Source organism: Williamsia sp. z71, assembly GCF_059553375.1.
In genome coordinates, this window is sequence record NZ_JCANWX010000006.1 from 285800 (window position 1) to 343470 (window position 57671).

A 57671-nucleotide genomic window follows, 5' to 3' on the forward strand; every position below is an offset into this window, starting at 1 on the left:
AAATCCGCGGTCCGGGACAGCCGGATCGACCCGACCACGGCACTGGCCCGCATCGCCGGCGCCACCACACCGCTCCCGACTTTTGTCTGCGCCTCGGCGATCGGCTTCTACGGCTTCGATCGCGGTGATGCGGTGCTCGACGAAAACTCCTCGCGCGGAGACGGTTTCCTCGCCGATGTGGTGTCCGAGTGGGAGGATGCCACGGCACCGGCGGCTGCGGCCGGCGCACGCGTGGTGAATGTCCGGACCGGCATCGTCCAGGCCGCGGACGGCGGAACGCTGAAACTGCTGCGACCGCTGTTCACCCTCGGGCTCGGCGGGCGTCTCGGTGACGGTGACCAGTGGTTGTCCTGGATCGGCATCGACGATCTGGTCGACATCTATTACCGCGCGATCGTCGACGAGCGACTTTTCGGCCCGGTCAACGCGGTGGCACCGAATCCGGTACGCAACAAGGAGTACACCGGCGCGCTCGCCGGGGCGGTACACCGGCCGGCGATCATCCCGGTGCCGAGTCTGGGCCCACAGGTCATCCTCGGATCAGAAGGCGCAAAAGAGCTGGCACTGGCCAATCAGCGGGTGAGCCCCGCCCGCCTCACGTCGGTGGGGCACCTATTCCGGATGACCGCGATCGACGAGGTGCTACGTCACCAACTCGGTGGCAACCCCGGCAGGCCCGTCACCGGATCGCGAGCTCAGACTTGATCGCCGCGGCGAGGCCGTCGACATCCTCGGGTGTGGTGTCGAACGAACACATCCAACGGACCTCGGCGGTGGCCTCGTTCCAGGTGTAGAACTTCCACACCGATCGCACGCGATCAGCCGCCACCGGATCGAGCGCTGCGAACACCGCGTTCGCCTCGGTGGGTTGGGTGATGGTCAGACCGGGCGTGCCGTCCAACAACCCACGAAGCCGGATGGCCATGGCGTTGGCATGCGCGCCGGCCCGCAACGCTGTGCCGTCCTCGAACAACGCGAGCAGCTGCGCCGAGACGAAACGCATCTTGCTCGCCAACTGCATGCTGAGCTTGCGGATGTAGTCGGTGCCGTCGACCGAGGCGGGATTGATGACAACCACAGCCTCCGCGCCCAACGCACCCACTTTGGTTCCACCCAGACTCACCACGTCGACACCGGCGGCGGCGGTGAACTCGCCCGGCGAAAGATCCAGTGCAGCAGCAGCATTCCACAGCCGGGCGCCGTCGAGGTGAACCACCATCCGCTGCTGGTGGGCGTAGTCGCAGATGGCCGCGATCTCGTCGCGCGAATACAGTGTCCCGAGCTCGGTCGACTGGGTCAGACTGACGGCCAGCGGCTGGGCCCGGTGCACATCGCCGAATCCGTAGGCCTGCGTCGCGATGGATTCCGGCGTCAACTTCCCGTCGGAGGTGGGCACCGTGAGGAGCTTGATCCCACTGACCCGTTCCGGCGCACCGCCTTCGTCGTTGTTGACATGTGCGGACTGCGCCACGATCGCCGCGCCCCATCGTGGCAGCATCGCCGTCAGGCTCACCACGTTGGCGGCAGTTCCGTTGAACACCGGAAACACCTCGGCCTGCGCCCCGAACTCGTCGCGGACCACACCTCGCAACTGCGAGGTATAGGCATCGTCACCGTATGAGGGCTGGTGTCCGCCGTTCGCCGCGGCGAGTGCGGCCAGCACCTCGGGCAGCATTCCGGCGTAGTTGTCCGACGCGAACGCCCGCCACTGCGGATCGTGCAGCTGATCGGCCGGTTCCGACATCGATGTCATCCGCCAAACCTTTCTGTTCTGATCGCGGCCGCCGGATACCCGAGATCCAGCAACCACCGGGCACATTGTTCGACAAACGCTGTCGGTCCGCACACCCTGAACTCCGGGTGCTGATCCACCGGGATCACCAGCGATGCCAGTTCATCCGATGTCAGCCGTCCCGGTCGCCGCGCGGCATCGACCGGTGAACGGCGGGTGTACACGTAATCGACCTGCAGACTGCCTGCCGCGCGCAACCCGGCGAGTTCGGCGCGGTAGTAGTCGTTGTCCGGGCTGCGTACCGAATACAGGAGACGGAACGGAACCGGCGTGCCGGCGGTTTCACGCTCCCGGATCATCGACATCAGCGGCACCACTCCCGAACCACCGGCGATCAGTTGGACCGGTGCGGGATCCGTGGGGCGCCAGATGAACCAGCGGCCGATCGGTCCACGAATCTCCAACTCATCTCCGACCTCGAGGCCGGAGATGAGATACGGCGACACCTCGCCGTCGGTGAGCTCCTGCACCGTGGTCTCCAGAAGATCGTCACCGGCCGCTGCGGCCACCGAGTACGACCGCACGGCTTGGTAGCCGTCTTCGGCGGTCAGGCGGATGTCGATGTGCTGGCCCGGCAACACCCGACCACGATCGGATACCCGTAGGCGTAGGGTCCTGGCGGTCGGCGTCTCCATCGACGCCGCGACGAGTGTTGCCGTCCGCCAACCGTTCACCAATACCGTTCCTCTTTCCAGGGATCGCCGTGGTTGTGGTAGCCGTTGCTCTCCCAGAAGCCCGGAACATCCTCGGCCATCTCGGTGAGCCCACTGACCCACTTCGCCGACTTCCAGAAGTACAGGTGTGGGATCAGCAGTCGCGCGGGACCCCCGTGTTCGGGCTCGAGTGGCTCTCCCTCGTAGGTGTGCGCGATCCACGCCTGCCCGTCGAGCACATCCTGGAGCGGGACGTTCGTCGTGTATCCGCCGTGACAGTGGGCCATCAGGTATCCGTCGGGCTCGATCTCGTCGCCGAGAAGGACGTCGAGCGACACACCACGCCACGTGGTCTCCAACTTCGACCACGCCGTCACACAGTGGATGTCGACTGTGATCTCCTGCTGCGGAAGCGACATGAACTCGTCCCACGACCAGCTCCGCGATGCACCGCCGAGGAGATTCACTGCGAAACTCCAGTCCGCCGTGTCGATCAGCGGCGTCGGGCCTGCCGACAGTACCGGGAAGTCACTCGTCAGATATTGCCCAGGCGGAAGCCGTTCGTCCTTGTGCCGGCGACGGGCCCCGAATCCCTTGTTGATGATGGCCATGGCTGCCAGTGTGCGCTTCGGCGCCGGCCACCGCAGCCCATCAGCGACTCACTCCTGCGCCGGCTGATCAGACCTGGGAGCAATTCGGAACCAGTTACTTGACCACTGCCTCTTTCTTCTTGCTGCGGCCGCGCATCATCAGGATGCCGACCACCCAACCGACCACAAAGATCATCAGCAGGGTGAACCACAGCGGTGAGGTGACATCGATCCAGAAAAGCGTGATCGATGTCGAATCACGATTCTGGAGCACGAATATGACCGCGATTATCGCAAGAATCAGGGCAGCCCAGCCGGCCGGGGAGACCTTGGCAAATATATTGGAAGACGACGTGCCTGCACTTTTGGACATAACGTGACAATAGTCCGTCGAGGCTGCAATTCGGCGCGCTCCGGATAGACGAAGTTGTGCCGATTTCGCTGCTTACGTCATCGCTGATTCTTTCGCCGGGCGCCGCGTTAGGGTGGCTGAGTGCCCCATCCCAGTTTGCTCTGTGTCCACGCGCACCCCGACGACGAGGCGATGTGGACCGGTGGAGTACTGGCCCATTGCGCCCAGCGTGGTGGGCGCACCGCGGTGGTCACCTGTACCTGGGCAGAAGGGACATCACGGGGCCGCGAACTCGCGGACTCACTGACGTTCTTGAAGGCCGACCCTCCCCTGCTGCTCGGATACGCAGACCGTCCGTTCCCCGAATCAGCACCCGACCAACCAGCATTCTGCGATGCACCCTTCGACGAGGTGGTCGGAAAGATCGTCACCCACATCCGGCGATTCCGGCCCGACACCATTGCAACGTACGACCCCCTCGGCGTCTACGGGCACCCCGACCACGTCCGGGCGCATCAGGTGACCATTACCGCCATCGGCGCGGCCGCGTTCGGTCAGTTGTATCCGGAGGCGGGAGCCCCCTGGCGGACCCGCCTGCTCTATCTCGCGACGATGCCGCACTCGGCCGCGAAAGTGCTGTGGCCACAGGTTCGCAAAACTGACGGAGCGGCCGGACCGATGCCGGGGATCCCCGACGACACCGTGGACACCACCATCGATGTCTCGGATTGGCTCGACACCAAATGGAAGGCACTGCAGGCCCACCGTTCGGAGATGGACCGCGGCGGTGCGATGACGATGCTGGCGAACCTGCCCGAAGACATCAGGCGTCAGGTGATCCGCAACGAATGGTTCCTGCGGATACCGCTGGCCACAGATCCGCAGGACGCCCTGAATTTCTCCGGACCGGCCGATTCAGTCGACAGACGTCCGTAGTCCGCTGGCCCGCAACACTTTTCGTTCGACACCGGCCCGGATGGACTCTTCCGTGCCGATCAGCCGGACGTGGCCACTGGCGCGGGTGATCGCCGTGTACAGCAGCTCCCGCGTCAGCAGGGCAGAACGATCCGGCGGGATCACCACCGACACCGACTCGTACTGCGAACCCTGACTGCGGTGAATTGTCATGGCGTACACCGGGACCGCCGCCACGAGTTGCGACGGATGCAGCATCTTCACCGAAGATCCGCGCCGGAACGCGACCATCAGACGTCCACCACTGCTCACCACCACACCGGTATCACCGTTGAAGATGCCGGTGTCGTGGTCGTTGGCCGTGACCAACAGTGGTTGTCCGGGATACCAGTCGTCGACGCCCGCGGTCGTGCCGATCCATTCCATGGCCTGGCGGGACCAGTGCTCGACGCCGGAGGTGCCCTCCCGGTGTGCACACAGGAGCCGGTGCGTGTGCAGTCCGGCGAGGGCGCTCTGCGCATCACCGCGAGCACCCGCCCGCCGCATCTGCTCGGCCGTCGTGACGATGTCATCACGCACCGACGAAAGGTCCGCCGGATCGACCAACTCGAACTGGCTGTGCCCGGCCGCCAGCAGATCGATGACCGAATCGGCGTCACCGTCACGAACGGCCGCAGCCAGGCGTTTGATCTGCTCACCGAACCGGTGCACCTTGGTCAGCCTGATGACCCCACCGGCCAGCCTCGACCGCTCTTCGCTGTCGAGGGCATCGGGATCGCCGTGGTCGTCGACCAGATCCGGTTCGATCAATGTCTCGAGGATCGGGTTGATCTGTTCGGTGACCGGCCGGTAGACCAGGTCGGCCAGCACGGCGCCGGCATCCACCGAGGCCAACTGGTCGGGGTCACCGACCAGGACCAGGCGGGCGTGAGGCCGCAGCGCATCGAGCAGCCTGGCCATCATCGTCAGTGACACCATCGACGTCTCGTCCACGACCACCAGTTCGTGCGGCAGCCGATTGCCCGAGTCGTGGGCGAATCGGCTGCGGCTGCCCGGCTTCCAACCCAGCAGACGATGCAACGTGGTCGCGGTGAGGTCGGTGGGCAAGCCCAGTTCCTCGGCCTGCGACCGTACCGATTCTTCCAGCTGGGCGGCCGCCCGGCCGGTCGGCGCAGCCAGAGCAACCCGCAACGAAGGGCCGTACTCGTCGAACATCAACGCCAAAACCCGTGCCACGGTGTGGGTCTTGCCGGTACCCGGCCCGCCGGCGATCACGGTGGTCCAACCGGCACTGGCCAATGCGGCGGCGATCCGCTGCCGATCCGGCCCCTCCTCGGGAAAGTGTCTCCGCAACCCGGCGACCAACCGGTCGGCGTTCATATCCGGGTGGCTGCGTGATCGTTCATCGAGGAGTTCACGAATCCGTTGTTCCTGCAGGAAGTATCGACGCAGATACAGCAGTGGTCCCTCAGGTGTTTTTGCCAGGTGCAGCGGACAGAGCGGTCCGGACGGCGATCCGGTCACCAGCGGGCTGACCTCGAGCGCCGCGACGACCGCCGCTGCGTCCGGCCACGGCAGTGAATCGGGATCGACACCGAACTCGTCCTCGTCGATGGCGACCTCGGAGAGCCTGTTGATCTCGACACACACCGAACCGAGACGCACGGCCCGGACCGCAAGTGCGGTCGCGAGCAGCACATTCGGGTCGATGTCCGCCTTGCTCAAGCCCGCCAGTCGTTGTGCCACATGCACATCGGCGGCACTGAGTACCCCGGCGGTGTTGAAGGGCACCAGCGCCTGATGGGCATTGACCGCGATCCGCGCGTCGTATTGGACCGTCACGGCGACACCGTCCTTCCGGCGATCAGATCTGAGACCGCGACGATCAGGGATGCCGGTGGGTGCCATGGGAAGACACCGCAACCGGCCGGGGTGTCCGGCCCGATCATGCCCCGGACGAAGTGGTACTGGGCACCGGCGAGGTTGACCTCCGGGTCGTACCCGGGTAGCCGCCATCGCAGATATCGGTGCAGGGCAACCGAATAGAGCAGGGCCTGCAACGGGTAATGCGAGTTCATCATCTCTCGGGCCATGCGCTCGGGTGTGTAGTCGAGCGCGCTGAGATCGCCGCGAGCGGTCCGGTTGGTCTTGTAGTCGACGATGACGAAGCGGTCGCCGGGTAGGCGTAGCACCGCATCGATGCTGCCGACGAGGAATCCGCGCAACGGCGGCGCCTGCACACCGCGAAGGTGTTGCGGATAGTCGGCGAGCAGGTCGTCGGCCGCCAGGTGGATGTCCATCAGATCGCTGATCTCGTGCAGTGTTGCCGCTTCGTCGCCGCCGAGGGGGAACTCGAAGTCGAGCTCGGCCAGCCGATCCCTGGTGGCGATCTGCCCAAGGGACGTCTCCGGGTCCAGCCCGAGCGGTGTCCGCAGGACCGCCAGCAGCGCGGTCGCCAACACCTCGGGGTCGGCCTGCGCCATCCAGGTCGCCACCGCGTCACGGCTGCGCGTTGCCACCTCGGCCGCCAGGTCATCGACATCGGTATCGATGACCTCGAGCACCTCGTGGACCAGCGTTCCGAATGCCGCACCGAAAGGCAGGGTGTTCATCAACGACGGATGCGGCAGGCCGGCGGAGCCGTCGGCCACCGGGATGTCCAGCGGTTCGGCCACCTGTTCGTCTGTCTTGACCTCGGATTCCGGTTCGCTCGCCACCGTCGGCTCGTGATGCGTACCGGCCACCAACGCCGAATACGATGTGCGCCGCCAGGTGTGGTCGATCCGCCGGGTGAAGTGGGCGACTGCGAGCTCGCCGGGCGGGGGTCGCTGCGGCACCCATGGTGGTTCGCCGTCGGTTCCGTAGTCTGCCGGTTCCACCCGCACCCGGCTGCCCGACGACTCGCCCCAGGCGGTCAGATGCTGCCCGACCTTGGCGTCGTCCGGCACCACCGGCCGCGGATCGGGATTGCTCCGGTCGCGACTGAAGAGCAGCCGGTGCAGCGGTGACGATCGCGCCGATGTGCCCGGCGCCCACCACAGGACGACCGCCGACGCCGCCCGGGTCAACGCGACATAGAGCAGTCGCAACTCTTCGCCGTTGTCCTCTGTCGCGGAGGCCTCCCGGCGCTCGCGGTATCCGGGCGCCTCCTGGCCACCGATGTCGAGCAGTCGTTTACCCGCCTCGTCATGGAGCAAGAACGTATCCGGCGACGGATGTTGCGCTCCGTCCCAGCCATAGGGCACATAGACGATCGGGAACTCGAGTCCCTTGCTCCGGTGCACCGTGAGCAGCTGTACTGCCGCCGCGTCACTGTCGAGGCGACGGCTCTGTTCACCCTGATTACCGGACGTCGGGTCGTTGATCAACTGTCCGAGCTTGCGGACCAGTGCGGTCAGACCCAAACCGTCCTCCACCACAGCGCGATTGCAGAGCTGGGCCACGTGGGTCAGATCGGTGAGCCGGCGCTCCCCGCCGACCACGGACAGCACCCGGCCGGGCACATCGCGGACACCGGAGAGGTGTTCGTACACCGCGGCAAAACCGGCCTCATGGTAGACGGCGACCAGTTCACGGATCAGCGCGCTGATGTCCGCGGTCAGCGCGTCACCGCCGAAATCGAGTTCTGCAGCAGTCCATCCGAGCAGCGGCGTCAGCGCAGCCAGCCGGATGCGGGCGGTTCGGCTCGGTTGTTCCATGGCCTGCAACAGCCACAGCCAGTCGAGCGCGCCCTGTGTGCTGTAGACGCTGGTACCGCCGGCCAGCACCGACGGCACCCCGCGACTGTCCAGCGCCGCCTGAATCATGGTCAGGTGCTTGTGATTTCGGACCAGCACGGCGATGTCGCCGGGTGCCACCGGGCGCTGCCCACCGGCGCCGTGCAGCGGCGTCCGGGAGTTCAGGAGCCGGGTCAGGTCGGCGGCGACGTCGTCTGCCACCGATCGTCGCAGGCGATCGAGTGCGGGGAAACCGCTCTTGCCCATCGGGCCGTGACCGCGGCGGTTCAGGTATCGCAGTCGAAGTGGGACCTGGCCGGGCAATCTTGACTCGGCATGTGTCGCCCCGACCTCGTGGACCACGATCTCCGGACTGCCCAGCGCGGCGCCGCCGTAGACGCGGTCGAGTGCCTCGACCAGATCTGCATCGCTGCGCCAGTTGGTCGGAAGGGCCTGATGGTTGTCGGCGGCCCGGACCGCTTCGAGATAGCTGAACACCTCGGCCCCGCGGAAGGCATAGATCGACTGCTTGGGGTCGCCCACCAGCACCAGTGTGGTGTGGCCGTGGAATGCCAGCCGGAAGATGTCCCACTGCACCGGGTCTGTGTCCTGGAACTCATCGACCAGGACGACCTGGAATCGGCTTCGCACCCGGCGACAGGCCTGCTCCCCGTGCTCGGGGTCTTCGAGGGCATCACGCAACAGGATCTGCAGGTCGTCGTAGTCACGAATGTTCGTCTGGCGTTTGCGTCGTTCGACCTCGGCGATGACGGTTTTCGCGAAGTCGATCCGCCGATACTCGTCGGTGTCGGGGTCGGTGATGGGCGACAGCTCGGCCTGTCGCTGGAACACCGCTTGCCGGCAGAAGGAGTGCGCCTCGGCCAGACCGAAGGGTGCTGCACCGTTTCCGCTGAAGCGATGCAGATACAGGTCGTCGGTGACCTCGGTGATCAGGTCGCTGACGTCCTCGACCAGCGTGATGTCGTTCTCGAAGTCGCCTGCCACGCCGAGTCCGTCGAGCATGCGGCTACAGAAGGTGTGGGTGGTGGCGATGGTTGCGGCATCGAAGTCGGAGACCGCATCGGCCAGGCGCCGTCGACGTAGGTCGACCTCCTCCACTGATCCTGCCGCGAGCATCACGGCCAGCGGGTCTGCCGAATCCCTGGCGGCCACCGGGTCGGTGAGCGCGGCAGCGAGTCCGGTCAGACGAAGGCGGGTGCGTTCACGGAGTTCAGCGGTGGCGAACCGACTGAACGTGACCAACAGAAGGTCGGACAGCGGAACACCGTCGGCGATGTAGCGGGCCGCCAGACCGACGATGGCGTAGGTCTTTCCGGTACCGGCACTGGCCTCGAGCACGGTGGTGCCGGACGGCAACGGTCCGGTGATGTCGAATGTGACCGGCGCGATGGGGCTTTGGATCATGTCTCAGCGCACCTGTTCCGAATCCAGCAAGGGCGTCCACAATCGCATCGCCGCGGCCGCGAAACGGGATCCGTGCTCATCCCAGTCTTTTTCTTCGGCGACGGCCGGCGCGGCGACGACCGATGAGAAGTCGCCCTCGTACAGATACTGCACGTAGAGGTCCTGCGCGTCGCCACCGAACTTGTTCGCGAAGTTCCGCTCGGCCGCGTCCATGGCCAGCGCGGTGTCGTCGCCGCGGTGCCGACGGTCGGCGTATTCGGCGCCGGCCGCCGTGGGCAACGGAAGCGGCGACTGCAGTCCCCGATCGCGCAGGTCGACGAGCTGACGCAGCACCGCGATCGGGTTCGGCGGCGCGGTCAGTGTCGAATTGCGTACGCGGCCATACGAACCTCGGCCCACCACGACGGAACCGGTCACGTCGGCCCCCGAGGCGGCCAGCGCCAACAGGGCGACCCAGGACGCCAACCGGTGTTTGGCCGCGAGCCTGGAGTAGATCGTCCGGACCAGCTGCCCACGGTGTACCGATGGGACCGTCCCGGTCAGACGTCGGTTGTCGCCGAGATCGATGGTCACGTCGATGACGTCGGGATGTGCCTCATAGAGTGGTGCCGCCTTCGCCACCAGGGACTCCACCAGCCCGGAGATCTCGCCGAACACCTTCGCGCCCAGGAGGAACGGGGGCAGGGTTCCGCGGCGCAGTTCGGCGCCGCGCAAGGCGTCGGCCGGAGCTCCGGCGAGCCGGGCCTGCAGCATCCGATCACCGATCGCCCACTTGCCCAGACCGTCGATGTCGGCGCTGAGCACGTCATTGAGTTCTTCATCGTCACCGGGCAGATACATGCCCAGCCGTTGACGGCAGAATGCCCGCATCGGGTGCTCGACAAAGGCGATCAGTTCCGACAACTCCACGTCCCCCGACGTCGGTGGCAGCGGTGTCGGCAGGAATCCCGGTTCGCAAACCTGGACAGACTGGGTGGCCACGGCGCCGGCCAGCGCCGTCCGGTCGAAGCTCAGGGGGTTCTCGGCAGCGAAGTTCGCCGGGTCGAAACCGTGCAATGGATGCGACGTCAACACCGTCGAACCTTCGGCCAACATCGCATCTGCCGTGTCGAGCAGTTCACCCACCGGCACGGCCGGCGGCCGACGCAGACCGGTCACCGGATCGGTGCCCGTGTACAAGATAATGAGTTTGTCGATCGCCGACATCGTGGCGTCGAGGAGCAACTGGCGATCCTCGCTGCGGATATCCCGTTCCCCCACACAGGGGTTGCGCGCCAGGATGTCGTCACCGTTGATCCCACCCACCCGCGGGTAACTCTCGTCGTCGAGGCCGAGCAGGATGACAACCCGGTGTGGCACCGCCCGCATCGGGACCATCGTGCACACCGTCAGCTCACCGGTGCGGAAGTTGGCCCGGGTCGGACGCCCGGCCAGCCGATGCGCCAGCATCGCCCGGACATCGGCGAGCCGAACCGTTGTCTGCCCGCCGTGTTCGGTGGCCGAGGACAGCTCGCGCAGTGCCTGGCTGCGTTGCCACGCGTCGGCGGGCCGCACGGCGGTGAGCAGATCCAGTGCGGTGGCCAGGTTCTCGGCCCACTCGGTGGCCGGGCGCGGCCCACGCAAACTCGTCAGGACGGTGTCGAGCCTGCTGATGAACTCGGCAAATCTGCCGGCCAACTCGACGTCGGCGCTGTCCACGTCATCGAGTGGCAGAGCGGTGTCGAGCCAACCGAGTTCGGTCTCGTCCGCGGCCACGCCCAACAGGATCCGGTCCAGCCCGGCGTCGAACGTATTCTGACGGAAACCCCCCAGCCCGAACGGTTTTCGCTGGTTGTCGTTGATCCCCCACCGGGCGCCCGATTCGGCGGTCCACTGCCGCAGACGTTCGAGGTCGTCGTCACCGAAGCCGAAGCGGCTGCGGACCGGCGGGGTATCCAGCAGGTCGAGCACCTCGCTGGCCTTGACCCGGCCTCCGGCCAACAGCAGCAGGTCCGTCATCACATCCAGGAGCGGATTGGTCTGCCGCAGTGCCCGATCGGCCAGGCGTACCCGGAGTTCGTGACCCGGATGTGCGTGACCGACCTGGCCGAATGCGGCCCGGATGAGTGGCGCATGGGTTTCGACGTCGGGGCACATCACGATCACGTCGCGCGGATCAAGTGTCGGATCGTCTTGGAACAGCCGCAGCACGAGTTCACGCAGCACCTCGACCTGGCGCGCGGCACCGTGGCAGGAATGGACCTGGACGCTGCCGTCCGCCTGCCCGCCCGGTTCCGCGACCTGATCGGCGCGCAGCGCATCCTGCAGTCGCTCGAGATGCGTACCGCCGCGAGCATGCTCGTCGAGGTGGTGGACATCGTCCGCGGCGACGGCCGACAGATTGATCTGGAGCTCACGAACCTCACGGGACAGCGAGGCCAGCAACGGGTGTTCGATGTCGCGGACGACCATCCCACTGCGCCGGATCGGCGCGGCGTTCGATTGCAGCTTCTTCCACATGGCCGGACTGGCATGCGGCAGAAAGAGATTGATGTCACGGTGTACGCCGAGTGCGGCCAGGACCTGCAACTGCTCGGTGCTCAGACGGGTGACGCCGAACAGCGCCAGTCGCTCGGGCAGATCGACCGCATCGGATCGTTCGAGAAGCGTCGCGCAGACCTGTTCGAGCCGTTCGGGCGGACTGGGTGAATCGATGCGCTCGCGCAGTAGTCGCCACAGATGTGCCTGCCACCGCTGATCGGGATCGAGTGGCTCACCGGCGCCATCGGTGTCCACACCGTTGTGCCAGTCGTTGATCATCTGCGGGCGGTGCGTTCCGTATCCCCGGAACAAACCCGTGAGGTGTTCGGCGGTTCCGTATCGACGCCCGATCCGGAATCCGGGCGCCCTGGTACCCGAATCGGCCGAATGGCCCAGGTGCCGGGCCAGGATCGCACAGGCCGGATCGTCCACGGCATCGTCGATGACCGACAACAACGTCCACAGCATCCGCCCGGTCGACCACGGGTCGTCGTCGAACTGCCCGGACTCGACGCCACTGGCCTGTGCCATGACGTCGTCGACCAGGGCCGCCGGATGAGGGAAGAGGATGTTCGCCGCGATTCCGTCGGAGCCACCGGTGTCGGTTGCACCGAGGCGGACCGACAATTGTTGCGTCAGCCACCGTTCCACACCCTGCGCGGGCACGGCGACGAGTTCTCGGGCGAACGGGTCCGACGGTGCGGTCGTCAAGATGTCGGCGAGCGCTGTCACCAATGTGCTGGTGCGCTCGGCGCGGTGCAATCTCAGCACGCAGGGCCCCTTCCGGTTGTCATCCCCGGTGTATCACGAAAGACCGACAGCCGAGGCGCCGCAAGACGGTGATCAGGACCGACTGCGCAGTGGAACCGGGTCACCGGACTTCGATTTCAGGAAGACCCGCATCTCGTCGGAGATCTGCAGAACCTTGCCGGTGTCGGAATGCACTGCCACGACGGTTGTCTCACAGAGGGCGACAACGTTTCCCGCTGCGTCGGTCAGTGAACTGCCGAAGTCGAAAGACGAGCCACCGAGCCGACTCACCCAGACCTGCGCGGTGACGGGCTCAGGGGTGTAGAGCAGCGGCCTGACGAATTCGATTTCCTGACGGGCGACGTGGATCGCGACCGCACCGTAACCGTCGCGGATCCAGCCCGACACCGCACGCACGCGGGCCTCTTCGAAGAGCCGGGCGAACTGCACGTTGTTCACATGGTTGTTGACGTCCATATCGCCCCACCGCAGCTGCAATGAGACCTCGGTGGCGCCTGTCGTGTCACTCACCGACGTCACAGTAGTGGGGACAATCCTCAGAAGTCGAAGCGGGTCTGCCCGTGCGGATCCTTCTCGAACGCGAACACTTTCTGGGGTGTGACGCGGTACACGAGCGCAAAATCGTCGCCGGTTCCGAAACCACTTTCCGATGGTTCAAAGGCCCAGGCGTCGCCATATTTGTCGTAATAGGCCCGGGCGACCGAGACCAGCTCCGGCTGCCCGGTGACCCGCTGCGCGGCGCCCTCGATCACCACGTCGCAACCCCGCTGCCAGGTGTTGACCCCGGTGGTCACACTGACCTGGTCGTTGACCGCGAGGTTGTGGACCTTCTGCTCCTCGGGCCCGCTGCAGAAGTAGAACCGCTCGTCGGACCACACCCCGACCAGCGGAGTGCCGTGCGGACGACCGTCGCGGCGCACCGTTGTGACCCAATACAACTCGGCTCGCGTCAGGATCCCCGATATCTGTTCCCACTCGGCCGCAACCGCCCCCGGACGACTGAAACGATCGTCGAATCGGACGGTCGGATGAGTTCCCATGGTGTCTCCTGACGTCGGACGCCTCTGTGACATACCGACCAGAACCACAGCGCAAACTAATCGTCGGTCATCGGCGGTTCCCGATGCCGCCTCGGTTCATCGACGCGACCGCGATGGAAACCCTTGGCCATCAACACCATCGAGAGCACCGATGCAGGCCACCGTCGACCGGGACGGCATCTGCCGCGGCGCCTGACACCACGGTCGCCGCGGCACAGGTGGGCGGTGAGTCCGGACACATCCGGTTCCGAACCCCGACCGCCGAAACGACGGCGAAATCTGCGGGACGGGAGCACAGTCAGCCCAGGTGAGGGGACATTGCCGACCCCCCGGGACGCAATCAGACATCGGTCCGACACCGTCCACCCATTGCCTCCCACCAACGGCCTCGGAGAATGTATGGTGCCACGCAAGCGCGCTTTCGAAACGGGGAGATTGTTGATCATCGAGACCGACCGCCTGCTCTTGCGGCCGGTGTCGCACCGCGACACCGACCAGCTCGTGGAACTCGACCGCGATCCCGCGGTGATGCGGTACGTGACCGGGGGTACGCCGACCCCGCGCGAGGTGATCGAGGAATGGACGATCCCCCGCGCGGTGGCTGAGGCGACACATCGCAACGGTGCCGGACTGTGGGTCGCCCTCGACCGACTCGACCTGGTGGCCGCGCGCTCGGTGGGTCACCCCGAACCCGTCGACAGTTTCATCGGATGGTTCTCCATCCGCGCACCGCGCCACTCATCCGAGTCCGAGTTCGAGCTCAGCTACCGCCTCCGCCGGAGCAGGTGGGGCAAGGGGCTGGCCACCGAAGGCGCCCGCGCACTCGTCCACCAGGCCTTTGACGACGTCAAGGTTCGTCGGCTCTTCGCGGGCACGATGGCGGTCAACACCGCGTCTCGACGCGTGATGGAGAACTGTGGACTGCGCCTGACCCGTCTGCACGACTGCGCCGACACCTCGATCGCCGGATCCGAACGCGGCGAGGTCGAATACGAGATTCTCCGTACCGATTGGGAATCCAACAATTTCCCATGGGCACGGGCACCGCGCACCATCACCCATCTGATCGCCTGACCCACTGTCTTCGCCCGAGGTGGCAATCGGGTGCACCTTGACGCGACCAAACACTTGCCACCAACTACCGTAGGCAGGGTGCGGATCCCACCACTCCCCAGAGATCCCGGCCGCAATTCGCCAACTGACAGGAGATGGTCATGAGCAAGGAGACTGCAATTTCGAGCCGGCACAAGGTGGTGGTCATCGGATCCGGCTTCGGTGGGCTGTTCTCGACCCAGCACCTCAAGAAGGCCGATGTCGACGTCACCTTGATCGCGCGCACCACCCACCACCTTTTCCAGCCGATGCTCTATCAGGTCGCGACCGGCATCATCTCCGAAGGTGAGATCGCCCCCGCGACCCGCGTCATCCTGCGCAAACAGGCGAACGCGAAGGTGCTGATGGGCAACGTGGAGACGATCGACCTCGAGAAGAAGATCGTGACCTCACGCCTTCTCGAACGCATCACGGAGACCCCGTTCGACAGCCTGATCATCGCGGCCGGCGCCGATCAGTCCTACTTCGGCAACGATCACTTCTCGCAGTTCGCGCCGGGCATGAAGACCATCGACGACGCCCTCGAACTGCGCGGTCGCATCCTGGGCGCGTTCGAGCAGGCCGAATTGTCCGAAGATCACGAAGAACGCTCCCGCCTGCTGACCTTCGTCGTCATCGGTGCCGGGCCGACCGGAGTCGAACTGGCCGGGCAGATCTCCGAGATGAGCAACAAGACCCTCAAGGGCGCCTTCCGCAACATCGACCCCACCGAATCCCGGGTGATCCTGCTCGACGCGGCGCCGGCCGTCCTCCCGCCGATGGGCGCCAATCTGGGCAACAAGGCCGCCAAACGCCTGGAGAGCATGGGTGTGGAAATCCAGCTCAACGCGATGGTCGTCGACCTCGACTACGACGGTTTGCTGGTCAAGGAGAAAGACGGCACCACCCGACGCATCGAATCGCAGTGCAAGGTGTGGTCGGCCGGTGTCTCGGCCAGCCCGCTCGGCAAGCAGCTTGCCGAGCAGAGTGGTGTCGAACTCGACCGCGCGGGCCGCGTCAAGGTGCTGCCCGACCTCTCGATTCCGGGCAACCCGAACGTCTTCGTCGTCGGCGACATGATGTCGGTCGAAGACGTTCCGGGCATGGCGCAGGGCGCCATCCAGGGCGGCAAGTACGCCGCCGACGCCATCAAGGCCGGGCTCGCAGGCAAGACGCCCGAAGAACGCGAACCGTTCAAGTACTGGGACAAGGGATCGATGGCCACGATCTCGAAGTTCAGTGCCGTCGCATCCGTCCCGGTACCAGGACTCAAGAAGAACATCGAGACCGAGGGTTTCTTCGCCTGGCTCGGCTGGCTGCTGCTGCACCTGGTGTACATCGTCGGATTCCGTAGCCGCCTCAACACCATCGTCGACTGGTCGTTCGCGTTCATGACGCGGGGCCGGTCGCAGCTCACCATCACCGAGCAGCAGACACTCGCCCGCAACGCGCTCGACCGGCTGGCCCAGCTCGAAAAAGCCCAGAACGCGACCGACGATGTCGCGGGGCCGCCCAACAGCAAGCCGATCCTGTCCGACCCGGTGCCCGCCACCGACAAACTGGTGAATGACACCAAGACCTCGGGCGCCTCCGACGGCGAGGCGAAGCCCGCGGCCAGCTAGCGTCAGCCCGCCGCCAGCTCGCCGACCAGACGCTCCGCGACGGGCATCGTGTCGGCGAGCACGGTGGTCAGACTGCCACCGGCCGCCAGTCCCAGACGGGCGGCCGCGGCGGCGGGATGGACCAGGTCGGCTCGCTCATCCGGGTAGCAGAATTCGCTGATCAGTACGGTCGGCGACCCCAGCCGGTCATGGTCGGCCTTGCCGAGGCGAAGCCGGTGCCGAACGGCCGCGGTGCCGTCGATATCGGCACGCAACCGGCCGGACCACGCGCCGTCGTCCTCACCGGACCTGCCGATCTGCACGCGCTCGCAGATGCGCACAGTCCCCGACCCGGCGACCGAGACCGCGGTATCGCTGTGGTGGACGGCATGCGCGGCGACGATCGTCGGCAGCGGATCGATCACCAGCCGGGCGCCGTCGGCAACGTTGACATGCCAGTTCAGTTGCGATCGGGGCTCACCGCGGCTCGGCAACGCCAGCGTCGCGGCGACGCTGAACAACGTCAGGTGAGAGCCGGGCCCGACATCCACATGGATGTCGATGGTGTCACCGCCGAGCGGTGTGGCTGCTGTCGAGATCAGGTGCAACACGTCGACCCCGGTCTGGCGTGCGGCCAGGCCACCGCAGGCACGGATACGCGGAGATCGCCCTTTCGACGTCTCGAGAAATACCTCGGTATGCATCGACGACGGTCAGACGGCCGCAGCCAACTGCTCCCGGACCCAGCGCAGGACATCGGTCGCGGCCGGATCGTCGGTCAGCGAGATCAGCACGGTCGGCCGGCCTTCCCGAACCCGTTCGGCGTCATCGCGCATCACCTGGAGGTTCGCGCCGACCATCGGGGCGAGATCGGTCTTGTTGACGACCAGCAGATCGGAGAACGTCACGCCCGGGCCGCCCTTGCGCGGCACCTTGTCACCGCCGGCCACGTCCACGACAAAGATCTGGGCGTCGATCAGGCCCGTCGAGAATGTCGCCGTGAGGTTGTCGCCACCGGATTCGACGAGGATGAGATCGAGGGGTGGGTTGGCCTCGACCAAATCGTCGATGGCGTCGAGGTTCGCGGTGATGTCGTCGCGGATGGCGGTGTGCGGGCAGCCGCCGGTCTGCACCGCGGTGATCCGCTCGTCCGGCAGCACGGCGTTGCGCCGCAGGAAGTCGGCGTCCTCGGTGGTGTAGATGTCGTTGGTCAACACGGCCAGCGACAACTCATCGCGCAGTTGCCGGCACAGCGCGGCGACCAGCGCGGTCTTACCGGAGCCGACGGGGCCGCCGATGCCGATGCGCAGCGCCTCCCCCGGCACCCGATCCCGTTTCGGCCGGGCATGGTCGTGCGTATGCGGGGCTCCGTCGATCAGATGCGGTGGCAAGAGCTGTCTCCCTGTGTTTGTCGAGTGGTGGATGGTCCGCTGGATGGTCTGCTGGGTGGCCCGCTGCGGCACGGATGGGTGGTCATGAGGCGAACAGCGGCATCGGTCGCAGTTCGTGCCGCTGCGCTAGTACATCAAGGAGGGGATCGGACAGGTCCGCCAGCCCCTGAGCCGCCTCGGCCGCCGTCTGCTCACACAAATCGGTCAACTGCACACTCAACAGGGCGACGTCGCCGGGATCGAGCGCCAGCAACCGCTGACCAGCTGTCGCGGATCCGGTCATGGTCGTGTAGATGAGCACCATCGCACTCTCGTGCGGGTTCAAGCCGGCTGCTCGCGCCACCTGACCGGTCACCACCGGCAGATGCGGACGCGCGGGGTGGACCCCCCAATCATGTTGGGGCCAGATCTTTTTACCAAGGCGCAGCATGCCACGTCCCTGCGCTCGTGAGGCCCGCCGGGCCGCGGCCGACGGCGTCCGCGCATCGGTCTCCACCTCCGCACGGGCCACGTCGATCGTGCCCGCGACCACCGCTGCGGTGATCGATGCCGCAACCAGACCCGCGGTACCGACCCGGCGCACCAAGAAATCGCGCAGGGTGTCGAGGTCGCGGACCGCACCCGAACTGATCGCCTCCTCGAGGCCACCGGAGTGCACGTGCCCACCCACCGGCAGTCGCGAGTCGGCAAGGTTCAACAGCATACCCAGATGCCTGGTGGCCGAATGACTTTCAGGTGAGCTCATCAGAACATGAAATATCGCTGCGCCATCGGCAGTGCGCCGGCGGGCTGCTGATCCCAGACATCACCGTCAATGGTGACGGTGAACGTGTCGGGGTCGACACGGATCTCCGGCTGGGCACTGTTTCCGGGCATATCGGCTTTCCCGATGTGCCGCACGTTCTTCACCGGTACCAGCCGCCGATCGAGGCCCAACCTCTCGGGAAGTCCGTCCTCGATCGCCTGCGGCGCAACAAAACTCAGCGATGTGGCCGCCGCCACCTTTGCAGCCGCGCCGAACATGGCCCTGGGCAACACCGGCTGCGGGGTCGGGATCGACGCATTGGCATCACCCATGGCCGCCCACGCGATCGCGCCGCCCTTGATCACCGCATGCGGCCGGACGCCGAAGAACGCCGGTTCCCACAAGACCAGATCGGCGAGCTTCCCGACCTCGACCGAACCGATCTCGTCGTCCAGACCGTGTGCGATGGCCGGGCAGATCGTGTATTTCGCGACGTACCTCTGGACCCGCTGGTTATCGGCCGCCCCGTCTCCGGCCAGCGAGCCGCGCCGCGCCTTCATGACATGCGCGCTCTGCCAGGTCCGCAGGACCACCTCACCGATACGGCCCATCGCCTGCGCGTCGGAGCCGATCATCGAGATCGCACCCATGTCGTGCAGCAGATCTTCGGCGGCGATGGTCGAGGGCCGGATTCGGCTCTCCGCGAACGCAAGATCTTCGGGGACACTGGGATTGAGGTGGTGACAGACCATCAGCATGTCGAGGTGCTCATCGAGCGTGTTGATCGTGTGCGGCCGGGTCGGGTTGGTGGAGCTGGGCAGGACATTCGCGTAGGACGCCACCGTGATGATGTCCGGCGCATGCCCGCCACCGGCACCTTCGGTGTGATAGGCGTGGATCCCGCGCCCGGCGATCGCCGCCAGGGTTTCCTCGACGAATCCGGCCTCGTTGAGGGTGTCGGAGTGCAGCGCCACCTGGACACCGGATTCATCGGCGATCCGCAGGCAGGCATCGATCGCCGCCGGGGTACTACCCCAGTCCTCATGAAGTTTGAAACCCGAAGCGCCGGCCCGCAATTGCTCGCGCATCGACTCGAGGCTGACCGTGTTGCCCTTGCCGAGAAGCACGATGTTCAGCGGCCAGTGGTCGGTCGCCGACAGCATTGAGGCCAGGTGCCAGGCACCCGGCGTGACCGTCGTCGCCTTGCTGCCCTCCGCCGGTCCGGTGCCACCACCGATCAACGTGGTGATGCCGTTGCCGAGCGCCTCGTCCATGATCTGCGGGCAGATGAAGTGCACGTGGCAGTCGATGCCGCCGGCGGTGATGATCTTGCCGTTGCCCGCAATGATCTCGGTCGACGGGCCGATCACGAGATCGGGGTGTACGCCGTCCATCGTGTCCGGGTTACCGGCCTTGCCGAGGGCAACGATCCGCCCGTCACGAATCCCCAGGTCCGCCTTGATGATTCCCCAGTGATCGAGAACGACCACACCGGTGATCACCGTGTCGGGGGCACCATCGGCACGCGTCGCGCGTCCCTGGCCCATCGACTCCCGGATGACCTTGCCGCCACCGAAGACCGCTTCTTCACCCGCGCGTCCGGGACCACCGCAGCGGTCCTCGGTGACCTCGATCAGCAAGTTGGTGTCGGCCAGCCTGATCCGGTCCCCGACCGTGGGGCCGTACAGCTCGGCGTAGCGTTCACGACTCAGCGATGCCATCAGGCGTCCAGCCTTCCTGGCGGGTTCGACGAGATTCCATGGACTTCACGCGTTCCGGCGATCGGGACCAGCTCCACCGTCGCCGACAGGCCCGGCTCGAACCGCACCGCGGTGCCGGCCGGAATGTTCAGCCGACGGCCGAACGCGAGGTCGCGATCGAAGTCCAGCGCGGCATTGGATTGCACAAAATGCACGTGACTACCGACCTGCACCGGCCGGTCACCACTGTTGACCACCATGACCTCGAGGACGTCCGCGCCCTCATTGAGGATTATCTCGCCTGGGGCACAGAGTATTTCACCTGGGATCAGGTTCTGCTCAGCCATCATCGGTCCTGTCACGAAATCGGATTGTGCACGGTGACGAGTTTGGTGCCGTCCGGGAATGTGGCCTCCACCTGGACGTCGTGCAACATCTCGGGGATGCCGTCCATGACCTGGGCCCGGGTCAGGACCTCACGCCCCGACGACATCAACTCAGCAACCGATCGACCGTCCCGTGCACCCTCGAGGATGTGATCGGTGATGACCGCAACCGACTCGGGGTGATTGAGCAGCAGACCGCGGCCCTGTCGGCGGCGGGCCAGTTCGGCCGCGTACGAGATCATCAGTCGCTCTTGTTCATGCGGCGACAGACGCACGGTTTCCTCCTCGATGGCACAGCCGACGGACAAGTATGTCCGACACATACTGCCACGCAGACCTTTGGGCGGCGCGTCGAGCTTTTCCGCCCACGCATATCGGGGGGTCGGTCACCCGCTGGCGACGAGTGAAGACCGGCCGTGGTCCTTCGGTCAGCGCAGCACGCCACCGCTGCGACGCAGTTCCGCCAGCGCCTCGGCGGAACAACGCGGGGCAACCCCGAGGACGTCGGCCTCGGTGAAGGCACCCGCTGCGAGTCCGCGCAGGATCACCAGCGCCAGCGACTGCGCGGTTGCCGGTTCGTCGATGAACTCCGAACTCTGCCGGTCGAAGTACGCCTGCAACCTTGTCGCCGCGGGCGGCATGGCCTGGCGGAAGAACGCGAACACCGCGAGCCAACGCGTCACCAGGTGGCCGGGGTGCATGTCCCAGCCCTGATAGATGCCGCGCTCCAGCCCCCGGGTCACGAGCCGGTGATGCCTGCGCAGCGCGGCGTCGACCACCTCGGGTGTCCCCACCGGCGCGATCTGGGTCGAGCCGTCGGAGACCCACACGCCGGTCTGCGCGGCGGCCACCAGCATGACCGCCTTGGCATGGTCGGCGACGGGATGTTCCAGCGATTGCTGTGCCGAGACGATGCCGCACGCCGCGCTGTAGTCGTAAGTGCCGTAATGCAATCCGGTCAGCCGCTCACCACCGCGATGCACTGCGTCCGCCACGGTCGCCCGACCGTCGGCCCCCAGGACCGCCTGCGGGCTCTCGATCTGCAGTTCGAAACGCAGCACCCCGGTCGGCAGCCCGTGCGCCCGTTCGAGTTCCTCACAGATCATGACCACCGCGTCGACCTGCACCGCGTGGCGCAACTTCGGCACGGTGAAGACGAAACCGGACGGAACTCCCCCGGCGCCGTCCAGGACCAGCTCCAGTGACCGGAGTCCACGGGGCCGCTCGGCAGACCCCAGACCTTTGCACCGGACACCGAAGACGCGCGGCGCGACGTCGTCGCCGGCAGCCGCAGCCCAGCGGGCGAGGGTGTGGCCTGCCGCGCGGGCGTGGCGGTCCTCGACCTCGTCGGGCCGCCACCCGTACCCGTCCTCGAGGTCGATTCGCAGATCCTCGATCGGCCGGGTCGCCAGGCGCTCACGCACGAGTGGCATGACGCCGTGTTCATCCAGGGCGGCGAGGGCCCGCGGTGCACCATCGGCGATCCGCAGGGCCTCGTTGCCCCAGGCCGCCGGGGTGTCGATGTCCACGTCGCCGGCACCGATGTAGACGGTGTGTGCGGGCTGCTGCTCCAGGAGGCGGTCACCGGCAAAATCACGATCCAGTTCGGCATCGACGGCGGTGAGCACCGCATCGATCCGTTCCCGTGCCGGTTGCGACATCCCGATGTGGGTCGGCCGACTCGCCTCGGTCATGGGTTTCCTCAGCCTTCGACGATGTTCTGGAGCCGGACCCGCCCCTGTGCGATCAGCTTTCCGTTCTCATCGGCGATGTCGACCTCCCACAGCTGCTGACGTCGACCCCGGTGGATGGGCTTCGACCTCGCGGTCATCGCGCCGGTTGTCACCGCCCGCAAGAAGTCCGTGCTGTTGTTCACGCCCACCACGTGGCCCTGCTTCGAGACGTTCGCGTTCAGCCACACCTGCCCCGACATGCTCGCGACCGATTCGATCACCGAGCAGTAGACACCGCCGTGGACGATCCCGAACGGCTGCAGCAACTTGTCGGTGATCGTGAATTGCGCCGACACACCTTCTGCGGTCGCCTCGAGGTACTTCAGTCCCAGTTCGGCGTCGAAACCCCGGGCCGTCCAGTCGGTCGGATCGAACGTGCTGGGATCGGTTGTATCTGTCACGGAACAGATCTCCTCTACGACGGGCCGCGCTTCGAGGACGCAGCGATGCGTCCCAAGTTTGTCAAAGTTCGGTGATCGACGTCTCGCCAGGGTTGCGCGGCGCTCTTCGGCGACCTTCGGTCGTGTCCGGAAAACACAGCAGGCCCCACCTTGTCGGTGGGGCCTGCTGTGGCGTGGACCGGGGGTCTCTGCAGCCCTCAGGACGCTCGCGCGGTCCTCGTAAATAAGAATGTAGGCTAGCCTTACCAACGTGTCAAGCGTCTCGGGAGAAAAATTATGCAGATGGGCGTTGAGCTGATTGATGAGAAGAAAAGTAAAGTGAGAAGAATGAACGGTTTGGGTGAACTCGAGAGAGTCATCATGGACAACTTGTGGTCGTCGGACGAACCACAAACGGTGCGTCAGGTGCATGCGGCGCTCTCCGCCGACCGTGAACTGGCCTACACCACCGTGATGACTGTGCTGCAACGTCTGGCAAAGAAGCATCTGGTCACTCAACTCCGAGACGATCGTGCGCACCGCTACTCGGCGACGCATCCGCGGGAGCACCTGGTCGCCAGCCTGATGGTCGACGCGCTCAGTGAAGCCGACGAAGCAGGTTCACGTCAGGCCGCGCTTGTATCGTTTGTGGGACGAGTCGGCGCAGACGAGGCAGATGCATTACGACGCGCACTCGACGAATTGGAATCGGCACGTGAATCCGACCGCGAGCCCCACCGCATGACCGACCAGTAGGACGCCCTGTTGTGAACGCGCTTGTGTTCGGGATCGTCGCTGTGATCCTGGTGTGGCCGGCCCCGAGCTGGCTCGCCGCCGCCCGGTGGCCTCTTCGCGCACCGCGCGCCGCCATGGCACTGTGGCAATCCATAGCGCTCGCAGCAGTCCTGTCGGCATTCAGTTGTGGCCTGGCCATCGCGTCCAACATGTTGACCCTCGATGAGCAGGGTCGTCCGATCGCCAACCCGCTCGACGAAATGGCCAGTCTGGGCATCGTTCCCTGGACCCTCTATGTCGCGGTTTTCCTCCTCACGCTCCTGGTCGGTGCCCGCCTGATCTACAGCATCATTCGCGTCGCCCTGCGCACCCGCGCCCGTCGGTCCGCTCACCGCCAGCTGATCGATCTGCTCGACCGGATGGATCGCTCGGCGCCCGACAGCCCGCTGAGCGCTCGCGACGTCCGCATGCTCGAGGTCGATCAGCCGATGGCCTACTGCCTGCCCGGTATCCGGCAGCGGGTGGTCCTCAGTGAAGGCACTGTCGCCCGTCTGACCCGCGACGAACTCGAGGCCGTGATCAGTCACGAACGCGCGCATCTACGCGCCCGCCACGACCTGATCCTCGAGGCGTTCATCGCCGTCCACGACGCATTCCCGCGTTTCGTCCGCAGCCGGTCGGCGCTCGGTGCCGTACAACTGCTGGTCGAACTGCTCGCCGACGACACCGCCATCCGCACCGCCGGGCGCAAACAACTCGGGCGGGCCCTGGTCGCCTGCGCGGATTCGGTCGCACCCCGCGGCGCCATGGCGATCGGCGGTCCGACCACACTCGCCCGGGTCAAACGTCTGTCGGACACCCGCCCGACAATGCTGATCTCGGCCGTCGCGTACGTCGTGGCGGCCGCGATCCTCGTCCTGCCGACCCTGGCCGTCGCGATCCCCTGGCTGAACGAGTTACGCCGGCTCATCGACTCCTGACGCCCACAAACCGTCCCGTGCGCGGCGGGAACGGGGTTGAGGCGGGTCTCGTCGATCGCGCTGCCGGTACCTCAGACCTTCGCCATCGTTTCCTACGTCATATGGTGTAGCAATGACTGATTCAGCTGCTCGCGCCCAGATCGGGGTCACCGGCCTTGCGGTGATGGGTTCCAACATCGCTCGCAACTTCGCCCGTCACGGTCACACCGTGGCTCTACACAACCGCAGCATCGCCAAAACCGATGCGCTCGTCGAGAAATACGGCAACGAGGGTGATTTCGTCCGCACCGAGACGATGGCGGAGTTCGTCGGCGCGCTCCAGAAGCCGCGACGCGTGCTGATCATGGTCAAGGCCGGCGACCCCACCGACGCCGTGATCGAAGAACTCGCGGGTCTGATGGAAGAGGGCGACATCATCATCGATGGTGGCAACTCGCTCTACACCGACACGATCCGCCGCGAGGCCGCCATGTCTGCACGCGGCCTGAACTTCGTCGGTGCCGGCATCTCGGGTGGTGAGGAAGGCGCGCTCAACGGCCCGTCGATCATGCCCGGCGGGCCCGTCGAGTCGTACAAGTCGCTCGGACCGCTCCTCGAGTCCATCTCCGCGCACGTCGACGGCGAGCCCTGCTGTACCCACATCGGCCCGGACGGGTCCGGCCACTTCGTCAAGATGGTCCACAACGGCATCGAATACGCCGACATGCAGCTCATCGGTGAGGCCTACGACCTCATGCGCAAGGCACTCGACATGCCGGTCAGTGAAATCGCCGATGTGTTCCGCGAATGGAACTCCGGCGACCTCGACAGCTACCTCGTCGAGATCACCGCAGAGGTGCTCAGCCAGGTCGACGCCGAGACCGGCAAGCCGCTTGTCGATGTCATCGTCGACGCCGCCGGACAGAAGGGCACCGGCCGCTGGACCGTGAAATCCGCACTCGACCTGGGCATCCCGACCACCGGCATCGCCGAGGCCGTCTTCGCCCGCGCGCTGTCGAGCGCCACCGCCCAGCGCAAGCAGGCCCAGGGCCTGGCGTCGGGCACCCTCTCGGCCGCCCCCACCGACAAGAAGAAATTCGTCGACGCGATCAACAAGGCGCTCTACGCATCGAAGGTTGTCGCCTACGCGCAGGGCTTCGATCAGATCGCCGCAGGCAGCAATGAATACGGCTGGGACGTCCACCCCGGCGACCTGGCCACCATCTGGCGCGGCGGCTGCATCATCCGGGCGAAGTTCCTCAACCGCATCCGCGAGGCCTACGCCGAGAACCCCGAACTCCCGAGCCTGCTGCTGGCACCGTACTTCCGTGAAGCGGTCGAGAACGCCGTCGACAGCTGGCGCGAGGTGGTTGCCACCGCGACGACCATGGGCATCCCGGTTCCGGCCTTCTCGTCGTCGCTGTCGTACTACGACGCACTGCGTGCCGAGCGTCTGCCGGCCGCCCTGACCCAGGGACTGCGCGACTTCTTCGGCGCACACACCTACCAGCGGGTCGACAAAGAAGGTGCATTCCACACCCTCTGGAGCGAAGGCCGCACCGAGATCCAGGCCTGACCCGCCCCCGAACGATCCAGAAGTACGAAAGACGAGCCACACATTCGGTATTTGTGGCTCGTCTTCGTATAGGTGGCTTGTTTGCGGTGGTGGCCGTTCATCTTGCGTAGCATCGGCAATCGTGCGATTCCTCGATGATCATCTCCCGGGCCACGACCTGACGTACGACGATGTTTTCGTGGTGCCCGGTCGTTCCGACGTCGCGTCCCGATTCGACGTCGATCTCTCCTCCGTCGACGGTTCCGGCACCACCATTCCGCTGGTGGTCGCCAACATGACGGCTGTCGCCGGACGCCGGATGGCCGAAACCGTGGCCCGGCGCGGCGGGCTGGTGGTGTTGCCGCAGGATTTGCCCATCCCCGCGGCCGCCGACATGATCTCGTTTGTCAAAGGACGCCACCTCGTCGCGGACACACCGGTCGTCCTCGGCGCCGACGCCGCTGTCTCCGATGCGGTGGCACTGCTGCCCAAACGGGCACACGGAGCCGTGGTCGTCCTCGGCTCCGATGCCGCGACTCCGATCGGCGTGGTCACCGAGGCATCGTGCGGCGACGTCGACCGGTTCGCCCGCCTGACCGACGTCCTCGACCCCGACTTCGTGTCGGCGCCGGTGGGAACGCCTCCCCGAAAGCTGTTCGAGCTACTCGATGCCACCCATTCCGACCTGGTGATCCTCACCGAGGCCGACGGGTCCCTGGCGGGTGTCCTGACCCGCGTCGGGGCCGTCCGGGCCGGCATCTACCAGCCCAACCTCGACGCCAACGGCCGCCTGCGGGTCGCCGCTGCGGTCGGCGTCAACGGTGACGCCCGCGGCAAGGCGATCGCGCTGGTGCAGGCAGGCGCCGACCTCATCGTCGTCGACACCGCACACGGACATCAGGAAAAGATGCTCGCGGTCCTCGAACAGGTCGCGGACGCCAACCTCGGCGTGCCGATCTGCGCAGGCAATGTGGTGACGGCGCAGGGAACGCGGGACCTGATCTCGGCCGGGGCGGACATCGTCAAGGTCGGTGTCGGACCCGGCGCGATGTGCACCACCCGGATGATGACCGGTGTCGGCCGGCCGCAGTTCTCGGCGGTGGCCGAATGCGCGACTGCCGCACGTGAATCGGGCTCCCATGTCTGGGCAGACGGCGGCGTTCGGCATCCGCGCGATGTGGCGCTGGCCGTGGCCGCCGGGGCATCGAACGTGATGGTCGGATCGTGGTTCGCCGGAACCCACGAGAGTCCCGGCGAATTGCGGTGGGATCCGGCCGGCCGGCCGTACAAGGAGAGCTTCGGGATGGCATCGAAGCGCGCGGTGGCCGCGCGCACCGCGGACGACAGTTCCTTCGACCGCGCCCGCAAGGCGTTGTTCGACGAAGGGATCTCCACCTCACGCATCGCCCTCGACCCCGAACGCCCCGGTGTCGAGGACCTGATCGACCACATCTGCTCGGGAATCCGGTCCACCGCGACCTATGTCGGCGCCCGGTCACTCGAGGAACTACACGAGAAAGCGGTCCTCGGTGTCCAATCCCCGGCCGGGTTCGCAGAAGGTCGCCCTCTGCCCGCGGGCTGGTGACCCGATAAGATCGACCCGACATCCCAGGCGACCTCCACTCGCCTGAACCCTTGAGTCTGGAGGCTGGATTGGTGCCCACGGCACCTCGATGCGTGACCCACCGCGGTGATCGATGATGCAGGCACTGATCCTGATCGGCAGCCTGGTCGGCTTCATCGCTCTCACCCTGGGTACCGCGCTGTTCGTCGCAGCCGAGTTCTCACTGACCGCGCTCGAACGGTCCACGGTCGAGAACGACGTGCGGACCAGGGGCGACCTTCGCTCCCGCCAGGTCAGCCGGGCGCACAAGACGCTCTCGTTCCAGCTCTCGGGCGCTCAGCTCGGCATCACCATCACCACCCTGATCACCGGCTACATCGCCGAGCCGGTGCTCGCGCAACTCTTCGAGCCACTGTTCGAGCTGGTCGGGATCCCGGACGCGGCGGCGGTGGCGGTCTCGCTGATCCTGGCGCTGGTCATCGCGACGTCGCTGTCGATGGTGCTCGGCGAGCTCATCCCCAAGAACCTGGCGATCTCGAAGCCGCTACCCACCGCCCGAGCGACCGCCGGACCCATGAGCCTGTTCTCGGCGACGTTCCGATGGCTGATCAACACCCTCAACGGCACGGCCAACTGGCTGGTCCGACGATTGGGTGTCGAGCCCGCGGAGGAGTTGCGGTCCGCGCGCTCACCGCAGGAACTCGGATCTCTGGTGCGCAATTCGGCCCGCCACGGCGCGATCGACCCGGGCACCGCGGCCCTGGTGGACCGCTCGCTGCAGTTCGGCACGCTCACCGCCGAGGACCTGATGACACCACGTGTCACCGTCGAGACCCTCGACATCCATGACACGGTCCGGGACCTGATCCTGGCGTCGTCCCGGACGGGTTACTCCCGGTTCCCGGTTCTCGACGGCGGCGATCTCGACAACATCAGCGGCGTCGTCCACGTCAAACAGGCATTCACCGTGCCCATGTCGCAGCGCAGCACCACCCAATTACACACACTTGCCCGGGCGGTCTCGGTTGTCCCGGCGAGCCTCGACGGCGACGCGCTGATGGAACAGATCCGCGCCGACGGCCTGCAGGTCGTCGTTGTCGTCGACGAGTACGGCGGCACGGCAGGCATCGTCACCACCGAGGACCTCATCGAGGAGATCGTCGGAGATGTCACCGACGAACACGACGACGAAGAGGCAGATGTCCAGCAGCACGGCGACGGGTACCTCCTCAACGGTCTGCTGCGCCTCGACGAACTCCACGACGCGATCGGGTACCGCGCTCCCGAAGGCCAATACGACACCCTCGGCGGCCTGTTGATGTTCGAGCTCGGGCGGATCGCTCGTGAAGGCGACATCATCGACCTCCCGGACCGCTCGACCGGAACCGACGCCGACGACGACTCCTCCGAGCACGAGCCCGAACAACATTGGCGGGCCCGCGTGGTGCGGATGGACGGTCGTCGCATCGACACCGTGGCCGTGTCCCCGCGACCGGAATCCGATGAACGGGAGGCCACCGATGGGTGATCTGTGGGGCGTCGTGCTCACCGTCCTGTTGCTGGCAGGCAACGCCTTCTTCGTCGGTGCGGAATTCTCGTTGATCTCCGCCCGGCGTGACCGTCTCGAAGCGCTCGAAGAACAGGGAAAGCGCCGCGCCCGCACGGTCATCGAAGCCAGTGAACGGCTCTCGCTGATGCTGGCCGCCGCGCAGTTGGGCATCACGATCTGTTCCATCCTGCTCGGCCGGGTCGGCGAGCCCGCGATCGCACACCTGATCGAGAAGCCGCTGGACCTCGTGCACGTCCCGCACGGACTCCTGCACCCGATCGCGTTCACGCTGGCGCTCGCGCTGGTCGTTGTCCTGCACATCCTCCTCGGCGAGATGGTGCCGAAGAATCTCGCGCTGGCCGGCCCCGAGCGATCGGCGATGCTCCTGGTCCCCGCCCATCTCATGTTCATCAAGATCGCCCGGCCGGTGATCGCGTTCTACAACTGGGTGGCCAACCTGTCACTGCGGCTGATGCGGGTCGAGCCGAAGGACGAACTCGACGCCACGGTCTCGGCCAATGAACTCGCGCAGATGCTCGGCGAGTCCCGACGTGAGGGTCTGATCGACGAAGAGGAACACACCCGGCTCACCCGTGCCCTCCAGACGTCGGGCCGCACCGTCCTCGAGGTCGCGATCCCGCTCACCGAGTTGCGGAGCGTTCAGGTCACCGCGGACCCGAAAACCGGCCGCGTCGGGCCGACCCTCGGCTCGATCGAACAGGCCGTCATCGACACCGGGTTCAGCCGCTACCCGGTCCGGGGCACCGACGGCACGTACACCGGTTACCTGCATCTGAAAGATGTCCTCGACGAGGTCCTCGACGAGTCGGTGGGTCCCGACAGCATCATCGGCGTGGACAAGATCCATCCGCTGCCGGTCCTGGCCGACAAGACCCCCCTCGACGAGGCCACCAATGCGATGCGGCGGACGAGCTCGCACCTGGCGGCGGTGGTCGACGACAACGGCCGCACGGTCGCCGTGGTCGCGCTCGAAGATCTCGTCGAGGAGTTCGTCGGGACGGTGCGCGACGAAACGCACCGGGTATGACTGCCCCGGGTGCAGTCGTCGCCCGGGCGGCCGAGTCGCAATGGCAGGCCACGGCCGCCGAGCACCGCAACCGGATCGATGATCTCCTGCGGAGCCATCCACCCCGGTACACCGACGACGACGCCGGTGACGTGGTGCATCCCGTGTGGGGTTTCATGTTCACCTACTACAGCTTTCGGCCGGCTCAACTCCGCCGCTGGCATCCCGGATTCGGGGTCGGGCTCCACGGCGACGGCGCGCGTCGCTACCTCGACTACGCCGGTTACGTTCGCAGCGACGAGCTGGTGACCGTCGGCCGCGACCATCTCGAGAAACGCCGCGAGACCATCACCTACATCATCGATCTGCTCGCCGCCACGGCCGACCGCTCCCCTCGTCTGAACTGCTTCGGCATGCACGAGTGGGCGATGGTCTATCAGGCTTCGCCGGAACAGATCCGGCATGCCGGTGTACCGCTGCGACTGAGCCCGGCCCAGACCGACGACGTGGTCCGGGCGCAGCCCCCACGCTGCACACACTTCGACGCCTACCGGTTCTTCACCCCACCTGCACGGCCACTGAACCTGACAGTGTTAAATCGTCATACACAGTCCGAGTTCGAACAACCAGGCTGTTTGCACGCCGGCATGGACCTCTACAAGTGGTCGTACAAACTGGCACCTCTGCTCCCGTCGGACATCGTCGCCGACGCGTTCGCCCTGTCGCTACAGCACCGTGAGATCGACATGCGGGCCAGCCCGTACGACCTGTCGGAGTTCGGTATGGCACCGATTCCGATCGAGGAACCGGCGGGACGGGCGGAATACGTCCGGGTGCAGTCCGAGCTCGCGGGTCGGGCGCAGCTTCTGCGCACCGAACTGCTCGACCGTTGCCGCCGCCTGATCAGGCAGCCCAACCACACCTGACTTGCGGGGCAGAGGGTTTGTCACCCATCACAATCCAATTGCTACCAACGAGTAACATATGCGGCATCAGTGCCCTTGATCGAAAGAGAGTGAGGCCGGTAATGGCTCAGCGCGTCACCGTCGACGGCGGCTTGCAGGTTGCGTCGGTTCTGTACGACTTCATCAACAACGAGGCGCTGCCGGGTACCGGGGTGGACCAGGATGCGTTCTGGTCCGGTGCGGCGGCAGTGATCAACGACCTGAGCCCGCGTAACGCCGAGCTGCTCGCGGTCCGCGACGACCTCCAAGGCAAGATCGACCAGTGGCACCGTGACCACAAGGCGGCCACCCCGGCCGACTTCGACTTCGCCGCCTACAAGGCATTCCTGACCGACATCGGTTATCTCACACCGGTTCCCGCCGACTTCGAGATCACCACCACGGGCGTCGACATCGAGATCACCTCGACCGCCGGACCCCAGCTCGTGGTCCCGATCCTCAACGCCCGGTTCGCGCTGAACGCGTCCAACGCGCGGTGGGGTTCGCTCTACGACGCGCTGTACGGCACCGATGCCATCCCCGAGACCGACGGTGCCGAAAAGGGCACGTCGTACAACAAGGTCCGCGGCGACAAGGTCATCGCGTTCGCCAAGAACTTCCTCGACGAGGCCGTTCCGCTGGAGAACGGCAAGCACGCGGATGCCACCTCGTACGTGGTCGAGGGTGAGGCCGTCGTGGTCAGCCTGGCCGGCGGTGCGACCACCGGATTCGCCGACCAGGCAGCGTTTGTCGGATACACCGGTGAGCCGGCGAAGCCGTCCGGCATCCTGCTGCGCCACAACGGCCTGCACCTCGAGATCCAGATCGACGCCGAGTCGCCGATCGGCTCGACCGACGCCGCCGGCGTCAAGGACGTGCTGGTCGAATCGGCCATCACCACGATCATGGACTTCGAGGATTCCGTTGCGGCGGTCGACGCCGAGGACAAGGTCACCGGTTATCGCAACTGGCTCGGCCTGAACAAGGGCGACCTGTCCGAAGAGGTCACCAAGGGCGGCAAGACGTTCAACCGCGTGCTCAACCAGGACCGTGCCTACACCGCGCCCGATGGTGCCGGACTTCTCCTGCACGGACGGTCACTGTTGTTCGTGCGCAACGTCGGTCACCTGATGACCAACGATGCCATCATCACCGCCGACGGCGCCGAGGTTCCCGAGGGCATCCTCGACGCCCTGTTCACCGCACTCATCGGCATCCACGGCATGCAGCCCCACGGACTGCAGAACTCGCGGACCGGGTCGATCTACATCGTCAAGCCGAAGATGCACGGCCCCGACGAGGTGGCGTTCACCGTCGAACTCTTCGGCCGCGTCGAAGAGGTCCTCGGCCTGCCCGCCGGCACGTTGAAGGTCGGCATCATGGACGAGGAGCGTCGCACCACGGTGAACCTGAAAGCCTGCATCAAGGCGGCCCAGGACCGCGTGGTCTTCATCAACACCGGCTTCCTCGACCGCACCGGCGATGAGATCCACACCTCGATGGAAGCCGGGGCCGTCGTGCGCAAGGCAGAAATGAAGTCGCAGAAGTGGATCAAGGCCTACGAGGACTTCAATGTCGACACCGGACTGCATGCCGGTCTGCAGCACAAGGCGCAGATCGGCAAGGGCATGTGGGCGATGCCGGACCTGATGGCGGACATGCTCGAGCAGAAGATCGGCCATCCCAAGGCCGGCGCCAACACCGCATGGGTGCCCTCACCCACCGCGGCCACCCTGCACGCGTTGCACTACCACCAGGTCGACGTGTTCAAGCGTCAGAACGAGCTGGCCAAGCGTGAACCGGCCTCCGTAGATGACATCCTGACGATCCCGCTGGCCCCGAACACCAACTGGTCGGACGAGGAAAAGCTCGAAGAGCTCGACAACAACTGCCAGTCGATCCTGGGCTACGTCGTCCGCTGGATCGATGCCGGCGTCGGTTGCTCGAAGGTGCCCGACATCCACGACATCGCACTGATGGAGGACCGCGCCACCCTGCGGATCTCCAGCCAGTTGCTGGCGAACTGGCTACACCACGGCATCGTCTCGGAATCCGATGTCGTTGCCGCGCTCGAGCGGATGGCACCGGTGGTCGATCAGCAGAACGCCGGCGACCCGACGTACCGGCCGATGGCTCCGGATTTCGCCTCGAACATCGCGTTCGGAGCCGCCAAGGAACTCATCCTCGAAGGTGGCAAGCAGCCCAACGGCTACACCGAGCCGATCCTGCATCGCCGGCGGCGCGAGTACAAGGCTGCGGGCGCCTGACCCTCGGCTGACCCCGGTGGGGCCGGTCGCGAGCACAGTGTGACCTGTCGCCCGAAATCCATCACAGCGCATAGACTGCCCCAACGACAACTCCCGCCTTCCGGACCGGTGAACGTTCACCGGTCCGGAAGTGCGCGAGTCCGGGTTGTCATGTCTTACGTGGATCGAGGTGTTTGTGGGCGATCATCGCAGAGCCGGAGGCAGCAGAGGTATCAGCCGAGGCCTTCTCGTTCTGGTTGCCTTTGTCGTGGTGCTCGTGGTCGGCGGGGTTCTCTGGTCGATGCTCGGTGACCGGATCACCAAGCAGGGCCAGGAGGCCGCGAAACGCTGTGTGGAAGGTGACCTCACCGTCGCCGTCATCAGTGATCCGGGGTTGTCCGGACCGCTCAAGTCTGTCGCGGACCGATACAACGCCACCAAACCGATCAATCGGGATTGGTGCATCACCATCGAGGTGCGACCGGCCGATGCCAAGACCACCCTCGAGGGTTTGACCGGCACCTGGGACCCGGCATCGCGCGGCCGGTATCCGGCGGCGTGGATCCCGCAGTCGTCGGTGTGGAGTTCACAGCTCACTGTCGCCAAACCCGAGATCGTCGACGGCACACCGGCATCCCTGGTGACGTCGCCGGTGGTGCTGGCGATCCCCGAGGCGGCAAGGGAAGCGATGCTCGGCAACCTCAGCTGGCTCGAGATCCCCACACTTCAGCGGTCGGCGGCTGCAATGGAGCGGCTCGGGTTACCGGGCTGGGGATCCCTGAAGATGGCCATGCCGACGGGCCCACAATCCGATGCCACCGCACTCGCCGCGCAGGCCATCGCGATGGAGATCTCCCGCACCCCGAGGGGCGCCCTGTCCGTTGAGGACGCGATCTCCTCGCTGGTGACCTCGACCTTGCAGACGATGCAATCGGCGGCACCACCGACCGCCCTCGGGACCTCCGAGAGCGGTGTGGCGATGATCGCGCAGGAGGCGAACCCGCCGACCGGCGCCATCCATGCGGTGCCGATCACCGAGCAACAGCTCTACTCGCTCACCAAAGACGGAGCCAACGCGGGCGTCGTGTCGTTGCTGCCGACCGGGCCGACCCCGATGGCCGACTTCCCCGTGATCACGTTGACCGGAGAACAGGTCGATGTCGCCCAGCGCGATGCGGTCGACGCCTTCATCAGTTATGTCCAGTCACCCGAGCACATCTCCACGATCACCGAGTCGGGCTTCCGCGGCGGCGGTGCGCTACCGCCGCCGACCGCAGCCGTGGACTTCCCGGAGACGCCCTCGCCGATGCCCCCGCCCCCGGCGGAGGCCCAGAACGCCATCACCGACACGCTCACGCGTCGTACCTGACGTCCCGGGCCTCCGCCGGAGCGAGTCGATCAGGCGAATGCCTCGATCGGAGGGCAGCTGCACACCAGGTTCCGGTCGCCGAATGCGCCGTCGATCCGCCGGACACTCGGCCACACCTTGGCTCGCCCACCGGCGGACGGCAGGCCGTTCGGATAGACGGCGACCAGGCGGTCGTATCCGTGCTCCCACTCCCCGACCAGGCATTCAGCGGTGTGGGGCGCCCCACGCAGCGGGTTGTCGTCGGCGGACCATTGCCCGTCCTCGACCTTGCTGATCTCGGCGCGGATCGAGATCATCGCGTCGCAGAACGCGTCGATCTCATCGAGATTCTCGCTCTCGGTGGGTTCGATCATCAGCGTGCCCGCCACCGGAAAGCTCATCGTCGGCGCATGGAAGCCGTAGTCGGCCAACCGTTTTGCGACGTCGTCGACGGTGACACCGCTGCTCTTGGTCAGGGGGCGCAGGTCGATGATGCATTCGTGCGCAACCCGGTCACCGGCACCGGTGTAGAGCACCGGGTAGTGATCGCGCAGTCGGGCGGCGATGTAGTTCGCCGACGCGATCGCGGTGAGGGTGGCCTGCCGCAGCCCTTCGGCCCCCATCAGCCGGATGTAGGCGTAGGTGATCGGCAGAATCGACGCGGATCCGTAGGGTGCCGCCGAGATCGTCAATTCGCCGGGCAGTTCGTCGGCCAGTGGATGTCCGGGAAGGAATGGTGCGAGGTGCTCGCGCACACCGATCGGTCCGACACCCGGACCACCGCCGCCGTGCGGGATGCAGAACGTCTTGTGCAGGTTGAGGTGGCTGACGTCGCCGCCGAACCGGCCCGGGCGCGCCACTCCGACAAGGGCATTGAGGTTGGCACCGTCGACGTAGACCTGACCACCGGCATCGTGGACCGCAGCGCAGATGTCACCGATCTCGTGCTCGAAGACCCCGTGGGTCGATGGGTAGGTGATCATGATCGCCGACAACTCGGCGGCGTTCGCCTCGATCTTGGCCCGCAGGTCATCGACGTCGACGTCGCCGTTCTCGCGGCAGGCCACCACGACGACCCGCATGCCGGCCATGACCGCCGACGCGGCGTTTGTCCCGTGCGCGCTCGACGGGATCAGGCACACCGTGCGGGCATCGTCGCCGCGGCTGCGGTGGTATTCGCGGATCGCGAGCAGTCCGGCGTATTCACCCTGTGAGCCGGCGTTGGGTTGCAGACTGACCCGGTCGTAGCCGGTGATCGCGACCAGCCACTCTTCGAGCGAGGCGATGATCTTGCGCATCCCCTTCACCTGATCGGCGGGTGCAAACGGATGGAGCCTGGCAATGGTCGGCCAGGTGATGGCCTCCATCTCGGCGGCCGCGTTGAGCTTCATGGTGCACGACCCCAGCGGGATCATGCTGCGGTCCAGTGCGATGTCCTTGTCCGCGAGAGTCCGCAGGTAACGCATCATCGCGGTTTCCGTGCGGTAGCGGTTGAACGCCGGGTGCGTGAGGAAGTCCGAGGTCCGATCGACGATGCCTGCGCACACCGGTTCGGTCGCAGAAATCCCGAACGCGTCCAGGACGACTGCCACGTGCTCGTCGGTGGTTGCCTCGTCGCAGGCGACGGAGACGTGATCGGCGTCGACCAGTCGCAGGTTGATCCCGCGTGCCCCGGCGGCTGCGACCACCGCTTCGGCCCGGCCGGGAACGTGCGCCAGCACGGTGTCGAAGTACTTGGCGTGGACGAGTTTGTCGCCGAGCGCCGAAGCGATCGACTCCGCGTGTCGGTGGACCCGTCGAGCAATCGCCCGGAGCCCGTCGGCGCCGTGGTAGCTGGCATACATCGCCGCGAGGATCGCCAGCAGGACCTGTGCCGTGCAGATGTTGCTGGTCGCCTTCTCCCGGCGGATGTGCTGCTCGCGGGTCTGCAACGACAACCGGTAGGCGAGGTTGCCGTCGGCGTCCTTCGAGACCCCGACAAGACGACCGGGAAGCTGGCGGGCGTGCTTGGCATGCACCGCAAGGTATCCCGCGTGTGGACCGCCGAATCCCATGGGCACACCGAAACGTTGGGTGGTACCGAAACAGACGTCGGCACCGAGTTCGCCGGGCGGGGTGATCAGGGTCATCGCCAACAGATCAGCACCGACGGCGACGAGGGCACCACGTTCGTGAGCCGCCTCGATGAGCGCTGCACTGTCGATGACGCGCCCCGAAGCGGTGGGCGTCTGGGCCAGGACACCGAAGAACTCGCCCTCGGGCAGACCCTGGCTCAGATCGGCGGTGACCACGTCGATGCCGAGTGGTTGCGCGCGGGTGGCGATCACTGCAGCGGTTTGCGGGAAGAGGTCGGCGTCGACCAGGAATCGCGGCGACTTGCTCTTGCCTGCACGGCGAAGGAGTGTCATGGCCTCGGCCGCGGCCGTCGATTCGTCGAGCATGGACGCGTTGGCGACCTCCATGCCGGTCAGGTCGGAGACCATCGTCTGGAAGTTCAGCAGCGCCTCGAGACGGCCTTGGCTGATCTCGGGCTGATACGGCGTGTACGCGGTGTACCAGGCCGGGTTCTCGATGATGTTGCGGATCAGTACCGGCGGGGTCAGCGTGTCGTAGTAGCCGAGGCCGATCATCGAGGTGGCGACGGTGTTCTCGTCGGCGAGCGCGGCGAGTTCGGCCAGGATCTCGTGTTCGGAGACCGCAGGCGGCAGCGCGTCCAGACCGTTGTCCTCGGGGGTGTCGAGGATCCCGGAAGGCACCACCTGGCGGGCGAGATCATCGAGTGAGGTGGCACCGACAAGTGTCAGGATGCGGTCGAGTTCGCCTGCATCAGGGCCGATGTGGCGATCGGTGAAAGGTGTGCCGGTCATGGGGATAGGACCCTCCGCGGTGGCCGGCCACGAGAGCCGACCACTGGTAATGCCGACTGGTGGTCGGACGCCGGTCCTCCCCCTCTGTCCTATCCCGCGGGCCTGGTGCCCGCAGAACGCCTGAGAGATTCAGCCACGCGTTGCGTGACCTTTCACCATGGGCGGACGGATGTTGCCGTCACTCTCCAGAGACGCCGACGTCGACACGGTCCTTGATGCCTGAGAGTTTGACGGAGAGGTATTGCTCCTTCGGCGGCCATCTCGAGGATGACTCTCTCCCGTGTCGCTGCGACGCAGACCCAGTGTACGGCCAGATGTTCTAGCCGGTGCGGCGGGCGCGGCTCTTACGGCGCGAGGCCAATTCGTCCTCGGGCGCAGCCTCGGTCACGCCGCCGTCGGCGCGTTCTGCCGGGAAGTCGGCGATGGTTCCGGTCAGCTCACGCATCGCACCGCTGACGGCGATACCGAACACGCCCTGACCGCCCTGGAGCAGATCGACGACTTCTTCGGCCGACGTGCACTCGTAGACCGTGGTGCCGTCCGAGAACAGCGTGATGCGGGCGAGATCCTCGACGCCCCGTTTACGGAGGTGGTCGACGGCAACCCTGATGTTCTGCAGGGAGATGCCGGTGTCGAGCAGACGCTTGACGATCTTCAGGACGAGGATGTCCTTGAACGAATAGAGCCGCTGACTCCCGGACCCGGCGGCGCTACGAATCGAGGGTACGACCAGCGATGTGCGGGCCCAGTAGTCGAGTTGCCGGTAGGTGATGCCGGCGATCTGGCAGGCACTGGGGACCCGGTAGCCGACCAGCTCGTCGGGAACGGTGTCGTTCGGGAACAGCCCCGGTGCGATGTCTGCCAGCGAACCCTGACCGGGCTTGTTCGTGCCGCTGATCGTGGTGCTTGCCTCGGGGGACGCATCCTGCGCCCCGCGGTCGCCGTTCTCACCGTCGTGTGGCTGATCGCCCACTGGGTTCTCCTCGCGTGCTGGTCGGTGACCGCCGGTGCGTGCTTCCCGGCTCCGACGGGCCAAGTTTACGCGCACTGACTGATCAAAATCACTTCTCCGCAACTTTCGCGGGTATGTGAAGACCGTATGACCGCTGCGGGTCGGGATCAACGCGACTCGCCCTAACCCTGAACCTAAAGTTGAGCTTTAGGCGATTTGTGACCCCGCAGTTTCCGTTCCGTGACCAGACTCGCCGGACCCAAATGCAGCCCTGACGCACCGATCCGTGCGTTGCCGCAATCCGGGGTCAGGCCCCACCGGAGGCTTTGAAGTCATCCGGCGACACCGAGTCGAGGAACTCCTTGAACTTCTCGACCTCGTCTTCTTTGACCTCGGCCGCCGGCTCGTCGTCGTCCGCTTCTTCCGGATCGTCCGATGGCATCAACAGGCCGGCTTCGGCGAGCACCGATTCTTCGGCGAAAATCGGTACCTCGGCGCGGATCGCGATGGCCACCGAGTCCGACGGCCGGGCGGAGATCCGGAGATCTCCGGCAAACACCAGGTCGGCGTAGAACGTGCCCTCTTGCATGTCCACGATCCGAACCTCGAGAAGTTCGTGGCCCAGAGCACTGATCAGGTTGACGATCAGGTCATGGGTCAAGGGACGGGGAGGCTCAACACCCTTTTGCCGCAGGGCAATTGACGCAGCTTCACTCTGACCGATCCAGATCGGCAGGTAACGTTCACCGGCGGTTTCCTGTAGCAGCAGCACCGGTTGACTCTGTGGCGGTTCCACCCGGATACCTACTACGCGCATTTCACTCATGCGGTCGGCCCTCCCAAGCTTGTGTGGGCGAATGGTTCACCGCCCTAATCCTATGGCAAGGATGCCCGCGCGACGACCGAGAACCTCCGGACCGGTCGTTCGATCGGGTCTTTAATCGAGAACTTCTCGTACCGCTTGCTTGACGAGCTGGGTGTGCAGGGTGACCGACAGTGCCGCGATCTCGCGCACCATCTCCTCGGCGCGATCCCGGGCGCCGGTCCCTTTGCCCTTGGCAATCGGATTGGCGATCTGCGCGACCAGCCCGGCCTCGCGCTCGGCCGAAACCTTGAAAGCGCGCAGATGCCGCGCCTGGACTCCGAAGTTCGCGAGCGCGGATGCAGCTGTCACCAGGCGCACCGCGTCTTCGTCGAAAAACCCTCGCGGCCCGGGTACCAGCAACCCGTTGTCGACGAGTTCTGTCACGAACGCCGAATCGACGCCGGTACGTTCGAGCAGCGAATCACGGCTCAGCCGACCGCCGCCGTTCTGCGAGAAATCGGTGGCCGGAGCCACCCAGTTCTTCGCCGACGACAACAACCGGGTACCCGCCGGGGCTTCCGGGCGGGTACCGCGGTCGATCTCGTCGAGCTGTTCTTTGATGACTTTGAGCGGCAGGTAACGATCACGCTGAGCGGTCAGGACGAACCGGAGCCGTTCACAGTCGGCTCGGCTGAACCGGCGGTAACCGGACGGCGACCGCTCAGGTGTGACCAGACCTTCGGATTCGAGGAATCTGATCTTTGAAATCGTCACGTCGGGGAATTCTCCGCGCAGCTGATCCAGGACCGAGCCAATCGACATCGATCCTTCGGAATGCTGCCCCGCCGCCGGTGAGGTCACGCGTCCGCGGAACCTTCGTCACTGCTGGAACCGGTCAGGAACACCAGGCGGAACTTGCCGATCTGAACTTCGTCACCGTTGGCCAGCACGGCCGAATCCACCGGCTCACGGTTGACGTACGTGCCGTTCAGGCTGCCGACGTCGACCACCTGGAATTCGTTGTCGCCCAAACGGAACTCGGCATGTCGACGGCTCACGGTGACGTCATCGAGGAAGATGTCGCTATCGGGGTGCCGACCGGCCGACGTGGTCGCCTGGTCGAGCAGAAAACGAGAGCCGGCGTTGGGGCCACGTTTGACCACGAGCAGCGCGGTGCCCGCAGACAGCCGTTCCACACCGGTGTCCGCCGATGTGGTTGCAGAACCACCGGTCGATTCCATCTCTTTGATGAAATCGGCCCGGAAGACCGATGTGGTCTCTACCGGAGCTTCGATGTCCTTCTCGTTGTCGCTCACCAATTCTCCTTCTTCGTAATTGTCCCCGCGGCCCGGATTCGGACCTTGTTTTTCCACGTTGATTGCGGCGGCGTTCGGGGGTGCGACTTCTCACCCGCCGAATCCGGTCTCATCGAGTGGATTGGGGCATTACCCGTGACTTAGACCGTACCCTGCCACGGGCCACACATGCATAAACCCGCTGCATACTGTGCGCGCCTCATCGAGCCCCACTTTGCTTCGTCTTCACACGAACTCGCCTCGAGCCGGCTATCCGGACGTGATCGCCACGTAACCGGCGGCGTCGAGCATGTCACCGACCAGTTCATCCAGGTCCTCGTCGGGACCGACGGTGATCTCGACCAACCAGCCGCGCTCGTAAGGCGCGGAGTTGACGAGGTCCGGACTGGCCTCCAGGTCGTCGTTGACCGCCGAGATCACACCATTGAGGGGCCCGAAGATGTCGGAGACACTCTTGGTCGACTCGACCTCGGCAAACGATTCCCCGACCTCGACGACGTCATCGATCGCCGGCAACTGGACGAATACGACGTCACCCAACTGATCTTGTGCATAGTCGGTGATCCCGATCCGAACCGTACGGTCGGACACCTTCTGCACCCATTCGTGCTCTGCGGTGTAGTGCAGATCGTCAGGAGCCTGCTTCTGGGTCACGTGTGTGCTGCCTTTCGCCTCTACACATCGAACAACGTCTGTTGGGAGAATCTAGCGCACCGGGGGCAGTGCCCGAACAACCAGCACGGCCTGCACCCAGTACAGGACAAACGACCACACATACATCCCGGTACCCCAGATCAGGAACGCCCAACCGCAGGGATAGACAATGTCGCCGATGATCGAATCCAATTGCCCGGCAAGGATCATCGGAAATCCGTACATCAACGCGAACGTCGCCGCCTTGCCGATGTAGATCGTCGGTAGCGCGGTGATCCCGCGGCTCCGCAGCAGCGGCGCCGTCGCCAGCAACAACAGGTCACGGCCGAACAGGATCGCGACCAGCCACCACGGGATCAGGCCGCGAATCGCGAGTCCGATGGGTATCGCGACCATGTACAGACGATCCGCGGCCGGGTCGAGCAATGCGCCCAGGCGCGACGACTGGTTCATCAGCCGGGCGATCTTGCCATCCGCCCAATCCGACAGACCCGCGAAGAACAGGATCGCGAACGCCCAGCCGTCGGCCTCTTCGACGAGCAGTACCCATAAGAAAACCGGTATGAGTATCAGCCGCAACCCACTGAGCAGATTGGGCACCGTGAGCACCCGATCCGACTCTACGACCGGATCCGGATCGGTCTCTTCCATGTCGAACAGCCTGTCATACCCGGCTTCGCGGCCCGGTGGCGCGCGCTACCGAAAGATTCCGACGATGCCCTGCAGTGCCTTTGCACCGCCGGACGCGAACGGACTGTCGTGGACCATGTAGGTCCAGGTGGTGGTCGAACGTCGTAGATCGGCCTGATCCAGATCGATGCCGTCCTTGGTGATGACCGCCTCACGGAACGTCTTGCGCGCATTCTCGACGGCTTCACGCGGCAACTTGCCGAACTCTGCGAGGATCAGTTTGTGGAACTCGTCGAGGGGCGATTCGCGACCGATGGAACGCAGGTGGATGCTGGCGCGCACATCGGAGACATAGGCCAGATGATCTGCCCAGGCCCGGTCCAGATGGAACAGCATGATCTCGCGGGCCGCCTGCTCGAGAACGTCGTGCGGGACGGGCTCGGCAGCAGTCTCATCGGCCTTCGCCGTCTCATCGGCCGTGCTCTTCTCGGCCTTGCTCGTTTCGGCCTTGCTCGTTTCGGCCTTGTCGCTCTCGACGGACTCGCCGGTCAGTTCGGCGTAGCGTTCCGGCTCGGTCTCCTTGAACTCCTGCAGCGCGGCGTCGGTGGTCAGAAGTGTGGTGCGGCGTTTGACGATGATCTCACGCTGCTGGTTCACCAACTGGTTGTAACGCCAGGTGTTGGCGTGCAGTTCGAGCATCACGCCTTCGGCGATCCGCTGGGCCTGCTCGATGATGTCGACGCCCTTCGACCCGAGCGAGCCGTCCTCGGATGAGCTGACCGGATCACGCTTGAGCGTCAGGTTCCGGGTGACCAACGGGTCTTCGACGCTCGAGAAGAACACCGACCGACCCGGGTCGCCCTGTCGTCCCGCGCGCCCACGGAGTTGGTTGTCGAGCCGCTCGGTGTCGTGCCGACCCGTCCCGACCACGCACAGTCCACCGAGTTCGACGACCTCGTCGCGCTCGGGGCTCGACTCACCGGCGTCTTTCTGCCCGGCGGAGCCACCGAGCTTGATGTCGGTACCGCGGCCGGCCATCTGGGTGGACACGGTCACAGCACCCTTGGCGCCCGCCTCGGCGATGATCTTGGCTTCCTCCGCGTCGTTCTTCGCATTCAGAACAACCGACTGCACGCCCGCCCGGCCGAGGAGGTGGGCCAGTTCTTCGGATTCGGCGACGTCGTGGGTCCCGATCAGAACGGGCTGTCCGGTCTCGTGGATTTGTTTGACGAACTCGACGACGGCGTCGGCCTTGTTCGACTTGTTGTCGTAGACGCGGTCGATCTCGTCGACACGGATGTTCTTGGTGTTCGGGGGGATCTGCGAGACAGCGAGCTGATAGAACTGCCGCAACTGTTCACCGGCCGCCACCGCGGTGCCGGTCATCCCGCAGACCTTCGGGTAGCGGCCGATCAATGCCTGCACCGTGATGGTGTCGATGACCTCACCCGAATCCGTCTGCGCGAGGCCCTCTTTCAGCTCGACCGCAGCCTGCAAGCCGTCGGGCCAGCGCTGGAGTTGCGCCACCCGTCCGCGGGAGGCGTTGATCAGGTGGACGCCACCGTCGCGCACGATGTAGTGGACATCGCGCTCGACGAGGAGGTGGGCGTGCATCGCGACGTTGACGTGCACGAGGGTGGTACCGACGTGCTCTTCGTCGTACAGGTTGATCCCGCCGAGCTCGTTCTCGATGAAGGCGGCACCCTCGTCGGTCAGGTAGACGTTGCGCCCTTCGGCGTCGATCTCGTAGTGGTTCTTCTTCAGCTTGGTGACGGCGTCGTGGATCGGCTTGTCCGGCACTTCACCGATGGCCGAACCGGCCAGGATCAGGGGCACGAGCGCTTCGTCGACAAGCACCGAATCGGCCTCGTCGATGATGGCGACGTCGGGCTTCGGTGAGACGAGATCGCCGGGCCGGGTGACGAGTTGGTCGCGCAGCACGTCGAACCCGATCTCATTGACCGATCCGTAGACGATGTCGGAGTCGTAGGCCGCCTTGCGCTCATCGCGGGTGGAGTTCTCGGACACCGACGCCGAGACGATGTCGAAGAGATCGAACAGCGGCTTCATCCACGCGGCGTCGCGGGTCGCGAGGTAGTCGTTGACGGAGATGACGTGCACCCGATGACCCTGCAGTACGAACCCGATCGCCGCGATGGCACCGGCCAGCGTCTTGCCCTCGCCGGTGGCCATCTCGATGACGTCGCCCTCGAGTAGACGCAGGGCGCCCTGGAGCTGGACGTCGAAGGGGCGCATATCGAGCGTACGATCGCCTGCCTCACGGGCCAGCGCCAGGAAACGGGCCCGGTCTTCGCCTTCGGGATCGGTGATGTCGAGCTTCTCCGCAGCGGCGGCGAAATCCTTGTCGTCGAGATCGGCAGCCCATGAATCGTAGGAGTCTGCCTTCTTGATCAGTGTCAGGGACTTCGACTGATTGCGCGAGGATTGCGCCCCCAGCAGCCGCCACATGTTGTTCGTGAGCTTTCCCACCGAGCCGTACTCCTTAGTCCATCTGACAAAACTGCCGTGCTCCACCGTACGCGGAAGCACCATCGCAGTAACCGTACGCGGCGGGCCCCGCCGAAGGTCCTGGCTTCTTCCTCTTCCCCGCTGGTCAGGCCAGTGCGTCCCGGACGATCGGGGCGACCTTGGTGCCATAGAGTTCGATGCTGCGCATCTTGACCTCATGTGACAGTGTCCCGTTGCTGTATTTGAGGTCGAAACGAGTGATGCCCAGCGCGTTCACATTGCGAATGATCTTGGCCGCCACCGTCTCGGGCGATCCCACGTACACCGATCCTTCCGGCCCGGCCGACTGCTCGAACTGGGCGCGGGTGGGCGGCGGCCAGCCGCGTTCCCGTCCGATCCGGGTCATCTGATCACGGTAGTGCGGCCAGAGTTCTTCTCGAGCCGCCTCATCGGTGTCGGCGAGGTGACCCGGCGAGTGCATCGCCACTGGAAGTTCCGGCCTGTCGAACTCCTGCAATGCGCGATGATAGAGATCGACAAAAGGCTTGAAACGAAGTGGTTCGCCGCCGATGATGGCCAGTACCAACGGGATTCCGTAGCGAGCGGCCCGGACGACCGACTCCGGCGACCCGCCGACACCGATCCAGGTGCGCACACCACCGGCCGCGGTCTTGGGGTAGACCTCCTCACCGTTCAGAGGTGCACGTGTCTGTCCGGACCATACGATCGGGCCCTCCTGCCGCAAGGCCGCAAAGAGGTCGAGCTTCTCGGAGAACAGCTCCTCGTACTGGCTCAGATCAAAGCCGAACAACGGGAATGATTCGGTGAACGAACCGCGGCCCAAGATCACTTCGGCACGGCCGCGAGAGATCGCGTCAAGTGTGGCGAAACGCTGGTAGACCCGGATCGGGTCGTCCGAGCTCAGTACGGTGACCGCGGTTCCCAGGGCGATTCGCGATGTCTGCGCGGCAATCGCGGCCAGCACCACCTCCGGGGCCGACACCGCAAAATCGGCGCGATGGTGCTCCCCCACCCCGAAGAAATCGAGTCCCAACTGATCGGCGAGGACGCCCTCGGCCACGACCTCGCGGATCACCTGGTCGTACGGCACCAGTTCCCCGTCGGGTCCCGCCGTGCGGTCACCAAACGTATCGAGTCCCAATTCAATGGGGGAACCCGCTTCCGACGTGCTCATCGCCACTGCCGTTCTCCTCACAGATGCTCACCGCGCGATAACCTCCGAACCTCGGAAGATGCGTCTTTCTGATGCTCAAACTACTCGGGTATCGGCGCGCATCACCTACGCACAAGGCGGTGACGACGTAGGCTCCTCCAATGGGAAAGACCGGATCCGACAGCAAGAGCGGTAAGAAGACGAGCAAGCGCTCCAAGCCGAAGAAGATCCCGAACAACATCTATGAGGCCGAGATGTTCCGGCTTCAGACCGAGTTCGTCAAACTCCAGGAGTGGACCAAGGAGACCGGGGCCCGCGTGGTCGTCGTCTTCGAGGGACGCGATGCCGCAGGCAAGGGCGGCACGATCAAACGGATCACCGAATACCTCTCCCCACGTGTTGTCCGGGTGGCCGCGCTGCCCGCACCCACCGACCGGGAACGCGGACAGTGGTACTACCAACGCTATATCGCGCATCTCCCGGCGCCCGGTGAGATCACTATCTTCGATCGCTCCTGGTACAACCGGGCGGGCGTGGAGAAGGTCATGGGATTCTGTACCCCGCAAGAGCATTCGCTGTTCCTGCGGCAGACCCCGATATTCGAGCAGATGCTCCTCGACGACGGGATCATCCTGCGGAAGTACTGGTTCTCGGTGTCCGACGCCGAACAGCTGCGTCGCTTCCGGTCACGTCTCGACGACCCGGTGCGGCAGTGGAAGCTGAGCCCGATGGACCTCGAATCGGTCTATCGCTGGGAAGACTATTCCCGCGCGAAAGACGAGATGATGGTGCATACGGACACCCCCAACAGTCCCTGGTACATCGTCGAGTCCGACATCAAGAAGCATGCCCGGATCAACATGATGTCGCACCTGTTGTCGACGATCGAATACCACGATGTCGTCCGACCGAAAGTCGAACTGCCAGAACATCCCATCGACACCGGGACCTATCAACGCCCCTCCCGGGAGATCAGCACGTATGTCCCCAACCACGTGGCAGAACTGATGGGCGACAAAGAGAACTGAGGACGGCGGATCGGGGGTTTCCTGACCTTCACCGCCAGGACGTCCTCACCCGCGACTTCCCCACGTCCGCATCGCCGCGAGATACCTGGCGGTGATCAATCCCTGTCCATACCTGCCGAACGGACCCGCGAGCCGAGCGGGCCGGGTTTGTGGACGCGAGAACGCCGTGACCGCAAACACGACAGAGTTGTTGTCCCGCAACTCGACACAGAACTTTTCTTCCCCGGACTCGGGGTGTCCCACCAGTGTTCCGTAGGCGAATCCGCGACGATCGGGTTCGTCGATCACGTACACGACTCTGACCGGTGCGTTGAGGCGCAGCGGTCCCACACCGATCGCCAGCCGGGCGACCGTGCCTGCCTCGACGGTCCTCTCCGACGCGCAGACACGCAGCCCGGCGCCGAGCTGGACCTGCCAGGTGGCGATCGCATCCGCGATCTCGTCGAAACGTTGCCGCCCGGTTCCGACGACGACTTCCCGGTGCAGGTGCTGATATCCGTCCGGGCACACCTGCCGGGTGGCACCGATCTCCGGATAGCTGTACGCCACGCCCCGCAACCGGGTGGCGATGTGCGACTTCAGCGGTCTGACGCTTCGACCGGTCATCCCCTGAGGCTACCGACGCCGACATAATCGATGGACGATACCCACGACGCATGTCTACGGTTGCCGAGGCCGTCAACCGGTGGCCGACACCGCAATCAAGGAAACAGCATGAACACCCGCTACCCTGTCCCGCTTTCCGGCGCAGTCGCATCAACCCTTCTGTGGGTCGACGAAGCGTCCGTCGAGGTGCAGGCCCGCGAGCAACTACGCCGGGTGTCGGCTCTCCCGTGGGTGCATGGTGTCCGGGTGATGCCCGACGTCCACGTCGGCAAGGGCGCAACGGTCGGTTCGGTGATCGCGATGCGTGACGCGGTCTGCCCGGCCGCGGTCGGCGTCGACATCGGTTGCGGAATGGCCGCCGTCCGAACGGATCTGGTTGCCTCCGACCTTCCCGACGACCTGTCCGCACTGCGTTCGGCGATCGAGGCGAAGGTGCCGGTGGGTTTCGGTGCCCACAAGCGGCCGGTGAACCTGCGCGAGATGGACGTCGGTGGCGGCTGGGGTGACTTCTGGTCCGGGTTCGCCGGCCTCGATCGGGCCGTACAGAACCTGGACACCCGGGCCCACAAGCAGCTCGGAACGCTCGGCGGTGGCAACCACTTCATCGAGATCTGCGTCGCCGAGGGCGACTCATCGGTGTGGGTGATGCTTCATTCCGGTTCCCGGAACATCGGGAAATCGCTCGCCGATCACCACATGGAGGTAGCCGCCGGTCTGCCGCACAACGCCGACCTTCCCGACCGCGATCTTGCGGTCTTCCTCGCCGGGACACCGGAGATGGACGCATACCGTCACGACCTGATCTGGGCCCAGGAATACGCGTCCAGAAACCGTCGCGTGATGCTGGAACTGGTGTGTTCCGCTGTGCGAGAATCACTTCCGACACGGCCGGTGCGGTTCGAGGAGCCGATCTCGTGCCACCACAATTACGTGGCAACCGAGATGATCGACGGGGTCGAACTGTTGGTGACCCGAAAGGGTGCCATCCGGGCCGGGTCCGGCGACGTGGGACTGATCCCCGGATCGATGGGGACGGGTTCGTACGTGGTGCGCGGACTCGGGTCGGAGGCCTCGTTCTTTTCCGCATCACATGGCGCGGGGCGGAGGATGAGCCGGTCCAAGGCGCGCAAGATGTTCACCGCCGCGGATCTGGTGGCCCAGACCGAAGGAGTCGAGTCGAGGAAGGATGCCGGCGTGGTCGATGAGATACCGGCCGCCTACAAGGACATCGATTCGGTGATCGCCGCGCAGAGCGACCTGGTCGAGGTGGTGGCACACCTCAAGCAGGTGGTCTGCGTCAAGGGCTGACCCGGGCGACCGTTCTGCCGGACGCCGGCATCGAAAATGCGTTGTGGGGCACCGATGAACGGGTGCCCCACAACGTGGTCGGGCTTCAGGGTGCGGCGATGTCGATCATCTGGGTCAACCGGAAACTGTTGCCCGAGGGATCTCGGAACCCGGCGTCGATGCCGTAGGGGCGCTGCTCCGGCAGATCGGTGAACTCGACACCTCGCGCGGCGAGCCGCTCGTATTCGGCCTGGCAGTCTTCCGTGGTCAGGAATACGGCAGTGGCCAGCCCTTTGGAGACCAGTTCCAGGACTTCGGCCCGGGCCGATTCGGTGAGCATCGGCGGACCGGGGACATCCATCAACACGATGCTGACGTCATCTTGTCCCGGCGGCGAGACCGTCAACCACCGGAACCCGTCCATCTCGGGCAGGGACACGTCTGACTGGACCTCCATCCCGAGTTTGTCGGTGTAGAACTTGAGGGCCTCGTCCTGATCGTGGACCCATACCTGCGCACTGGCGATTTTCAACATCGTGACCTCCCGTTATCGGATTGTTCGACTCAGTGCGTCGAACGTAACCCCGTACAACGGTCCCGGTCTTCTCCCCATGTGCTCTATCGGATGCGGCTGTCCGGGCGGGGCCGGCCGAAGGTGCGTATGACACAGGTCGGGACCATGATCCGCTGCGCTGCAGGTGGACGACTGGCACGATAGCGCGCGGGGCTTTCACCATAGGTCCTCTTGAAGCTCGTGGTGAATGAGCCGACACTCCGAAGTCCCACTGCCACACAGATATCGGCAACCGAATAGTCGGTGTTGCGCAGCAGTGCCGCCGCCCGCTCGAGCCGGCGGGTCTGCAGATAGGTGTGCGGCGACTGCCCGAACGCCTTGACGAACGACCGGGTGAAGTGGGCGCGCGACAACCGTGCCGCGGCTGCCATCTCCTCGACTGTCAGCGCGGTCGCGTATTCGGAGTCGATCAGGTCTTTGGCCCGCAACAGATGCCGGGTGGTGGAGACACTCGCCATGACCACCACTATGGCGGTTTTTCGGCGCTCCGGCCACGGATACCGAACACTGTGAAGACCGCGGCGAGTCCGGCGACGATCACCAGCAACGTCAGACCCAGGGTGTAACTGTGATCGGCTTCGTTGTTTGGCATCGGTCTCGTCCCAACGGGTGAAGAACTTGCCGATGTCGAGAAGGGCTTGCGCCACTGCACGCCAACGGTGACAACGCTCAGCCGACCGCCCTGTCGCTCCCACTCCAATACTGTTTGCGCAGCGCCTTTTTGTCCGGTTTGCCCAGGGCGGTCAGTGGCAGGGATTCGGCGACGATCACCCGTTTCGGCGACTGCACCGCACCCTTCCGATCCTTCACCGCATCCTGGATCTCCGAGATCATCGCCTCGATCGAGACGCTGTCGGTCAGGGCATCGCTGCGTAGCACGACGATCGCCGTCACCGCCTCGCCCCACTTCTCGTCGGGCACCCCGATGACGCCCACCTGCGCCACCGAAGGATGTTCGGCCACAACGTCTTCGACTTCCCGAGGGAAGACGTTGAAGCCGCCGGTGACGATCATGTCCTTGGTGCGGTCGACGATGAACCAAAATCCGTCCTCATCCTCACGGGCCACATCACCGGTGCGGAGCCATCCGTCGCGGAAGGCTTCCGCCGTCGCCTCCGGGAGTCCCCAGTAGCCACCGGCGAGGAGTGGACCGGAGACGCAGATCTCGCCCGGTTCCCCCATCGGAACCGGCTTGCCGTCGTCGCCGAGCAGAGCGGTGCGCAGGAACGCCGAGGGCCGGCCACAACTCGACAGCCGCTTCTCGTCGTGAGCGTCCTTGGGCAGATAACTGATCACCATCGGCGCCTCGGACTGCCCGTAGTACTGGGCAAAGATCGGACCGAACCGCTCGATGGCCTCGGCCAGCCGCACCGGATTGATCGCCGAGGCGCCGTAGTACACGGTTTGCAAGGACGACAGATCGCGGGTGTGCGAGTCCGGATGATCCAGCAGGGCATACAGCATCGACGGGACCAGCATGGTCGCCGTGATCTTCTGTTCCTCGATCGTCCGGAGCACCTCTGCCGGATCGAACTTGGCCAGCACCACCATCGAGCCACCCTTCATCAGGGTCGGCACGAAGAATGCCGCGCCCGCGTGCGAGAGCGGGGTGCACATGAGAAAACGCGGATGCTCGGGCCACTCCCATTCGGCCAGCTGGATCTGGGTCATCGCCGCCATGGCCGAGGCAGTTCCGATGACGCCCTTCGGTTTTCCGGTGGTACCGCCGGTATAGGTGATCGAGACGATGTGGTCCGGCGCCAGGTCGGCGGCGACCAGCGGACGTGGGTCGAACCGCTTGGCCTCGGCGGTCACGTCTCGTGCGACGTCGGCGAGTTCGGCGGGCACCGGTCCGAGCGTCAGGACCTGCTTGAGGCTGTCGACCCGTTGCAGCAAGGCCACCGCGCGTTCGACGAACATCGGAACCGGGTCGATGACCAACGTCGCGATCTGTGCGTCGCCGAGAACGTACGCATGATCATCGAGCGAGCCCAGCGGGTGCAGTGCGGTCCGGCGCCATCCCTGGGTCTGACCGGCGCCGATGACGAACAGGACCTCCGGCCGGTTCAGCGCCAGTAGCCCGACGGCGGTACCGGAGCCGGCACCGAGCGATTCGAAGGCCTGCGCATAGGTACTGACCTGCGCGGCCATCTCACCGCCGGTCAGCGTGGTGTCACCCAGGAACAGCACCGGGTCCTTGTGGTGTCGTTTGAGCGCCGCCACCATCAGGTGGCCGAGGTGGGTGCCGCCGCGCAGGTGATCGAATTCGGTGGTCGCGTCCGCAGAATCAGTCATGCAGAACACACTAGAACGTGTTCTAGATTTGCGGAAGCGTTCCGATTGCGTGCCGGGCGAGTCCACCCGGCATGATTTGTCCATGAGCACGGATACCGAACGCATCGCACCCACCCTGACCGTCTCCGCCGTCTGCTTCGTCAACGGCGCGGCACAGGTGCTGACCGTGAGAAAGTCCGGTACCACCTCTTTCATGCTGCCCGGCGGCAAACTCGAGCCCGGTGAAAGCCCGGTCGAGGCAGCGGTACGCGAAGTGCTCGAAGAGATCGGGATCGAGATCGCGCCACAGGACCTGACCGAGCTCGGGACCTTCACCGCCGCGGCAGCAAACGAAGCCGACACCCTGGTCTGCGGCCACATCTTCTGCGCCGACCTCACCGGTGAACCGGAACCGGCCGGTGAGATCGCCGAACTACGCTGGCACGACCGATCCGACACATCGCCGCAGCTCGCACCCCTGCTGCGCGACCACATCTTTCCCGCCCTCATCGCCCGGGACCCGGTCCGCACCGAAGATTGACCTCCGCGGGATCGGCGCGGACAGTGAATGCATGCGGTTTCGGCGAACCGAGCGCGACGATCTCGTTCTGATCCAGAAGTGGCTGGGCAATCCCCATGTCGCGCGCTTCTGGAATCACGACACCTCCGACGATGCAGTCGAGCGCGATTTCGGCGGGAGCATCGACGGGACCGAACCCTGCGAGGACTTCATCGTGCTCTACGACGATCTGCCCATCGGACTGATCCAGCGATACTTCTTTGCCGACTACCCCGACGATCGGGCCGAACTGGAAACGTTGTTGCGGGTGCCGGAGTTCGCCATGTCGATCGACTATTTCATCGGCGAAACCGAGATGACCGGCCGCGGCTACGGCACGCTGATGGTCCGGCGGATGGTGGAGACCTGCTGGGTGGACAAGCAGCAGTCCACCACGATCATCGTCCCGGTCGCCGTCAACAACCCGGCATCGTGGCGGACGCTGCTCTCGGCGGGCTTCACCCAGGTCGCCACCGGTTACCTCACCCCCGACAACCCGATCGACGATGGGCAGCACCATGCCTTCCGCATCGATCGACCGTCCGGTCGCTGACCGCAAAACGGACAACTTTCCTCCCGGGGCAACCAATCCGTAACACCCGGTCAACTCTGTTATCCATCGTCACCGCGACGAAACGCGTCCGTTACCGACCGTTCGTAGAGTTCCCAGGTCAGGGCTTGAGCATCATCGAGACCCGCGAGAAGGGTAGACAACGAATGAGCGGAAACAACATCCGGCTTGCCGCCATCACAGCAGTCGAGGCGCACCAGCCTCCTCCCGTCAGTTTCGATATCACCGAGGCGCCGGGAGACATCTTCGGCGCAAACGTGTTCAACAAGTCGGTCATGATGAAGCGGTTGCCGAAGAGCGTCTACAAATCGGTGATCTCGACCATCGAAAAGGGCAGCAAACTCGACCCTGCCGTCGCCGACGCCGTTGCCTCCGCGATGAAGGACTGGGCCCTCGAGAAGGGCGCCACCCACTATGCCCACGTCTTCTATCCGCTCACCGGACTGACCGCAGAAAAGCACGACAGCTTCCTCGAACCGTCGAGCGACGGCTCGACGCTCGCCGAGTTCCAGGGCAAAACCCTGATCCAGGGTGAGCCGGATGCCTCCAGTTTCCCGAATGGCGGACTGCGCAACACCTTCGAGGCCCGCGGGTACACCGGCTGGGATGTCACCAGCCCGGCGTATGTGCTCGAGAATCCGAACGGCAACACGCTGTGCATCCCGACCGTGTTCGTGTCGATGACCGGCGAAGCACTCGACCACAAGACCCCGATACTGCGCTCGCAGCAGGCGATGGGTAAACACGCGGAACGGGTCCTGAAACTGTTCGGGCACGCCAATCCCGGCAATGTCGTCGCCTTCTGTGGACCGGAGCAGGAATACTTCCTGATCGATCGTCACTTCTTCCTGGCGCGTCCGGATCTGCTGAATGCCGGACGCACTCTGTTCGGCACCAAACCCCCCAAGGGCCAGGAGTTCGACGACCACTACTTCGGCGCGATCCCCGAACGTGTACTCGGGTTCATGATGGACACCGAGCGCGAGCTCTTCAAGCTGGGTATCCCCGCCAAGACCCGCCACAACGAGGTCGCACCCGGCCAATTCGAGATCGCGCCGATGTTCGAACGCGGCAACATCGCGGCCGACCACCAGCAGTTGCTGATGACGACATTCAAAACCGTCGCCAAGAAGCACGGCATGGAATGTCTGTTCCACGAGAAGCCATTTGACGGTGTCAACGGCTCGGGCAAGCACGTCAACTTCTCCTTCGGCAACGACAAGTTCGGCAGCCTGCTGGTACCCGGTGACACCCCGCATGAGAACGCCCAGTTCCTCGTCTTCTGTGCTGCGGTCATCCGGGCGGTCCATCTGCACGCCGGGTTGCTCCGGGTGTCGGTGGCCTCGGCCACCAACGATCACCGCCTCGGTGCCAACGAGGCGCCCCCGGCCATCGTCTCGATCTTCCTCGGCGAGCAACTGGCCGACGTCTTCGATCAGATCGCCAAAGGCGCGGCAACCTCGTCAAAAGGCAAGGGCACCATGCTCATCGGCGTCGACACCTTGCCGGTACTGCCGACTGATCCCGGCGACCGGAACCGGACGAGTTCGTTTGCGTTCACCGGCAACCGTTTCGAGTTCCGCGCCCCGGGTTCCATGCAGACGGTCAGCGAGCCCATGGTTGTCCTCAACACGATCATGGCCGATTCGCTCGACCACTGCGCCACCGTGCTCGAGACCGCCCTCGCCGAGGGGGTCGAGTTCGATTCCGCGGTGCAGACCCTCCTGACCGACATCATCACCGAGCACGGCGCCGTCGTGTTCAACGGTGACGGCTACTCCGACAACTGGCCCATCGAGGCCCAGTCGCGGGGGCTGCCGAATCTGAAGACAACGGTCGACGCTCTACCCGAGTTGATCTCGGAGTCGTCGATCGAATTGTTCTCGAAGTACGGCGTTTTCAACGATCGGGAGATGCACAGCCGCTACGAGATCGGCCTCGAGCAGTACATCCTGACCATCGCGGTCGAGGCCAAGTTGACGCTCGAGATCGGTTCGACGCTGGTCCTGCCGGCCGCCCTCCGGTACCAGACCGAGATCGCCACCAACGTCTCCGCCCTCAAGGCCGCCGGTGTCGAACCCGACATCACGTTGCTGAACATGGTCACCGAGCCGATGCAGGAGCTGACCGTCGCCCTGGCGGCTCTGAAGTCGGCGCTGGGCGTTCACGTCGACGGCAGCCTCGAAGAGGCCAAGTACGCGCGGGACACCCTGCTGCCCGCCATGGCCGCCGTCCGCCTCGCGGCCGACACCATCGAAAGTGTTGTCGCCGACGATCTCTGGCCGCTCCCGACTTACCAGGAGATGCTCTACATCCTCTGAGTGCAGGCCCGGTCGGCCACCGGGCACAACCGAGCCGCCGAACAAGTTCTCCGTTCGGCGGCTCGGTTGTCAGGGCTACGTGATTTCCCTGGTTCTCGGTCTTTGTCGGCTACTTGCTGTCCTGATGCTCCACGAATTCGAAGAGCCGGAACTCGGAGCCGGGATCCGTACGAGTCGAAGTGGTCGGCGTGCGGTTCGGGGCTTCGGCATGGATGCGCGCGACGATCTCGTCCAAGTCGTCGCCCTCGAGGGTGTAAGCCGCCAGGTAGCGGTGAGTCGGGTTGTCCTCCCGCGAGCGGTACCGTGTTGCACTCTGCACACCGTCCAACGACAGGATCTCAGGAAGATGATGATCGCTGTACCAGCGATTCATCTCCTCGTCCGACTCGTCGTCGCGCGGGTGGGTGAACGCGATGTACATACCTTTGGCCATGGTGTCTCCTCAGATCGTCTCGGTGTGCTGCGGTGAGTTGAATGTGTCAGCCCGGGAACGTGCCGGCTCGGGACAGTTGACCCGGGACAGTCTTGTTCAGCATCTCCCCGAGCCGGATGGCACCGGAGTTGAGCAAGTCGATGTCGAGGCCGGTGCGAACGCCACTGCGTTCGAGCAGATACCAAAGATCCTCGGTGGCGATGTTCCCGGTCGCGGCGGGCGCGAAGGGGCATCCACCGATGCCGCCGAGGCTGGCATCGAGCGCCGACGCCCCGGACTGCAGGGCGGCCAGAGCGTTGGCATATCCGGTGTTGCGGGTGTTGTGGAAGTGCCACCGGAGCGGTAGATCGGCAGCTTCTCTCGCTGCGTGAGCCGCGAGTTCGATCACCTGCGCCGGAACGCCGACGCCGATCGTGTCGGCCAGCGCCAGCTCGTCCGGCTGGGCATCGGCGCACTGCTTGATGATGTCACCGACCCGCGCGGCCGGGACCTCGCCCTCGAACGGACAACCGAAGGCGGCGGCAATGGTGACCGTCGTCTTGAGGCCGGCGCCTCTCGCACGTCTGGCCAGACGCGACCAGAGCGCGATGCCCTCCGCGGTGGTGGTGCCCTGGTTGCGGGTACTGAACGTATCGGAGGCAACCACAACGATATTGACCTCGTCGAGGCCGGCGGCGATGGCCCGGTCGAGTCCGCGCTCGTTCAACACCAATCCGATCCAGGAGACGTCCCCGCGCGGGAGCGCCACAGCGACGGCCTCGGCATCGGCCATCTGCGGGACGCGCCCCGGGTGTACGAAACTGGTTGCCTCGATGCGACGCAGACCGGCGCCGAGGAGGTTGTTGATCAGTTCGAGTTTGACCTCGGTCGGCAACAGCGTTGCCTCGTTCTGCAGGCCATCCCGAGGCGACACCTCGACGATTGTCACCGACTCGGGCTCTTTCGTTTCGCGCGACACTTCAGTTCCCATGCTCAGACTTTCCCTCAGGTTTCGAATGTATGCAAGTTTGATGTTGCCGGGGTGTAAATCGTCAAAATAGGGGCACAATTGCGTCATTTCGGTTGTCTGGACCAAGTGTCCGGGATAGGATGTATGCAATCGAGGGAGGTAGCCGGTGTCTCAAACATCGCAGAGCGTGACTGATCTTCTCCGCGCCAAGATCGTCGAGGGTCAGTGGAACGCGGGCGACCGACTGGGCGAAGTGGAACTGGCAGCCCTGCTCAACGTCAGCCGCACTCCGATACGAGAGGCGTTGGCACGCCTTGCCGCCGAGGGCCTGGTGGTGATGTCGCCCAACAAGGGTGCCCGGGTTGCGACCTGGACTGCCGAGCGCCTGAACGAGATCTTCGATCTCCGGCTTCTTCTGGAGCCGGTCGCCACCGGCATGGCCGTCGGGCGACTGTCAGAGGAGGAGATCCACGACCTGGAAGAACTGGCAGGCCGCATGCAGCAACTCGGCAATGCCGATGGCGACCGGGACTTCGCGGCCATCGCGCAGTTGAACCGCCGGTTCCACGCCATCCTGACCGAGAAGACCCAGAGCAGCCAGCTCGCAGCAACGCTCACGTCCGTCCGGCATGTCACCCTCGCCACCGTGAACTACCAGCACTACGAAGAAGAGGCCCTCTCCCGCAGTCTGTCTCACCATTTCGAGATCGTCGCCGCCGTCCGCGCAGGCAACTCGGAATGGGTCGAGTCAGTGATGCGCTGTCATCTACACAACGCGCGCACCGGAATGCTCAGTCCGGACACCGGTCAGACCTCGGGCATCGGGATCTTCAAAGGTATTGGCGCCGTTCCGAACTGATCACCCACACCTGAACACGACCACTTACATCGTCACCACATCCACATCCCGGGACATGCGACCGGGGTTGCATTTGCATGCTGTTCGACGCACCGCACAGCCCGATCCCGATCGGGCTCCAACCGCAGAGGAAGTTGCTATGTCCACCTCACACATCGAAGGTAACGAGAGCACGGACCAATCAGGTCCGCTGTCCAACCTCAGGGTCATCGAGATGGGCCAGTTACTGGCCGGCCCGTTCTGCGGCCAGTTGCTCGCCGATTTCGGTGCCGAGGTCATCAAGCTCGAAGATCCCGGCAAGGGTGACCCGATGCGCCAGTGGGGCCGGGAGAGCTCACAGGGCCAATCGCTGTGGTGGCCCGTTGTCGCACGTAACAAGAAGTCGGTGACGTGCAACCTCCGCACCCCCGAAGGACAGCAGATCGCCCGCGACCTGATCGCCTCGGCGGACATCTTGATCGAGAACTTTCGACCGGGAACGCTCGAGCGATGGGGCCTGAGCTACGAAGAACTCAGTGCCGTCAATCCCAAGCTGATCATGGTGCGGGTCACCGGCTACGGTCAGACCGGACCATACTCACCACGTGCGGGTTACGGCTCGATCGGCGAGGCCA

53 protein-coding genes and 1 riboswitch (2 of these 54 running past the window's edge) are annotated in these 57671 nt (G+C 65.2%); of the genes, 20 read left to right on the top strand and 33 right to left on the bottom strand.

Going from position 1 to position 57671, the window contains the following annotated elements; translation table 11 throughout:
- Window positions 1–705, top strand: the 3' portion of a protein-coding gene (locus tag AC51GR_RS16530; RefSeq protein WP_496325716.1) for a TIGR01777 family oxidoreductase. Its footprint begins 666 nt before the window's first position; only the last 705 of its 1371 coding nucleotides appear in the window; its start codon lies off the left edge, out of view; its stop codon occupies window positions 703–705.
- Here AC51GR_RS16530 and AC51GR_RS16535 read toward each other — a convergent pair.
- The 4 genes from AC51GR_RS16535 to AC51GR_RS16550 form a co-directional block, all read right to left on the bottom strand.
- Window positions 680–1753 (bottom strand): threonine aldolase family protein, encoded by a 1074-nt coding sequence (locus AC51GR_RS16535; RefSeq protein ID WP_496325717.1) that lies wholly within the window; start codon window positions 1751–1753, stop codon window positions 680–682. The genes AC51GR_RS16530 and AC51GR_RS16535 overlap by 26 nt on opposite strands.
- The gene (locus AC51GR_RS16540) at window positions 1750–2427 is read right to left on the bottom strand and encodes a ferredoxin reductase (RefSeq protein ID WP_496325889.1); all 678 of its coding nucleotides are present in this window, start codon (window positions 2425–2427) and stop codon (window positions 1750–1752) included. The genes AC51GR_RS16535 and AC51GR_RS16540 overlap by 4 nt, the downstream gene beginning before the upstream one ends.
- 35 nt (window positions 2428–2462) lie before the next feature.
- Window positions 2463–3056 carry a sulfite oxidase-like oxidoreductase gene (locus AC51GR_RS16545; RefSeq protein ID WP_496325718.1) on the bottom strand — a complete coding sequence of 198 codons (594 nt, stop codon included), beginning with the start codon at window positions 3054–3056 and terminating at the stop codon, window positions 2463–2465.
- 94 nt (window positions 3057–3150) lie between these two features.
- On the bottom strand, window positions 3151–3408 hold the full coding sequence (locus AC51GR_RS16550) for a LapA family protein (RefSeq protein WP_496325719.1): 258 nt from the start codon (window positions 3406–3408) through the stop codon (window positions 3151–3153).
- Window positions 3409–3528: 120 nt separating this feature from the next.
- Here AC51GR_RS16550 and AC51GR_RS16555 point away from each other — a divergent pair, with 120 nt between their 5' ends.
- Window positions 3529–4323, top strand: coding sequence for a PIG-L family deacetylase (locus tag AC51GR_RS16555; RefSeq protein ID WP_496325720.1), 795 nt, complete (start codon window positions 3529–3531; stop codon window positions 4321–4323).
- Here the strand turns inward: AC51GR_RS16555 and recD are convergent.
- The 5 genes from recD to AC51GR_RS16580 form a co-directional block, all read right to left on the bottom strand.
- Complete coding sequence (gene recD / locus AC51GR_RS16560; RefSeq protein ID WP_496325721.1) at window positions 4303–6144, bottom strand: exodeoxyribonuclease V subunit alpha; 1842 nt, start codon at window positions 6142–6144, stop codon at window positions 4303–4305. The two genes, AC51GR_RS16555 and recD, sit on opposite strands and share 21 nt — an antisense overlap.
- Window positions 6141–9443: a UvrD-helicase domain-containing protein gene (locus tag AC51GR_RS16565; protein WP_496325722.1), complete on the bottom strand. Its 3303-nt coding sequence runs from the start codon at window positions 9441–9443 to the stop codon at window positions 6141–6143. Before AC51GR_RS16565 ends, recD begins: the two co-directional genes overlap by 4 nt.
- A gap of 3 nt (window positions 9444–9446) precedes the next feature.
- Window positions 9447–12734 carry an exodeoxyribonuclease V subunit gamma gene (gene recC / locus AC51GR_RS16570; protein ID WP_496325723.1) on the bottom strand — a complete coding sequence of 1096 codons (3288 nt, stop codon included), beginning with the start codon at window positions 12732–12734 and terminating at the stop codon, window positions 9447–9449.
- Window positions 12735–12806: 72 nt separating this feature from the next.
- A complete protein-coding gene (locus tag AC51GR_RS16575) occupies window positions 12807–13244 on the bottom strand; it encodes an acyl-CoA thioesterase (protein WP_496325724.1) in 438 nt (145 codons plus the stop codon).
- A 26-nt stretch (window positions 13245–13270) separates the two neighbouring features.
- A complete protein-coding gene (locus AC51GR_RS16580) occupies window positions 13271–13774 on the bottom strand; it encodes a pyridoxamine 5'-phosphate oxidase family protein (protein ID WP_496325725.1) in 504 nt (167 codons plus the stop codon).
- Between the two features lie 399 nt (window positions 13775–14173).
- Between AC51GR_RS16580 and AC51GR_RS16585 the strand changes: the two genes are divergently transcribed.
- Complete coding sequence (locus tag AC51GR_RS16585) at window positions 14174–14848, top strand: GNAT family N-acetyltransferase (RefSeq protein ID WP_496325726.1); 675 nt, start codon at window positions 14174–14176, stop codon at window positions 14846–14848.
- A 140-nt stretch (window positions 14849–14988) separates the two neighbouring features.
- A complete protein-coding gene (locus tag AC51GR_RS16590; protein WP_496325727.1) occupies window positions 14989–16488 on the top strand; it encodes an NAD(P)/FAD-dependent oxidoreductase in 1500 nt (499 codons plus the stop codon).
- A 2-nt stretch (window positions 16489–16490) separates the two neighbouring features.
- Here AC51GR_RS16590 and AC51GR_RS16595 read toward each other — a convergent pair whose 3' ends face one another.
- The 8 genes from AC51GR_RS16595 to AC51GR_RS16630 form a co-directional block, all read right to left on the bottom strand.
- The gene (locus AC51GR_RS16595; protein ID WP_496325728.1) at window positions 16491–17171 is read right to left on the bottom strand and encodes an urease accessory protein UreD; all 681 of its coding nucleotides are present in this window, start codon (window positions 17169–17171) and stop codon (window positions 16491–16493) included.
- Between the two features lie 9 nt (window positions 17172–17180).
- Window positions 17181–17858, bottom strand: a complete 678-nt coding sequence (gene ureG, locus AC51GR_RS16600; protein ID WP_496325729.1) for an urease accessory protein UreG — start codon at window positions 17856–17858, stop codon at window positions 17181–17183.
- A gap of 82 nt (window positions 17859–17940) precedes the next feature.
- Window positions 17941–18603 (bottom strand): urease accessory protein UreF, encoded by a 663-nt coding sequence (locus AC51GR_RS16605; protein WP_496325730.1) that lies wholly within the window; start codon window positions 18601–18603, stop codon window positions 17941–17943.
- Entirely contained in the window at window positions 18603–20324 is a 1722-nt protein-coding gene (locus AC51GR_RS16610) for an urease subunit alpha (RefSeq protein ID WP_496325731.1), read from the bottom strand. The genes AC51GR_RS16605 and AC51GR_RS16610 overlap by 1 nt, the downstream gene beginning before the upstream one ends.
- Window positions 20324–20653, bottom strand: a complete 330-nt coding sequence (locus AC51GR_RS16615; protein WP_496325890.1) for an urease subunit beta — start codon at window positions 20651–20653, stop codon at window positions 20324–20326. Before AC51GR_RS16615 ends, AC51GR_RS16610 begins: the two co-directional genes overlap by 1 nt.
- 8 nt (window positions 20654–20661) lie before the next feature.
- Entirely contained in the window at window positions 20662–20964 is a 303-nt protein-coding gene (locus tag AC51GR_RS16620) for an urease subunit gamma (RefSeq protein WP_496325732.1), read from the bottom strand.
- Between the two features lie 153 nt (window positions 20965–21117).
- Window positions 21118–22383 (bottom strand): DUF6986 family protein, encoded by a 1266-nt coding sequence (locus AC51GR_RS16625; protein ID WP_496325733.1) that lies wholly within the window; start codon window positions 22381–22383, stop codon window positions 21118–21120.
- An 8-nt stretch (window positions 22384–22391) separates the two neighbouring features.
- Window positions 22392–22823 carry a PaaI family thioesterase gene (locus AC51GR_RS16630; RefSeq protein ID WP_496325734.1) on the bottom strand — a complete coding sequence of 144 codons (432 nt, stop codon included), beginning with the start codon at window positions 22821–22823 and terminating at the stop codon, window positions 22392–22394.
- 318 nt (window positions 22824–23141) lie between these two features.
- On the opposite strand from AC51GR_RS16630, the gene AC51GR_RS16635 reads away from it, so the two are divergent.
- The 9 genes from AC51GR_RS16635 (at window position 23142) to AC51GR_RS16675 (ending at window position 34750) form a co-directional block, all read left to right on the top strand.
- Entirely contained in the window at window positions 23142–23558 is a 417-nt protein-coding gene (locus AC51GR_RS16635) for a BlaI/MecI/CopY family transcriptional regulator (RefSeq protein ID WP_496325891.1), read from the top strand.
- 11 nt (window positions 23559–23569) lie between these two features.
- Window positions 23570–24517: a M56 family metallopeptidase gene (locus tag AC51GR_RS16640; protein WP_496325735.1), complete on the top strand. Its 948-nt coding sequence runs from the start codon at window positions 23570–23572 to the stop codon at window positions 24515–24517.
- A 112-nt stretch (window positions 24518–24629) separates the two neighbouring features.
- Window positions 24630–26072, top strand: a complete 1443-nt coding sequence (gene gnd, locus AC51GR_RS16645; protein WP_496325736.1) for an NADP-dependent phosphogluconate dehydrogenase — start codon at window positions 24630–24632, stop codon at window positions 26070–26072.
- Window positions 26073–26193: 121 nt separating this feature from the next.
- Entirely contained in the window at window positions 26194–27636 is a 1443-nt protein-coding gene (guaB1, locus tag AC51GR_RS16650; protein WP_496325737.1) for a GMP reductase, read from the top strand.
- A 115-nt stretch (window positions 27637–27751) separates the two neighbouring features.
- On the top strand, window positions 27752–29143 hold the full coding sequence (locus AC51GR_RS16655) for a hemolysin family protein (protein WP_496325892.1): 1392 nt from the start codon (window positions 27752–27754) through the stop codon (window positions 29141–29143).
- Window positions 29136–30212 (top strand): hemolysin family protein, encoded by a 1077-nt coding sequence (locus tag AC51GR_RS16660; RefSeq protein WP_496325738.1) that lies wholly within the window; start codon window positions 29136–29138, stop codon window positions 30210–30212. Before AC51GR_RS16655 ends, AC51GR_RS16660 begins: the two co-directional genes overlap by 8 nt.
- Complete coding sequence (locus AC51GR_RS16665) at window positions 30209–31117, top strand: 3-methyladenine DNA glycosylase (protein ID WP_496325739.1); 909 nt, start codon at window positions 30209–30211, stop codon at window positions 31115–31117. The genes AC51GR_RS16660 and AC51GR_RS16665 overlap by 4 nt, the downstream gene beginning before the upstream one ends.
- 101 nt (window positions 31118–31218) lie before the next feature.
- Complete coding sequence (locus AC51GR_RS16670) at window positions 31219–33402, top strand: malate synthase G (RefSeq protein ID WP_496325740.1); 2184 nt, start codon at window positions 31219–31221, stop codon at window positions 33400–33402.
- A 175-nt stretch (window positions 33403–33577) separates the two neighbouring features.
- Window positions 33578–34750 carry a substrate-binding domain-containing protein gene (locus AC51GR_RS16675; RefSeq protein ID WP_496325741.1) on the top strand — a complete coding sequence of 391 codons (1173 nt, stop codon included), beginning with the start codon at window positions 33578–33580 and terminating at the stop codon, window positions 34748–34750.
- Window positions 34751–34779: 29 nt separating this feature from the next.
- On the opposite strand, the gene gcvP is transcribed toward AC51GR_RS16675, so the two are convergent.
- From gcvP to AC51GR_RS16720, 9 genes are all read right to left on the bottom strand, one after another.
- Window positions 34780–37596 carry an aminomethyl-transferring glycine dehydrogenase gene (gcvP, locus tag AC51GR_RS16680; protein ID WP_496325742.1) on the bottom strand — a complete coding sequence of 939 codons (2817 nt, stop codon included), beginning with the start codon at window positions 37594–37596 and terminating at the stop codon, window positions 34780–34782.
- A 196-nt stretch (window positions 37597–37792) separates the two neighbouring features.
- A riboswitch (glycine riboswitch) is annotated at window positions 37793–37887 on the bottom strand.
- 28 nt (window positions 37888–37915) lie between these two features.
- Window positions 37916–38494, bottom strand: a complete 579-nt coding sequence (locus AC51GR_RS16685) for a MerR family transcriptional regulator (protein ID WP_496325893.1) — start codon at window positions 38492–38494, stop codon at window positions 37916–37918.
- A gap of 361 nt (window positions 38495–38855) precedes the next feature.
- Window positions 38856–39374 (bottom strand): bifunctional nuclease family protein, encoded by a 519-nt coding sequence (locus AC51GR_RS16690; RefSeq protein WP_496325743.1) that lies wholly within the window; start codon window positions 39372–39374, stop codon window positions 38856–38858.
- A gap of 111 nt (window positions 39375–39485) precedes the next feature.
- Window positions 39486–40175, bottom strand: a complete 690-nt coding sequence (gene ftsR, locus AC51GR_RS16695) for a transcriptional regulator FtsR (protein ID WP_496325744.1) — start codon at window positions 40173–40175, stop codon at window positions 39486–39488.
- A 35-nt stretch (window positions 40176–40210) separates the two neighbouring features.
- On the bottom strand, window positions 40211–40669 hold the full coding sequence (gene garA / locus AC51GR_RS16700; RefSeq protein ID WP_496325745.1) for a glycogen accumulation regulator GarA: 459 nt from the start codon (window positions 40667–40669) through the stop codon (window positions 40211–40213).
- Window positions 40670–40918: 249 nt separating this feature from the next.
- Window positions 40919–41323 (bottom strand): glycine cleavage system protein GcvH, encoded by a 405-nt coding sequence (gene gcvH, locus AC51GR_RS16705; protein WP_496325746.1) that lies wholly within the window; start codon window positions 41321–41323, stop codon window positions 40919–40921.
- A 51-nt stretch (window positions 41324–41374) separates the two neighbouring features.
- Window positions 41375–41974 carry a CDP-alcohol phosphatidyltransferase family protein gene (locus AC51GR_RS16710; protein WP_496325747.1) on the bottom strand — a complete coding sequence of 200 codons (600 nt, stop codon included), beginning with the start codon at window positions 41972–41974 and terminating at the stop codon, window positions 41375–41377.
- Between the two features lie 45 nt (window positions 41975–42019).
- Complete coding sequence (gene secA2 / locus AC51GR_RS16715) at window positions 42020–44443, bottom strand: accessory Sec system translocase SecA2 (protein WP_496325894.1); 2424 nt, start codon at window positions 44441–44443, stop codon at window positions 42020–42022.
- Window positions 44444–44567: 124 nt separating this feature from the next.
- A complete protein-coding gene (locus tag AC51GR_RS16720; RefSeq protein WP_496325748.1) occupies window positions 44568–45617 on the bottom strand; it encodes an LLM class flavin-dependent oxidoreductase in 1050 nt (349 codons plus the stop codon).
- A gap of 140 nt (window positions 45618–45757) precedes the next feature.
- On the opposite strand from AC51GR_RS16720, the gene ppk2 reads away from it, so the two are divergent.
- Window positions 45758–46624, top strand: a complete 867-nt coding sequence (ppk2, locus tag AC51GR_RS16725; RefSeq protein ID WP_496325749.1) for a polyphosphate kinase 2 — start codon at window positions 45758–45760, stop codon at window positions 46622–46624.
- Between the two features lie 45 nt (window positions 46625–46669).
- Here the strand turns inward: ppk2 and AC51GR_RS16730 are convergent, their stop codons facing one another.
- Window positions 46670–47230: a DUF1990 domain-containing protein gene (locus AC51GR_RS16730; RefSeq protein ID WP_496325750.1), complete on the bottom strand. Its 561-nt coding sequence runs from the start codon at window positions 47228–47230 to the stop codon at window positions 46670–46672.
- Window positions 47231–47338: 108 nt separating this feature from the next.
- Here AC51GR_RS16730 and AC51GR_RS16735 point away from each other — a divergent pair, with 108 nt between their 5' ends.
- A complete protein-coding gene (locus AC51GR_RS16735) occupies window positions 47339–48538 on the top strand; it encodes an RtcB family protein (RefSeq protein ID WP_496325751.1) in 1200 nt (399 codons plus the stop codon).
- Between the two features lie 85 nt (window positions 48539–48623).
- Here AC51GR_RS16735 and AC51GR_RS16740 read toward each other — a convergent pair whose 3' ends face one another.
- The 4 genes from AC51GR_RS16740 to fadD8 all read right to left on the bottom strand — a co-directional run bounded on the left by AC51GR_RS16740 (window position 48624) and on the right by fadD8 (window position 51386).
- On the bottom strand, window positions 48624–49052 hold the full coding sequence (locus AC51GR_RS16740; protein ID WP_496325752.1) for a VOC family protein: 429 nt from the start codon (window positions 49050–49052) through the stop codon (window positions 48624–48626).
- A gap of 83 nt (window positions 49053–49135) precedes the next feature.
- Window positions 49136–49549, bottom strand: coding sequence for a helix-turn-helix domain-containing protein (locus tag AC51GR_RS16745; protein ID WP_496325753.1), 414 nt, complete (start codon window positions 49547–49549; stop codon window positions 49136–49138).
- Between the two features lie 8 nt (window positions 49550–49557).
- Complete coding sequence (locus AC51GR_RS16750) at window positions 49558–49683, bottom strand: hypothetical protein (RefSeq protein WP_496325754.1); 126 nt, start codon at window positions 49681–49683, stop codon at window positions 49558–49560.
- Between the two features lie 77 nt (window positions 49684–49760).
- Complete coding sequence (fadD8, locus tag AC51GR_RS16755; RefSeq protein WP_496325755.1) at window positions 49761–51386, bottom strand: fatty-acid--CoA ligase FadD8; 1626 nt, start codon at window positions 51384–51386, stop codon at window positions 49761–49763.
- 82 nt (window positions 51387–51468) lie between these two features.
- Here fadD8 and AC51GR_RS16760 point away from each other — a divergent pair, with 82 nt between their 5' ends.
- The 3 genes from AC51GR_RS16760 (at window position 51469) to AC51GR_RS16770 (ending at window position 54816) form a co-directional block, all read left to right on the top strand.
- Complete coding sequence (locus tag AC51GR_RS16760; protein WP_496325756.1) at window positions 51469–51906, top strand: NUDIX hydrolase; 438 nt, start codon at window positions 51469–51471, stop codon at window positions 51904–51906.
- Between the two features lie 31 nt (window positions 51907–51937).
- Window positions 51938–52477, top strand: coding sequence for a GNAT family N-acetyltransferase (locus tag AC51GR_RS16765; protein ID WP_496325757.1), 540 nt, complete (start codon window positions 51938–51940; stop codon window positions 52475–52477).
- Window positions 52478–52641: 164 nt separating this feature from the next.
- Window positions 52642–54816 (top strand): glutamine synthetase III family protein, encoded by a 2175-nt coding sequence (locus AC51GR_RS16770; RefSeq protein ID WP_496325758.1) that lies wholly within the window; start codon window positions 52642–52644, stop codon window positions 54814–54816.
- Between the two features lie 109 nt (window positions 54817–54925).
- Here AC51GR_RS16770 and AC51GR_RS16775 read toward each other — a convergent pair whose 3' ends face one another.
- Both AC51GR_RS16775 and AC51GR_RS16780 read right to left on the bottom strand, forming a co-directional pair.
- Entirely contained in the window at window positions 54926–55249 is a 324-nt protein-coding gene (locus AC51GR_RS16775; RefSeq protein WP_496325759.1) for a DUF4286 family protein, read from the bottom strand.
- A 46-nt stretch (window positions 55250–55295) separates the two neighbouring features.
- A complete protein-coding gene (locus AC51GR_RS16780) occupies window positions 55296–56219 on the bottom strand; it encodes a hydroxymethylglutaryl-CoA lyase (protein ID WP_496325760.1) in 924 nt (307 codons plus the stop codon).
- Window positions 56220–56385: 166 nt separating this feature from the next.
- Here AC51GR_RS16780 and AC51GR_RS16785 point away from each other — a divergent pair, with 166 nt between their 5' ends.
- Window positions 56386–57057, top strand: coding sequence for a GntR family transcriptional regulator (locus AC51GR_RS16785; RefSeq protein WP_496325761.1), 672 nt, complete (start codon window positions 56386–56388; stop codon window positions 57055–57057).
- A 139-nt stretch (window positions 57058–57196) separates the two neighbouring features.
- On the top strand, window positions 57197–57671 hold the beginning of the coding sequence (locus tag AC51GR_RS16790; RefSeq protein ID WP_496325762.1) for a CaiB/BaiF CoA transferase family protein. 758 nt of this gene lie beyond the right edge of the window; 475 of the gene's 1233 nt are visible here — the first part of the coding sequence; it begins with the start codon at window positions 57197–57199; its stop codon lies beyond the right edge, outside the window.

Excerpts from the sequence above, each read along its gene's own strand:
- AC51GR_RS16535 (WP_496325717.1), bottom strand. The coding sequence starts at position 1,753 with ATGACATCGATGTCGGAACCGGCCGATCAGCTGCACGATCCGCAGTGG.
- AC51GR_RS16540 (WP_496325889.1), bottom strand. The coding sequence starts at position 2,427 with ATGGAGACGCCGACCGCCAGGACCCTACGCCTACGGGTATCCGATCGT.
- AC51GR_RS16545 (WP_496325718.1), bottom strand. The coding sequence starts at position 3,056 with ATGGCCATCATCAACAAGGGATTCGGGGCCCGTCGCCGGCACAAGGAC.
- AC51GR_RS16550 (WP_496325719.1), bottom strand. The coding sequence starts at position 3,408 with ATGTCCAAAAGTGCAGGCACGTCGTCTTCCAATATATTTGCCAAGGTC.
- AC51GR_RS16565 (WP_496325722.1), bottom strand. The coding sequence starts at position 9,443 with ATGATCCAAAGCCCCATCGCGCCGGTCACATTCGACATCACCGGACCG.
- AC51GR_RS16580 (WP_496325725.1), bottom strand. The coding sequence starts at position 13,774 with ATGGGAACTCATCCGACCGTCCGATTCGACGATCGTTTCAGTCGTCCG.
- AC51GR_RS16585 (WP_496325726.1), top strand. The coding sequence starts at position 14,174 with ATGGTGCCACGCAAGCGCGCTTTCGAAACGGGGAGATTGTTGATCATC.
- AC51GR_RS16590 (WP_496325727.1), top strand. The coding sequence starts at position 14,989 with ATGAGCAAGGAGACTGCAATTTCGAGCCGGCACAAGGTGGTGGTCATC.
- AC51GR_RS16595 (WP_496325728.1), bottom strand. The coding sequence starts at position 17,171 with ATGCATACCGAGGTATTTCTCGAGACGTCGAAAGGGCGATCTCCGCGT.
- AC51GR_RS16605 (WP_496325730.1), bottom strand. The coding sequence starts at position 18,603 with ATGAGCTCACCTGAAAGTCATTCGGCCACCAGGCATCTGGGTATGCTG.
- AC51GR_RS16610 (WP_496325731.1), bottom strand. The coding sequence starts at position 20,324 with ATGGCATCGCTGAGTCGTGAACGCTACGCCGAGCTGTACGGCCCCACG.
- AC51GR_RS16615 (WP_496325890.1), bottom strand. The coding sequence starts at position 20,653 with ATGATGGCTGAGCAGAACCTGATCCCAGGTGAAATACTCTGTGCCCCA.
- AC51GR_RS16625 (WP_496325733.1), bottom strand. The coding sequence starts at position 22,383 with ATGACCGAGGCGAGTCGGCCGACCCACATCGGGATGTCGCAACCGGCA.
- gnd (WP_496325736.1), top strand. The coding sequence starts at position 24,630 with ATGACTGATTCAGCTGCTCGCGCCCAGATCGGGGTCACCGGCCTTGCG.
- AC51GR_RS16655 (WP_496325892.1), top strand. The coding sequence starts at position 27,752 with ATGCAGGCACTGATCCTGATCGGCAGCCTGGTCGGCTTCATCGCTCTC.
- AC51GR_RS16660 (WP_496325738.1), top strand. The coding sequence starts at position 29,136 with ATGGGTGATCTGTGGGGCGTCGTGCTCACCGTCCTGTTGCTGGCAGGC.
- AC51GR_RS16665 (WP_496325739.1), top strand. The coding sequence starts at position 30,209 with ATGACTGCCCCGGGTGCAGTCGTCGCCCGGGCGGCCGAGTCGCAATGG.
- AC51GR_RS16670 (WP_496325740.1), top strand. The coding sequence starts at position 31,219 with ATGGCTCAGCGCGTCACCGTCGACGGCGGCTTGCAGGTTGCGTCGGTT.
- gcvP (WP_496325742.1), bottom strand. The coding sequence starts at position 37,596 with ATGACCGGCACACCTTTCACCGATCGCCACATCGGCCCTGATGCAGGC.
- AC51GR_RS16690 (WP_496325743.1), bottom strand. The coding sequence starts at position 39,374 with ATGAGTGAAATGCGCGTAGTAGGTATCCGGGTGGAACCGCCACAGAGT.
- ftsR (WP_496325744.1), bottom strand. The coding sequence starts at position 40,175 with ATGTCGATTGGCTCGGTCCTGGATCAGCTGCGCGGAGAATTCCCCGAC.
- AC51GR_RS16710 (WP_496325747.1), bottom strand. The coding sequence starts at position 41,974 with ATGGAAGAGACCGATCCGGATCCGGTCGTAGAGTCGGATCGGGTGCTC.
- AC51GR_RS16720 (WP_496325748.1), bottom strand. The coding sequence starts at position 45,617 with ATGAGCACGTCGGAAGCGGGTTCCCCCATTGAATTGGGACTCGATACG.
- ppk2 (WP_496325749.1), top strand. The coding sequence starts at position 45,758 with ATGGGAAAGACCGGATCCGACAGCAAGAGCGGTAAGAAGACGAGCAAG.
- AC51GR_RS16730 (WP_496325750.1), bottom strand. The coding sequence starts at position 47,230 with ATGACCGGTCGAAGCGTCAGACCGCTGAAGTCGCACATCGCCACCCGG.
- AC51GR_RS16735 (WP_496325751.1), top strand. The coding sequence starts at position 47,339 with ATGAACACCCGCTACCCTGTCCCGCTTTCCGGCGCAGTCGCATCAACC.
- AC51GR_RS16740 (WP_496325752.1), bottom strand. The coding sequence starts at position 49,052 with ATGTTGAAAATCGCCAGTGCGCAGGTATGGGTCCACGATCAGGACGAG.
- AC51GR_RS16745 (WP_496325753.1), bottom strand. The coding sequence starts at position 49,549 with ATGGCGAGTGTCTCCACCACCCGGCATCTGTTGCGGGCCAAAGACCTG.
- AC51GR_RS16750 (WP_496325754.1), bottom strand. The coding sequence starts at position 49,683 with ATGCCAAACAACGAAGCCGATCACAGTTACACCCTGGGTCTGACGTTG.
- fadD8 (WP_496325755.1), bottom strand. The coding sequence starts at position 51,386 with ATGACTGATTCTGCGGACGCGACCACCGAATTCGATCACCTGCGCGGC.
- AC51GR_RS16760 (WP_496325756.1), top strand. The coding sequence starts at position 51,469 with ATGAGCACGGATACCGAACGCATCGCACCCACCCTGACCGTCTCCGCC.
- AC51GR_RS16765 (WP_496325757.1), top strand. The coding sequence starts at position 51,938 with ATGCGGTTTCGGCGAACCGAGCGCGACGATCTCGTTCTGATCCAGAAG.
- AC51GR_RS16770 (WP_496325758.1), top strand. The coding sequence starts at position 52,642 with ATGAGCGGAAACAACATCCGGCTTGCCGCCATCACAGCAGTCGAGGCG.
- AC51GR_RS16775 (WP_496325759.1), bottom strand. The coding sequence starts at position 55,249 with ATGGCCAAAGGTATGTACATCGCGTTCACCCACCCGCGCGACGACGAG.
- AC51GR_RS16780 (WP_496325760.1), bottom strand. The coding sequence starts at position 56,219 with ATGGGAACTGAAGTGTCGCGCGAAACGAAAGAGCCCGAGTCGGTGACA.